At 34.5% G+C, this 57,671-nt stretch carries 53 protein-coding genes and 1 pseudogene (1 of these 54 running past the window's edge); 28 read left to right on the forward strand and 26 right to left on the reverse strand.

Translation table 11 applies throughout. The annotated features are described in order from the left end of the window. The 11 genes from DFQ05_RS10860 to DFQ05_RS10910 form a co-directional block, all read left to right on the forward strand. The coding region (locus tag DFQ05_RS10860) for an RHS repeat domain-containing protein (protein ID WP_277871521.1) at window positions 1-883 on the forward strand (883 nt) is incomplete at its 5' end. A 3-nt stretch (window positions 884-886) separates the two neighbouring features. After that, a complete protein-coding gene (locus tag DFQ05_RS10865) occupies window positions 887-1,288 on the forward strand; it encodes a hypothetical protein (protein ID WP_132705436.1) in 402 nt (133 codons plus the stop codon). Window positions 1,289-1,368: 80 nt separating this feature from the next. After that, window positions 1,369-2,013, forward strand: coding sequence for a hypothetical protein (locus DFQ05_RS10870; protein WP_132705437.1), 645 nt, complete (start codon window positions 1,369-1,371; stop codon window positions 2,011-2,013). A 53-nt stretch (window positions 2,014-2,066) separates the two neighbouring features. Further along, the gene (locus DFQ05_RS10875) at window positions 2,067-2,678 is read left to right on the forward strand and encodes a porin family protein (RefSeq protein WP_132705438.1); all 612 of its coding nucleotides are present in this window, start codon (window positions 2,067-2,069) and stop codon (window positions 2,676-2,678) included. Between the two features lie 91 nt (window positions 2,679-2,769). Next, window positions 2,770-3,432 carry a hypothetical protein gene (locus tag DFQ05_RS10880; RefSeq protein WP_132705439.1) on the forward strand — a complete coding sequence of 221 codons (663 nt, stop codon included), beginning with the start codon at window positions 2,770-2,772 and terminating at the stop codon, window positions 3,430-3,432. A gap of 3 nt (window positions 3,433-3,435) precedes the next feature. Further along, on the forward strand, window positions 3,436-3,789 hold the full coding sequence (locus DFQ05_RS10885) for a hypothetical protein (RefSeq protein ID WP_132705440.1): 354 nt from the start codon (window positions 3,436-3,438) through the stop codon (window positions 3,787-3,789). Further along, window positions 3,786-4,259 (forward strand): hypothetical protein, encoded by a 474-nt coding sequence (locus DFQ05_RS10890; protein ID WP_132705441.1) that lies wholly within the window; start codon window positions 3,786-3,788, stop codon window positions 4,257-4,259. The genes DFQ05_RS10885 and DFQ05_RS10890 overlap by 4 nt, the downstream gene beginning before the upstream one ends. A gap of 1 nt (window position 4,260) precedes the next feature. Beyond that, complete coding sequence (locus DFQ05_RS10895; protein ID WP_132705442.1) at window positions 4,261-5,553, forward strand: hypothetical protein; 1,293 nt, start codon at window positions 4,261-4,263, stop codon at window positions 5,551-5,553. 41 nt (window positions 5,554-5,594) lie between these two features. After that, window positions 5,595-5,897: a hypothetical protein gene (locus tag DFQ05_RS10900; protein ID WP_241974258.1), complete on the forward strand. Its 303-nt coding sequence runs from the start codon at window positions 5,595-5,597 to the stop codon at window positions 5,895-5,897. Further along, window positions 5,884-6,357 carry a hypothetical protein gene (locus tag DFQ05_RS10905; protein ID WP_241974259.1) on the forward strand — a complete coding sequence of 158 codons (474 nt, stop codon included), beginning with the start codon at window positions 5,884-5,886 and terminating at the stop codon, window positions 6,355-6,357. The genes DFQ05_RS10900 and DFQ05_RS10905 overlap by 14 nt, the downstream gene beginning before the upstream one ends. Before the next feature lie 2 nt (window positions 6,358-6,359). Further along, complete coding sequence (locus DFQ05_RS10910) at window positions 6,360-7,493, forward strand: type II secretion system F family protein (RefSeq protein WP_132705444.1); 1,134 nt, start codon at window positions 6,360-6,362, stop codon at window positions 7,491-7,493. On the opposite strand, the gene DFQ05_RS10915 is transcribed toward DFQ05_RS10910, so the two are convergent. The 6 genes and pseudogenes from DFQ05_RS10915 to DFQ05_RS10940 form a co-directional block, all read right to left on the reverse strand. After that, window positions 7,490-8,527, reverse strand: a complete 1,038-nt coding sequence (locus DFQ05_RS10915) for a tyrosine-type recombinase/integrase (RefSeq protein ID WP_158281912.1) — start codon at window positions 8,525-8,527, stop codon at window positions 7,490-7,492. The two genes, DFQ05_RS10910 and DFQ05_RS10915, sit on opposite strands and share 4 nt — an antisense overlap. A gap of 139 nt (window positions 8,528-8,666) precedes the next feature. Next, window positions 8,667-9,239 carry a hypothetical protein gene (locus tag DFQ05_RS10920; protein WP_132705446.1) on the reverse strand — a complete coding sequence of 191 codons (573 nt, stop codon included), beginning with the start codon at window positions 9,237-9,239 and terminating at the stop codon, window positions 8,667-8,669. An 8-nt stretch (window positions 9,240-9,247) separates the two neighbouring features. Next, a complete protein-coding gene (locus DFQ05_RS10925; RefSeq protein ID WP_132705447.1) occupies window positions 9,248-10,132 on the reverse strand; it encodes an RHS repeat-associated core domain-containing protein in 885 nt (294 codons plus the stop codon). Between the two features lie 18 nt (window positions 10,133-10,150). Next, a complete protein-coding gene (locus tag DFQ05_RS10930; RefSeq protein ID WP_132705448.1) occupies window positions 10,151-10,732 on the reverse strand; it encodes a hypothetical protein in 582 nt (193 codons plus the stop codon). 4 nt (window positions 10,733-10,736) lie between these two features. Then, window positions 10,737-11,627, reverse strand: coding sequence for an RHS repeat domain-containing protein (locus DFQ05_RS10935; RefSeq protein WP_132705449.1), 891 nt, complete (start codon window positions 11,625-11,627; stop codon window positions 10,737-10,739). 659 nt (window positions 11,628-12,286) lie between these two features. After that, window positions 12,287-13,138: pseudogene (locus tag DFQ05_RS10940) on the reverse strand (RHS repeat domain-containing protein); the annotation flags it as partial. A gap of 273 nt (window positions 13,139-13,411) precedes the next feature. Between DFQ05_RS10940 and DFQ05_RS10945 the strand changes: the two are divergent. From DFQ05_RS10945 to DFQ05_RS10960, 4 genes are all read left to right on the forward strand, one after another. Next, window positions 13,412-15,253: a T9SS type A sorting domain-containing protein gene (locus DFQ05_RS10945; RefSeq protein WP_132705451.1), complete on the forward strand. Its 1,842-nt coding sequence runs from the start codon at window positions 13,412-13,414 to the stop codon at window positions 15,251-15,253. Between the two features lie 27 nt (window positions 15,254-15,280). Next, window positions 15,281-15,865 (forward strand): HupE/UreJ family protein, encoded by a 585-nt coding sequence (locus tag DFQ05_RS10950; RefSeq protein WP_132705452.1) that lies wholly within the window; start codon window positions 15,281-15,283, stop codon window positions 15,863-15,865. Between the two features lie 94 nt (window positions 15,866-15,959). Further along, entirely contained in the window at window positions 15,960-16,400 is a 441-nt protein-coding gene (locus DFQ05_RS10955) for a deoxycytidylate deaminase (protein ID WP_132705453.1), read from the forward strand. Then, a complete protein-coding gene (locus DFQ05_RS10960) occupies window positions 16,393-18,000 on the forward strand; it encodes a S41 family peptidase (protein WP_132705454.1) in 1,608 nt (535 codons plus the stop codon). Before DFQ05_RS10955 ends, DFQ05_RS10960 begins: the two co-directional genes overlap by 8 nt. On the opposite strand, the gene DFQ05_RS10965 is transcribed toward DFQ05_RS10960, so the two are convergent. The 3 genes from DFQ05_RS10965 to DFQ05_RS10975 form a co-directional block, all read right to left on the reverse strand. Beyond that, entirely contained in the window at window positions 17,997-18,605 is a 609-nt protein-coding gene (locus tag DFQ05_RS10965) for an FAD-dependent oxidoreductase (protein ID WP_199221998.1), read from the reverse strand. The genes DFQ05_RS10960 and DFQ05_RS10965 overlap by 4 nt on opposite strands. Further along, on the reverse strand, window positions 18,605-18,808 hold the full coding sequence (locus DFQ05_RS10970) for a hypothetical protein (RefSeq protein WP_132705456.1): 204 nt from the start codon (window positions 18,806-18,808) through the stop codon (window positions 18,605-18,607). Before DFQ05_RS10970 ends, DFQ05_RS10965 begins: the two co-directional genes overlap by 1 nt. 89 nt (window positions 18,809-18,897) lie before the next feature. Then, the gene (locus tag DFQ05_RS10975; RefSeq protein WP_132705457.1) at window positions 18,898-19,479 is read right to left on the reverse strand and encodes a MarC family protein; all 582 of its coding nucleotides are present in this window, start codon (window positions 19,477-19,479) and stop codon (window positions 18,898-18,900) included. 157 nt (window positions 19,480-19,636) lie between these two features. On the opposite strand from DFQ05_RS10975, the gene DFQ05_RS10980 reads away from it, so the two are divergent. The 3 genes from DFQ05_RS10980 (at window position 19,637) to DFQ05_RS10990 (ending at window position 24,259) form a co-directional block, all read left to right on the forward strand. Further along, entirely contained in the window at window positions 19,637-20,209 is a 573-nt protein-coding gene (locus DFQ05_RS10980; protein ID WP_132705458.1) for a DUF3109 family protein, read from the forward strand. Window positions 20,210-20,589: 380 nt separating this feature from the next. Next, complete coding sequence (locus DFQ05_RS10985; RefSeq protein WP_073084331.1) at window positions 20,590-21,570, forward strand: ribonucleotide-diphosphate reductase subunit beta; 981 nt, start codon at window positions 20,590-20,592, stop codon at window positions 21,568-21,570. Between the two features lie 196 nt (window positions 21,571-21,766). Further along, a complete protein-coding gene (locus tag DFQ05_RS10990) occupies window positions 21,767-24,259 on the forward strand; it encodes a ribonucleoside-diphosphate reductase subunit alpha (RefSeq protein WP_132705459.1) in 2,493 nt (830 codons plus the stop codon). A 140-nt stretch (window positions 24,260-24,399) separates the two neighbouring features. Here the strand turns inward: DFQ05_RS10990 and DFQ05_RS10995 are convergent, their stop codons facing one another. Then, complete coding sequence (locus DFQ05_RS10995) at window positions 24,400-25,119, reverse strand: DUF6503 family protein (RefSeq protein WP_132705460.1); 720 nt, start codon at window positions 25,117-25,119, stop codon at window positions 24,400-24,402. A 118-nt stretch (window positions 25,120-25,237) separates the two neighbouring features. On the opposite strand from DFQ05_RS10995, the gene DFQ05_RS11000 reads away from it, so the two are divergent. Further along, a complete protein-coding gene (locus tag DFQ05_RS11000; RefSeq protein ID WP_132705461.1) occupies window positions 25,238-26,986 on the forward strand; it encodes a Na/Pi cotransporter family protein in 1,749 nt (582 codons plus the stop codon). A gap of 17 nt (window positions 26,987-27,003) precedes the next feature. Then, window positions 27,004-28,131: a chromate efflux transporter gene (gene chrA / locus DFQ05_RS11005; protein ID WP_132705462.1), complete on the forward strand. Its 1,128-nt coding sequence runs from the start codon at window positions 27,004-27,006 to the stop codon at window positions 28,129-28,131. Window positions 28,132-28,189: 58 nt separating this feature from the next. On the opposite strand, the gene DFQ05_RS11010 is transcribed toward chrA, so the two are convergent. Together DFQ05_RS11010 and DFQ05_RS11015 are read right to left on the reverse strand one after the other, a co-directional pair. Then, complete coding sequence (locus DFQ05_RS11010; protein ID WP_132705463.1) at window positions 28,190-30,490, reverse strand: inorganic phosphate transporter; 2,301 nt, start codon at window positions 30,488-30,490, stop codon at window positions 28,190-28,192. 79 nt (window positions 30,491-30,569) lie between these two features. Continuing rightward, entirely contained in the window at window positions 30,570-31,775 is a 1,206-nt protein-coding gene (locus DFQ05_RS11015) for a porin (RefSeq protein ID WP_132705464.1), read from the reverse strand. Window positions 31,776-32,147: 372 nt separating this feature from the next. Here DFQ05_RS11015 and DFQ05_RS11020 point away from each other — a divergent pair, with 372 nt between their 5' ends. Next, on the forward strand, window positions 32,148-32,507 hold the full coding sequence (locus DFQ05_RS11020; RefSeq protein WP_132705465.1) for a toxin-antitoxin system YwqK family antitoxin: 360 nt from the start codon (window positions 32,148-32,150) through the stop codon (window positions 32,505-32,507). 72 nt (window positions 32,508-32,579) lie between these two features. Here the strand turns inward: DFQ05_RS11020 and DFQ05_RS11025 are convergent, their stop codons facing one another. Together DFQ05_RS11025 and DFQ05_RS11030 are read right to left on the reverse strand one after the other, a co-directional pair. Then, entirely contained in the window at window positions 32,580-33,890 is a 1,311-nt protein-coding gene (locus tag DFQ05_RS11025) for a hypothetical protein (protein WP_132705466.1), read from the reverse strand. 28 nt (window positions 33,891-33,918) lie between these two features. After that, on the reverse strand, window positions 33,919-36,705 hold the full coding sequence (locus DFQ05_RS11030) for a TonB-dependent receptor (protein WP_132705467.1): 2,787 nt from the start codon (window positions 36,703-36,705) through the stop codon (window positions 33,919-33,921). A 229-nt stretch (window positions 36,706-36,934) separates the two neighbouring features. Here DFQ05_RS11030 and DFQ05_RS11035 point away from each other — a divergent pair, with 229 nt between their 5' ends. Together DFQ05_RS11035 and DFQ05_RS11040 are read left to right on the forward strand one after the other, a co-directional pair. Next, on the forward strand, window positions 36,935-38,275 hold the full coding sequence (locus tag DFQ05_RS11035) for a deoxyguanosinetriphosphate triphosphohydrolase (protein ID WP_132705468.1): 1,341 nt from the start codon (window positions 36,935-36,937) through the stop codon (window positions 38,273-38,275). A 117-nt stretch (window positions 38,276-38,392) separates the two neighbouring features. Continuing rightward, entirely contained in the window at window positions 38,393-38,575 is a 183-nt protein-coding gene (locus DFQ05_RS11040; protein ID WP_132705469.1) for a hypothetical protein, read from the forward strand. Here DFQ05_RS11040 and DFQ05_RS11045 read toward each other — a convergent pair. After that, window positions 38,558-40,336, reverse strand: a complete 1,779-nt coding sequence (locus tag DFQ05_RS11045; protein WP_132705470.1) for a 1-deoxy-D-xylulose-5-phosphate synthase — start codon at window positions 40,334-40,336, stop codon at window positions 38,558-38,560. The two genes, DFQ05_RS11040 and DFQ05_RS11045, sit on opposite strands and share 18 nt — an antisense overlap. A 21-nt stretch (window positions 40,337-40,357) precedes the next feature. After that, window positions 40,358-40,882, reverse strand: coding sequence for an energy transducer TonB (locus tag DFQ05_RS11050; RefSeq protein WP_132705471.1), 525 nt, complete (start codon window positions 40,880-40,882; stop codon window positions 40,358-40,360). A gap of 77 nt (window positions 40,883-40,959) precedes the next feature. On the opposite strand from DFQ05_RS11050, the gene DFQ05_RS11055 reads away from it, so the two are divergent. Continuing rightward, window positions 40,960-41,409 carry a nucleoside deaminase gene (locus tag DFQ05_RS11055; protein WP_132705472.1) on the forward strand — a complete coding sequence of 150 codons (450 nt, stop codon included), beginning with the start codon at window positions 40,960-40,962 and terminating at the stop codon, window positions 41,407-41,409. 132 nt (window positions 41,410-41,541) lie between these two features. On the opposite strand, the gene DFQ05_RS11060 is transcribed toward DFQ05_RS11055, so the two are convergent. The 8 genes from DFQ05_RS11060 to DFQ05_RS11095 all read right to left on the reverse strand — a co-directional run bounded on the left by DFQ05_RS11060 (window position 41,542) and on the right by DFQ05_RS11095 (window position 52,560). Further along, window positions 41,542-41,733, reverse strand: a complete 192-nt coding sequence (locus DFQ05_RS11060) for a cold-shock protein (RefSeq protein WP_073085124.1) — start codon at window positions 41,731-41,733, stop codon at window positions 41,542-41,544. A gap of 92 nt (window positions 41,734-41,825) precedes the next feature. Next, window positions 41,826-42,071 (reverse strand): hypothetical protein, encoded by a 246-nt coding sequence (locus DFQ05_RS11065; RefSeq protein WP_132705473.1) that lies wholly within the window; start codon window positions 42,069-42,071, stop codon window positions 41,826-41,828. Window position 42,072: 1 nt separating this feature from the next. Continuing rightward, window positions 42,073-43,854 (reverse strand): chloride channel protein, encoded by a 1,782-nt coding sequence (locus DFQ05_RS11070; RefSeq protein ID WP_132705474.1) that lies wholly within the window; start codon window positions 43,852-43,854, stop codon window positions 42,073-42,075. 107 nt (window positions 43,855-43,961) lie between these two features. After that, window positions 43,962-45,716, reverse strand: a complete 1,755-nt coding sequence (gene aspS / locus DFQ05_RS11075) for an aspartate--tRNA ligase (protein WP_132705475.1) — start codon at window positions 45,714-45,716, stop codon at window positions 43,962-43,964. Between the two features lie 129 nt (window positions 45,717-45,845). Further along, window positions 45,846-49,385, reverse strand: coding sequence for an efflux RND transporter permease subunit (locus tag DFQ05_RS11080; RefSeq protein ID WP_132705476.1), 3,540 nt, complete (start codon window positions 49,383-49,385; stop codon window positions 45,846-45,848). A 39-nt stretch (window positions 49,386-49,424) separates the two neighbouring features. Next, complete coding sequence (locus tag DFQ05_RS11085) at window positions 49,425-50,594, reverse strand: efflux RND transporter periplasmic adaptor subunit (RefSeq protein WP_132705477.1); 1,170 nt, start codon at window positions 50,592-50,594, stop codon at window positions 49,425-49,427. Between the two features lie 11 nt (window positions 50,595-50,605). Continuing rightward, entirely contained in the window at window positions 50,606-51,949 is a 1,344-nt protein-coding gene (locus DFQ05_RS11090) for a TolC family protein (RefSeq protein ID WP_132705478.1), read from the reverse strand. Further along, the gene (locus tag DFQ05_RS11095; RefSeq protein ID WP_132705479.1) at window positions 51,949-52,560 is read right to left on the reverse strand and encodes a TetR/AcrR family transcriptional regulator; all 612 of its coding nucleotides are present in this window, start codon (window positions 52,558-52,560) and stop codon (window positions 51,949-51,951) included. Before DFQ05_RS11095 ends, DFQ05_RS11090 begins: the two co-directional genes overlap by 1 nt. A 120-nt stretch (window positions 52,561-52,680) precedes the next feature. On the opposite strand from DFQ05_RS11095, the gene DFQ05_RS11100 reads away from it, so the two are divergent. Then, window positions 52,681-53,655: a polyprenyl synthetase family protein gene (locus DFQ05_RS11100; RefSeq protein WP_132705480.1), complete on the forward strand. Its 975-nt coding sequence runs from the start codon at window positions 52,681-52,683 to the stop codon at window positions 53,653-53,655. Then, on the forward strand, window positions 53,655-54,005 hold the full coding sequence (locus tag DFQ05_RS11105) for a hypothetical protein (protein WP_132705481.1): 351 nt from the start codon (window positions 53,655-53,657) through the stop codon (window positions 54,003-54,005). Before DFQ05_RS11100 ends, DFQ05_RS11105 begins: the two co-directional genes overlap by 1 nt. Here DFQ05_RS11105 and DFQ05_RS11110 read toward each other — a convergent pair. Further along, on the reverse strand, window positions 53,998-54,441 hold the full coding sequence (locus DFQ05_RS11110; RefSeq protein WP_132705482.1) for a hypothetical protein: 444 nt from the start codon (window positions 54,439-54,441) through the stop codon (window positions 53,998-54,000). The two genes, DFQ05_RS11105 and DFQ05_RS11110, sit on opposite strands and share 8 nt — an antisense overlap. A 161-nt stretch (window positions 54,442-54,602) precedes the next feature. On the opposite strand from DFQ05_RS11110, the gene DFQ05_RS11115 reads away from it, so the two are divergent. Beyond that, a complete protein-coding gene (locus DFQ05_RS11115; protein ID WP_132705483.1) occupies window positions 54,603-55,022 on the forward strand; it encodes a CBS domain-containing protein in 420 nt (139 codons plus the stop codon). A gap of 9 nt (window positions 55,023-55,031) precedes the next feature. On the opposite strand, the gene DFQ05_RS11120 is transcribed toward DFQ05_RS11115, so the two are convergent. Next, window positions 55,032-55,544, reverse strand: a complete 513-nt coding sequence (locus tag DFQ05_RS11120; RefSeq protein ID WP_132705484.1) for an alpha-ketoglutarate decarboxylase — start codon at window positions 55,542-55,544, stop codon at window positions 55,032-55,034. Window positions 55,545-55,655: 111 nt separating this feature from the next. Between DFQ05_RS11120 and DFQ05_RS11125 the strand changes: the two genes are divergently transcribed. Next, on the forward strand, window positions 55,656-57,671 hold the 5' portion of the coding sequence (locus tag DFQ05_RS11125; protein ID WP_132705485.1) for a 2-oxoglutarate dehydrogenase E1 component. The gene runs 744 nt beyond the window's last position; the window shows 2,016 of its 2,760 coding nt (coding positions 1-2,016); its start codon is at window positions 55,656-55,658; its stop codon lies beyond the right edge, outside the window.

A 57,671-nucleotide genomic window follows, 5' to 3' on the forward strand; every position in this document is an offset into this window, starting at 1 on the left:
AGATTACTATCCATTTGGAATGCCAATGCCTAACCGTAATATAGAAGGCAACTACCGCTACGGCTATCAAGGCGAATACGCCGAAAAAGAAGAAGTTGGGAGTACCAACTCGTTTGAACTAAGACTGTGGGATAGTAGAATTGGGAGGTGGATGACTATTGACCCTGCAGGGCAATATGCAAGTCCCTACCTTGGTATGGGTAATAACCCAATAAGTAGAGTTGATCCAGACGGTGGTCAAGATTGTGGGTGTAAAGGAGGTGATGGTACTGATCCACCGTGGTGGGATTACGTTTCAGCATTTAAGAACTTTTTCACTATAAATCCTTCAAACAAATCCGCTTCTCAAATAAGAACGCTTGAGAGAGATAATAGAACGGTAAAAACGTTAGTTAGTGAAACGGAAAGAATCACCAGAACGGTTGCTGAGAATATTGACCCAAGTGGTATATCAAGTACTTTTGTAGGCTTGTCTGATGGAAGATTAGATATTGGAGATGGAGTAAATATACTCACAACATTTCCCCTTCTTAGACCTTTAAGATATGGTTCTAAAGTATTTAGAACACTGAAAATTTCAAAAGTTGCACCTGACTGGGCAGTAAAAGGAGCACATGTTCATATTGGAAATATTGAATTAGCATTAAAGCCAGGAAATAATGGAACAATTGTAATTAAAAGTGTTTTTAATAATATAAAGGAAAAACATTTACAAGCTCCTATTAAAGCCGTAGAAGAGGCTTTAAAGAACCCTGCTTTTAGAAAAAAACTTATAGATTATACCGAAAAGGCTCGTGATCTTTTGAAACAAGGTAATGAAATTGAAAGAGCAGCATCAGGAGAATTAAATTTTTTGATTAAAGCTTTAAAAAAATTAGATTAACATATGAACGAAAAAGAATTCATTGAGTTTACAAATCATCCTAATAAAATTTTTGGAAGAAAAATAGAAAAGTCCTTCTCTGTGTTTGTGGATAATTTTAGGGATTTAATTACTTCGACAAGTAGTCATTCAAGGAAATTCAAAATCATAAGAATCAATCATACTTTCGATTTTATTTTTTATAAAGATTCTTTATATGATATTTATTTTTTCTTTTCTGAAAAGACCAAAATAAAATATGATGATTTTATTTATAAACATGAACACTTAATAATAAATAATGAAACTTTTTTAGACCAGAAGAAAATTAAATTATCAAATCATACAGAACTGATTTTTGATATTTCGACCAATAAATTAGAAAAAGCCATTTTAAATTTAAATAAAAGATTTATTCCTAATTAATCCTCGGTATAAAGTTGCAATTTATATCAGTAGTTATATCAGATTTTATTATTTTGTAATCTCGTTTAAAAGATTACATTATGAGGTTTTTTAAAATCATTTCCGCGATTCTATTTTTACTATTTGTCAATTTAGCAGTTGCGCAGTATAGCTACACACCTGCTAAAGTATTTCTTAAGGATGGTAGCACATTATCTGGAGAGGTAGATTTAATAGCGTTTCCACTACGCCAGTGGTCTCCAAGCGAAGAGTTTTTTTCTTTTAAAGCCAATAAATCTAAAAAAGAGATAAGCGTAAAATCAATTGATAGTGTTGTTTTCAGCATTAAAGTAAAAACAAAAAAAAACAGAAAGATAGTTACATACAAAGAGTCTCAAAAGTTTATTCCAATTTATATTAAAGAGAACAAAGAGCATCTAAGAATGGTAAGACTAATCATTAACGACAAGTTAATTTTATACTCTCGTGCAGTTAATACAGGCACAGGAGTTAATGGAAACGGAGGTTTTACAGGATTTGGTGCTAACAATCAATATTTTGTAGCTAAGAATCCTAACCAAGTCCCTGTTGTATTATTACCTAATGGACCTAAACGTTTTAGAAAAGAGGCAATGAATTATTTTAGTGATTGTACGGACTTAGTTGAAAAAATTGAATCTAAAGAACTTAAACGTGAAGATATTATAGAAATCGTTCAATTTTATAATACAAAATGTACCAATTAGATTTAACTACTCTTCAGCAAAACCTTCTTTTAAACTATTAAAACTAACATATTATGATTAAAAAAGTATTACTTTTTCTTACTGTTTTCTCATCCTTATCAGCATTGTCACAAATAAATTATGGCGTTACAACAGGGTTAAATATATCAAGACTTAATGAAGAATTTAAAGCCGTGAATGGTAGCTTTTTTAACACAAGTTCTATGGGTCTAAAACTTGGGATGTTTTCAGAAATCCCGATAAATGACAAGATTCTACTAAGTCCTAAACTTATATATTCTCAAATGGGAGATAGAGACAAAAATTATGATTCTTCAAGAAGCCTAGACGCTAGTAACATTGACTATAAGTTAGATTACCTTACTATCCCTCTAAATGTTAGATTTTTTGATAAGCTATATGTTGAGGTTGGCCCTCAAATTGGTATTCTAATAAACGATTCCAGAGAGAGTCTTGACTTAGGAGATTTAGACAGTTCAATTGATATTGGTGCTAACTTAGAGTTTGGATACAAAATTAACGACTTTAGAGTAGGTCTAAATGTTTATCATGGATTTACTAATGTATTTGAAATAGAACAAACACCTCCATTGTCATTTAGAGATTTAAACATTAGAAATTTTGCTCTTAGTTTTAATCTAAACTATATTGTTTTTTCAAACTAGATTTTATTCGATATTCATGAATTTTTTTTTTAGACTTTACTTTATATTGTTTCTAGCTATTTCTCTTAATAGTTGCTCAAATAAAATCCTGATGCCATCGGCGTACAATACTACTGAACGTTTGCAGCTTGGTGAAGTTGGCGAAGACAAAAACTTTTTATTAGAAAAAGATTATAGTCATACGGCTATTCCAATCTATGAAGAACACATTAAAGTGAATGTCCAATCTCAGGAATTTAGTAGAGCGAGTTATAACCTCTTTCTGAAATCAAAAGAAAAACAGCATCATTCAGTAAAGGTAGACTATACAGATTCGTTAAAAGTGAAACCTAGATATTTAGAGTTGAGTATCGCTGATAGAGTTTCTGTTATTAATAGTATAATGAGTAATGAAAACACTGGTGTAGATAACTATTTACTTAATAAACCAGACGCTCATTTAATTAGCAGTATTAGTATCGTATTTACTAACGAACAGCAGAATAGAATTCAGGAGGCAGATGAAGTATTCGTAAAATCCTTTGGTGTAAAATCATATGCTTTGTATTTGTACAGAAAAGGAGTTTTAATAGATACAATACCATTTTCTAACGGTGTAGTATTTAAATATTCAACTTCAAATTTTTGCTGGAAACAGGAAGGATATTCGGCATGGTCAATTGTCGATATTGTCGAAAATGATGAGTCCTGTCCAAAAGGCACTTATAGGTCTCCTAAAAAAGAAAAGTCTCTAAACCAATATTTAAGATTTTAAAATATGAAGAAGCTATCAATCTTAATTTTGCTTTTTTTGTCGGTATCTTGTGATGATATTATAGAAGTTCCAGATATTTCCAATGAGATTGTAACTATTTTAGCTCCGACAGATGGTGTAACGATATCTGCAACATCGATAACGTTCAATTGGAACGCTGTTGCGGATGCTGAAAACTATAGATTACAGATTGCGACACCTACTTTTGCTGAAGCTCAACAAATCATAACAGATTCGTTAACAACTCAATTAAATCTTAATATCGATTTAGAAGCAGGAGCATATCAGTGGCGCATTAGAGCAGAAAATTCAGAGTATCAAACCGCATTTTCCACCCAAAGTTTCACTGTACAATGAGAGAGCTTTTCAGGAAAGTGCCAATTTGGATTTCACTTCCTCTCATGCTAATTACTTGGGGTTATTTGGGGTATGAAGTATCTAAGGGTATAAATCCTGATTTACCAGAAATACCAAGCGCAACCAATATTGCAGATTTTAATCCCAAACCAATTGCTAAAACGGAAACATTTACTATTTCAGATATAGAGCGTGACCCATTTCTGGGAACTCTGGAAAAGAAAGTAGAACACAATTCAGCTCCTAAAAAAAAGGCAATCACTCCTACAAAGCCAATTAATACACCCAAGGTTAACTTTTCTGGAATTGTTAAAAATGGAAAAGATCAGGTCTTTATTTTAACCATTAACGGAAAACAATATTTGATACGGAAAGGTGAAACCGTCAATGATGTAAAACTCGTTTCTGGCAGTTCCAAACAAGTGGTTATTCGATTCAATAATACCAATACCACCATTTTAGTTGATTGATATGTCATGGCTCAGAAAAAATCTTGGTGGTTTCAATTCGCGAGTTAAAGCAGGGGCATTACAGTTAACTCTGCATATCGTCATCGTTATTGGTTTATTACTAACCGCCTTTATTCTATTGGTATATCTCCACAAACGTTTTAGATTACAAACCACATTCGTTAAAGAAACAGTTGAAAACTGCGATAGGGGTATTAATTATTCACTTAAAAACAGATTGGTTTCCAATACTTCTACACCAATCCCTCTAAATGATGAAGATTATAAATCCCTTTCCGTAGAAAAGACCTTTTGGGGTGCTTTTGAAAAAATTACTGTAGAATCAAAAGTCAAAACCAATCAGTTTAAAAAAGTAGCTTTAATTGGTGCTAGTCAATTAGATATTAACAGGCCGTCGTTATATCTGGAAGAAACCAAAACGCCTTTGGTTTTGGTTGGGCAAACAAGATTAGAAGGTCTAAATTATTTACCTGCGCAAGGTGTAAAACCAGGTTATATCTCAGGAGAATCTTACAGCGGGAGTCAGCTAATTTATGGGGCATCTAAAAAGATACAATCATTCCCTAAACCTTCATCTGAATGGTTGAACTATATTACAACGGTTTCCTCTTATAAAGACACTGGCAATTTTATTGAAATAGAAGCTGGACAGTCCTATACCAACTCTTTTAAAGAACCAATGCAGGTTATTTATCGAAGCGGAAAACTGAACTTAAATTTTGTTGAGCTGACTGGAAATATTGTGGTGCAATCAGAAACTGAAATTGTAGTAAGCGCTTCTACAAGGTTGAAAGATGTATTGTTGATTGCTCCCAAAATTACAATTGTAGATAATGTCAAAGGGGCATTTCAAGCCATAGCCAACAAATCAATTGCGGTAGGAAAAAATGTGAATCTCTCTTATCCTTCAAGCTTGATAGTTGAAGAAACGAGAATATCTCATATAGAGAATTCCGTTCAGAAAAAAAATATACCTATTGAGATTGGAAATAATACCACTATTTCTGGACAGATGATTTTCTTTGGTCAAACCAAGGCTAATAATTACGATAGTCAAATCTATATTTCAGAAGATGTCACCATTAATGGCGAAGTCTATTGCAACCAGAATATAGAACTATTGGGAACTGTAAGAGGTACTGTCTTTGCTCATAATTTTATTGTCCATAAAGGTGGTTCTATTTATCAGAATCATTTATATGGTGCTAAAATTTCAGTTGATGCATTACCACAAAAGTATGTTGGTATGCTAATTAATGACTCAGAAAAAGCAGTAGCGAAATGGTTATATTAAAACATTTAAAATTACATCGCAAAGTTAAAGGCTCCACGCTAATGGAAACTTTAGTGGCTACCGTTTTGATTGTAGTTATATTTATGCTTGCCAGTATGATTTTGAATAATTTATTTTCTAATATCATTAAAAGTAACACAAGGGCTATAGACACATATATTTCAGAATTAAAATATCTATACATCAACGATAAAATAAGTCTGCCGTATCAAACCGATTTTAACCCTTGGTCTATTGAAATTTTTGATGATAATGATGATGAAGCCATAACTCAACCGATGATTGAGGCTTTTAATACAGAAACCAAACAAACCCTTACCCAACCTATATTTGAAACTAAGTAAAAGAATACAGGCCTTTACCCTAAGTGAAATACTTGTGGTATTAATACTCACAGTTATTGTGGTTGGTTTAGCGTTTTCTGTATTGAGTTTAATTCAAAAACAGATGTATAGCATCCAATCTAACTTTGAGCAATCTTCAGAAATTAATCGTTTAGAAATGGCTTTACAAATAGATTTTCACAGCTATTCTGAAATACGATTAGACTCACAATTGGATGAACTAAAATTTAAAACTGAAACCGACTCCATATATTATAAATTTAGTACTGATAATATTATCAGAGAAAAGGACACGTTTAATATTAGTATTTTTCAGAAATCGTTGTTTTTCAACGGTGAAACTATTAATGACAGTGGTTTAGTTGATGCTATAAAATTACAGACATCGAAAGACACTCAAGTGCAACCCATTTTTGTGTTTAAGCAGAATGATGCCTCTCAATTTATGAACGATTTTTAATAATGGGATTTAAGCTAGAAAATACTAAAACAGCAACTCTAAAGAAAACTAAAATTTCTAATAAAGAGTCCTTTCTAAAAAAGGAGATAACGTTTCTTGGTTCTTCGTTTTCTAACAAAACCAAGGAAGACTTTTATACAGAGTTAGGTTTATTACTTAAAGCTGGGATTACACTTAAAGATGCTTTGGAACTCATCGAGAATGCTCAAAAAAAGCGTCAACAAAAAGTAATTCTTAAAGCTATTTCTAACGATATAGTCACTGGCGCAAGTTTATCAGACAGTTTACAATCAAAAAAAGAGTTTACCGAATACGAATACTACTCTATAAAAATTGGTGAAGAAACGGGTACTCTACAACAAGTTACTGAACAGTTAGGAGCATTTTACAGTCGTAAGAATGAGCAACGTCGCAACATCATAAGCGCGCTAACGTATCCAATTATTATACTTTCAACTGCTATATTAGTGGTTGCATTTATGCTGAGTTATGTCGTACCGATGTTTCAAGATATTTTTAAACAGCAAGGTGTAGATTTGCCAAAGATTACAGAATTTATTATTGCGGCATCCGAGTTCTTTAAAACTTACGGTTGGCTATTTTTAGTCATTATCATCATTTTTATAGCCTCTAAGAGCGTTTTAAAGAAAAAACTATGGTATCGACGTCTTACAGATAAATTGACTTTAAAACTGCCTTATATTGGTAGTTTTCTTAAAACTATTTATTTATCCCAATTTACGCAAGCAGTATCTCTATTAACAGCTTCAAAGGTGCCTTTGGTAAATAGCATTCAATTGGTAAAAAAGATGATTGGCTTTATGCCTTTACAAGATGCACTCGAAGTTGTAGAAGCTGACATCCTAAAAGGGAAATCACTGAGTCAAAGTTTAGATAAACACAAGTTATTTGATGCAAAAATGGTCGCTTTAGTCAAAGTCGCAGAAGAGACTAACCAAAACGAGTTTATCTTTCAGCGTCTTAATGCACGATACACTACGCAAGTACAACAGAAATCTAAACTACTTTCTACGGCTTTAGAACCATTTATTATTATGATTGTCGGCGTTTTAGTCGGCGTTATTCTTATTGCTATGTATCTACCTATGTTTAGGTTGAGTAGTGTTTTAGGTTAGTAGTTTTCTAATTTACTATGCACCTTATCAATCTCCCTATCCATATAAGCTTGGGCATAATGTACATAGCGGTTAAAGGAATTACTAGATTGACTATGCCCACTTATTTTACGAACTAAATGCTCTGGCATGCCTAAAATAAGTAAGGTCGTAATAGCGGTACGTCGCATCATATGCGAACTCATTTTTTGATAAAATAAAGTCTGCTTATTCTTGTGCTTTTTTAAGGTCTTTCCTCTTATTTCTCTAGTGAATTCTATTGGAGTATCGAATCCTGCTTTCTCACCAATCTTTTTAATGTGTTTATTAAAATTGAATAACGATATCGGTTGAAATAAGGGTTGCTTGTTACTTCTAGATTTGTGTTTTAAAAAAATAACAACAGCATAACTCGGTAGTTTAATAAAACTAAATGTCTTAGTTTTTTGAGATTTAATTTTAAGATACCACTCATTGTTCTGTTGCTCAAAATTTTTGTTGGTTAATAAAAAGATATCTGAGAATCGTAAACCCGTTGTACAACCAAAAACAAAAATATCTTTTATACGCTTTAAGCCTTTACTTAAACTTTCTTCAAATTCTGTGTCGTGGATTAAAAATTTGAGTTGCTCAGGAGAGAGTACTAATACTTCTATATCCTCTGTGCGCACATAAAATAGGCGTTGAAAATCTCCTGTGAAAAAATCTCTATCGTTTTTTAAATAGTTAAAAAAGGTACGTATAACTTTAATGTTGGTGCCTACATAATTATCGTGGCAACCATTATTGTACAAGTATTCTGTAAATTTTTTATAAAACTTTTTCCAGTAATTCTTTTCACTAGTATACTCACGTTTAGTGAGTTTTGAAGCATCACAAATACGTAACTCAAAACCAGACTCAATACTAAAATTGTGCAGATTGTTTAATACATACTTGTAGTTTTGTATGCTTTGTGGTTTTATCTTTTCTCCATTCTTTTTAAGACGTTTGCCAGTCTCTGTATCTCTTATAAAGCGTTGAAATAAAGGAAGTAGTTGTGTAGGTTTTTTCACATTTAAGGTTTGCTTAAATGTAAAAAAAAGTAATTTATTGAAAAAATCATATTGTTCGATGGATAGGAATATTACCAAGTTTTACAAAGTAATATTTTTAATATCTATTACCTACCAATTAATTTTGAATTAGCTAAGATTAATCATCTTCCAAGACCCCAAACTCTTGAAATAATAATATTTTATTTATATCGATTTTTTTATCTTTATCTATACTGAATTTTATTACATAAACATCTCCCGGATGACTTAATTGCCGATTATCATCTTTATGCAAATTAATTAACTCTTTGTAAGCACCATTTTCAATCTTTCTAAAAATTAAATTATAATAATTTTTAATTAGATTGTCATCAAGATTAGTTACTTCTATCACATTGGAAAGTAAATTTTCGTTTAATGTAAAGTCAGATTCAATAGTTTTAAAATAATTTATTTGATTTTCAACTATATTCTTAATAGCAATGAACGAACCAATACTGCCTGATATTTCAGGTAAAATTACATCTTGAATTAATATATACTGTCCATCAGAATAGTTATAATTAAAGTACTTTTCAATCACTTTATTTCTCACTTTTGATGAATAAGAATTTTTATTAATTGAATATTTTTTAGAAAAAGACATATCAATTTCCTTTTGCAATTTCTTTGCTGGTACACATTTCAAAAATGAGATACTTATTATCAAAATGAATACTATCTTTTTCATAATTCTTTTTAGTTACCACATTTACATTTGTCTTTTACACCTCCCTTGAGTGTAAAAATAGTATTAAGCGTTTTATCCAGCAATAGGGATTGATTTAAAGGACTTCCTGAGGTGTCAACAGAGTAGTATTTTCTCAATGGTAATTGGTGCTCACCTCTAAACATATTCTCAATTGCGGATGCAAATTGTTCACTCTTCTTAACACTTCTGTTTTTAACACCATCTCCATTAGTATCGACTTTGTACCAAACACTTTTATCAGAAATACCTTTTGCATTATCCCAAGCATGGGCTAACTCATGACCCAAAGTAATAAAGAAGGGAGAAAGCTTCAGACCTTTTCGTGTATAAGTCTTTACTTTTGTTTTTGGGTCGACTAGTACTTCTAATCCATTTGTCGAATTCCCTTGCTTAGGGTGCAATCTTATTCTATAAATATCTTTGGCAGTTACTAAAGAATTAATAAAACTATTAGTTCCAATATTTCCTCCTGAATCAATTACTAAGTTTTTAAATTTATATCCATAATCTAATTTTCGCAAAGCAGTTTTCACTTCTGTTAAAAAGGAATCTGTGCCTTTGTACTCTTTTCCACTTTGAGCGTAGTATAAGGTTCCATTTTTATATTCAAAAGTTGTTGATTTCCCCGAAATAGTTGCATAAATATATATTTTCCCACCGTCAATGTCGATAAATTTTAAGGGGTTATTTCCCATCCCAAGATATGGTGAAGAGAACTCATTATACGGATCAGGACTCATCCACCTACCAATTCTACTATCCCATAGTCTTAGCTCAAAAGAATTTGTACTTCCAATCTCTTCTTTTTCTGCATATTCACCTTGGTAACCGTAGCGGTAGTTGCCTTCTATATTACGATTAGGCATTGGCATTCCAAATGGATATCTGATTTAGTTCTGAATGTCTTTTAATTTGGCCTTATAACTATAATTCATTAATTCATTCAATTCTCTGGCTATTTTTCTCTGCCATGCTAGCTGTCTTAAGCCAATTTGTCCATGCCTAGTCTCAGAGTCGTACAACTTTTGATATTCAGTACACTGAAAATCTAATTCATTGGCAATTTTTATGTAGGTATAAATATTGTTCTCTCCACCTTTTTTCAATTCTTCAAAACATTTTCGAATTTTTCTAGCATACAGTTCCGCAATATCAAAATGCAATTGCTCATGTAATAATAAACCTACTGACTCGTCAACAGACCAAGATGTATTTTTATACATTAGTGGAATTACATTTATTTTTTCATAATCTTTTGGGTAAATTTTCTTAGGAAACAAATAGAGAGAATAATTAGTGACAGCACCATGCCTACTGTAGTTGGTTGTGTCTTTTACTCCTTTGAAATCAACCCATTTAAGCTTACGAGTCATGTCCCAAGATAGAACTGTGTCATTGTCTATGTAATTAGTCTCTTGCGAAAGAGAACTAATTGAAACTACTAAAAACAACAATAAGATGATTTTATTCATTTGTTTAGATTATTGTAATTCTAAATCCCTGACATTTAGTGGAACGTAAAATACGTTTATTGGGATTATTCACGCCATTGTTTTTTAAAATAGTTGTAATAATGTCAAACGACCTTTCAAACAACATGTCTAATTCCTTTTTTAATAGAGGATTTGTTCTACTAGTGTCAGGATAGCAGAAGTTAACCCTTCTATTAGGATTAACAATCAAAAAATTTGCCAAATTGGTTAATTCCCGTAATTGAGATGATGTAAGAGGGTTTAATTTTGAAGTTAGTTCTGGTCGTCTACGACCATCTGTAGTAACTGCACTTGCGCCACCATTAAAATAATTAGCTCCAGAGAAAGTCGCAGGCATACCAGGTGTAATCGGTTTAGTAATCCCTCCAAGTGTAATAGGTGTTGGAGTGTCTTCATTACCTGATATCTCAAAACTTCTTTTTATCGAAGCCTGAATTTCAACTTCATTAAACATCGAAATTGCTCTAGTCATTACAGGAGTAATACCTTCAACGGGCTCTCTTTTTGCCAATCTCTTTTTACCCGATCCTCTTGTAGGCGATTTAATTCGAGGACTTCTCTTAGGCCTATATCTTCCAAAATTATTCTTAAAGAACCTTCCTATACCTTTAAAAAGCCTTTTAAAAAACCCACCTTTACAATTACAATTGGTTTGACCCCCATCAGGGTCGGTCAAACTTATCGGATTGTTTCCCATCCCTAAGTAGGGACTAAAAAACTCACCATAAGGATCAGGGCTCATCCACCTTCCAATCCTACTATCCCAGAGTCTCAGTTCAAAAGAGTTGGTACTACCTACCTCTTCTTTTTCTGCATATTCACCTTGGTAGCCATAGCGGTAGTTGCCTTCTATATTACGGTTAGGCATTGGCATTCCAAATGGATAGCTAATAAATTATGTTAAAGAACGTATCTACAATAATAAAGATATAACTTTTATTGTGTCCAGAAAGGCATTTCTGAGTTTAACGAGGAAGATAAAAAGCATATTCTCTATACCCTTGATACCCTTATCAAAAACGTTAAACTTAAATCTAATGCATAAAAAGCTACTTTTCACAGTAGCTTTTTATCATTTATTTTCATTTCTACAGCAAAGTTAAATTTCAAAAAACACCTGATGTTAAAAACTCTTTTTTTATAAAGACTAAAATTACACAGCATAATAATATAATCAAGTGCAATTTTCTATTCATTGGAAAAAATATGTATGATATAATAACACCTCTCAATAAGATATTAACTGTATCAAAAATTATAGCTGATTTATCATAGTTATGAAACTGAACTAATAAATCTGTATTAAAGTCAATATACTTTCTTAATAAAAAAAAGCTAATTAACCACATCATAGTTTCTAATGGAAAAAGAAATCTATAGTATTTTAAGTTAAAAAATAATGCCAGTAAAAGGGCAATATTAAATGCATATACTAATAAATGGATTTGATTTAATTCTATGTCAAAACCAAAAAATATTTCTAACAAATAGAAAATTATTAGGGTTATTATAAATAACCGTTTTATTGAATTATTATTTTTTACACCCACAGTTATCATTGCCATATGTTTTCTTTTCAAAGACTCTTTGTATTTGAAAAAATGTTCTACTTGGAAAATTATCTAAACCTGATTTAATAGTATGTTTGATACCTTCATATTTAAGTCTTATTTTTTCTAATTTTGGGTTAAAATCTTTATCTGATGGAAAAAATGAAAATTGCCAAGGGCCATATCCTTTTCTAAAATCACCGTCATCATTAAATACTGAATACAAATAGTTTTGGAATTTTACAGCAGATTTTTCTTGATTTCTTCTTGTCATGGATAAAAACTTATTCCCAAGTTTATAATGATCCCATGCGTGCTTTAATTCGTGTCCAGCTAAAATCCAATTTGGGTGGTTCCAGCTACCAACTTCTTTATTTTTATTTTCCACTTGATTAGCTGTCAAACCATCACTAATGTAAATAGTTTTACTATTTTCATCATACGCCCAACTATCATCATTATTTGCTAATTCTGAAATGTAAACAACCTTTACTTCATATGATTTGTCATTTTGTATTGCGTCGTAGATAGCTTTACCTTTATCGGTTTTGATAATCATTGATTTATATTCGCTCCATAGTTTCTTTGCTTTTGAACCGATAGGTCTAAAGATAGCACCATCAGGGTCAACACCATTTATTGGATTATTTCCCATTCCTAAATATGAGCTATAAAATTGCCCAGCCGGATCCGTCGACATCCACCTACCAATCCTACTATCCCAGAGTCTTAGTTCAAAAGAATTTGTACTTCCAACCTCTTCTTTTTCGGCGTATTCCCCTTGATAGCCGTAGCGGTAGTTGCCTTCGATATTTCTATTGGGCATCGCCATCCCAAATGGATAGTAATCTAATCCTCTCTAAAATCTTGCTATTACAAAGAACTTTTAACATCAATAAAGACAAAAATTTGCCTCTAATTGTAAAATTTAGCTTAAAAATAACTAATTATTCTTTAATTAGTAAAACTTAGAATTCATTTTACTTATAAGAATGAGTTACTTAGAATTTCTAGAAATTTATAACATTGGTTCGAGAATAAGTCCATGTTCTGTACAAAAAAGCCTGTTTAGTATTACTAAAACAGGCTTTTTTGATTTATATTAGCCATGATGATTAGATTATTTTTAATATTAATTTTTGTTGTTTTTACTAATATATGTGTAAATGCTCAACAATTCTCCGATGTAACTTCAACCTCGGGATTGCAATTTGTGGCCGTTATGCCAGATTTGTTTGGAAGCGGAGCTTCTATTGCAGATTATGATAATGATGGAGACCTAGATTTTTTTGCAGGAACAGAATTTGGATTAACGAACTTACTTTACAATAACAACGGGAATGGAGTGTTTCAAGAAGTGGCAGTTGCTTCTGGAATTACATCTACCTTTAGGTGTAGGTCCTCATTATGGGTCGATTATAACGGCGACGAACTATTAGATTTAATTCTATTGGGCGATTGCTTAGGTATAGACAGCTCTTGTACAGATAGACTACAGTTATTTTTATATCAGCAAACGAGTTCTGGAAACTTTGTAGAAATTACAAATTCTGGATTAGATTTTGGAGACCGCTACAACATCGTAAATATAGATGACCCAGTAGTTGGTGGTATTGCTGCTGGGGATGTAAACAACGATGGTTGGCTAGATATTATTATTACTTCTTGGGGACGAATGTTTGAGGGCGCTAAGATGTCAATGTTTTTAAACAATACCGATGGTACATTTACCGATATTACAGATGTTAGTTTTCCTTTACAACCAGAAAAATCAAGATATCAGCCTTTGTTTCACGATTTTAACCATGACGGTTTTTTAGATATTTACATAAATGTAGATTTTACAGAGAACGAGTTTTGGTTAAATAATGGTAATAATACGTTTCAAGATATAAGTGCCACCATAAATGCAAATAGTGCCTTTAACGAAATGGGTATGGCCGTTGGCGATTATGATAACGATGGTGATTTCGATTTGTATTCTACCAATATATCAAGAGAAGAAAATGGAGTTCTTAGACACAACATTTTTTTAAAAAATAATTGGGTAGAAAATGGCTCGCTAGGTTTCGATGAGGTTTCAAACAGTCCAAACTTAAATGTAGGGAGTAGCGGATGGGACTGGGGGACTACATTTTTCGATGCAAATAATGATGGGTATGTTGATTTGGCTGCCACAAACGGTTGGGGTCAAGGATGGAGCGCTGATCAATCAAAATTGTGGTTAAATGTCGATGGATTGGCGTTTAGTGATATCTCCTCATCGTCAGGTTTTAATGATACTTGGGACGCAACATCACTGATGGCTTTTGATATGGACCGAGATGGAGATTTAGATTTATTACAATCAATGAAGCAAAATGGAAATAACAACAACTTAATTCGCATTTATGAGAATAACTATTCCTCTACAACTAATGCCAATAATTATTTGGTTGTAAAGCCACGGATGAATGGCTCGAATCATTTTGCAATCGGAACAGTGGTAAAAATTAGTTATGATAATGGGAAAACAGGAATGCGATTAATTACCGCCGGAACGAGTTTTTATGGTCAAGAACCTGCTGAAGCATTTTTTGGGGTTGTTGATAATACAATTATAGACGAAATTCGAATCGAATGGCCAGATAATACGGTGACTGTAGTAGAAGATGTGGCATCGAACCAAGTAATAACAATAACAAACGATAATGTTTTAGATGTAGCTACAAAGACAGCGTCCCAAGTTAAAGCCCATCCTAATCCTGTAAAAGATATTTTAAACTTAGAGAGCCTTTCTTTCATCGAGTCTATCGAAATATACAATTTACTCGGGCAATCTGTTTTTCAAAAAACAATATCATCTACAAATATGAATTTAGACATGTCATCTTTTGAGTCTGGTAGTTATTTTGTTAAGATTATTGATGCCAATTCTAAGGTTAGGACAATTAGAGTTATAAAACAATAATTAAAGTTAAAAATATATTCTTCCCCCATGAGCGATTTTTTTTTCAATGTTAAATATGGTCTCAATCATGTCTTAGATATTAATGGTTACGACCACGTCTTGTTTTTAATTGTACTTTCTGTACCGTATGTATTTAAAGATTGGAAACGGGTGTTAGTGCTAGTATCTCTTTTTACTCTGGGTCACACACTTTCTCTGGTCCTAGCAGCATATAATATCGTTTCTGTGAGTGGTAAGTTGGTAGAGTTTCTGATACCAATAACAATTATAATTGGAGCAATCTATAATGTATACACAGGTGGCGAAAATGAAAAGCGCAAAAGTCTAAGTGTTTTATTTTTTACAGCCTTGTTCTTTGGGATAATTCATGGATTGGGATTTGCAAGAGAGTTTACGATGGTGTTCGGCGATGCAGAAAATAAGCCTTTAGCGCTTTTAGAATTTGCACTTGGGATTGAGCTTGCGCAAGTAATTATCGTTTTTGTGGTAATGTTCCTAGGGTTTCTTCTTCAAACATTGTTTAGGTTTTCTAAACGGGATTGGGTTATGGTACTTTCATCCATAGTCATAGGTTTAGTGATACCTATCCTCATAGAAAACAGCATCTTCTAATTAAGAATTAAAGTTTGGTAAAACTTTAACGACACCACATTGTTTATAAAATACGAAGCAATTATATTCGTTATTTACAAAGAATTCAGCATTGATGGCACAAAAAAGCAAACAACTTAGATACGATAAAGCCTATTTACGTATGGCTAAAGAATGGGGAAAACTGTCTCATTGTAAGCGCAAACAAGTTGGTGCCATAATTGTAAAAGACCGAATGATAATATCAGACGGCTATAACGGAACACCCACAGGATTTGAAAATTATTGTGAGGATGACGAAGGCTATACAAAATGGTATGTCTTACATGCTGAAGCTAACGCTATTTTAAAAGTCGCCTCTTCTACACAATCCTGTAACGGAGCGACGTTATACATTACGTTGTCGCCTTGTAAAGAATGCAGTAAGCTTATTCATCAGGCAGGATTTGTAAGGGTTGTTTATTCCCAAGCTTATAAAGATAATTCTGGGTTAGAATTTCTCGAAAAAGCAGGTGTACAAGTCGATTTAATAAAAGATGTAGAAGTAGATGTCTAATGCAAAAAAGTACATACCGTTAATTACAGGAATTGCAATTGCAGTGGGCGTTCTTATTGGTGGAAAGCTAAATTTTACAGATACATCAGACCGCCTGTTTACAACAAATAGCAAAAAGGATAAGCTCAATAGGCTTATCGATTATATCGATTATGAATATGTCGAAGATGTGAATACAGATAGTATTGTAGATGTTACAGTAAACGGTATTTTAGATAATCTAGATCCACATTCGACTTATATTCCAAAAGAAGATTTAGAACGAGTTACGGAGAATATGAGAGGTGACTTTGTAGGCATAGGAATTAATTATTATCCTTATAAAGACACTCTCGCAGTTATAAGACCTACGGAAGGTGGACCTAGTAAGCGCGCTGGAATTAAAGGAGGCGACAGGATACTTATGGCAGACGGTGATTCGATTTTCGGAGAGAATTTTAATACCGAAATCATTGGAGAAAAGTTAAAAGGAAAAAAAGGCACCAAGGTTAAGCTTAAAGTGTATCGCCCACAGACTAAAGCGTATTTAGATATCGAGGTAAAACGAAATAGCATTCCAATAAAAAGTGTGGAGGCATACTACATGCTTACCGATAATCTGGGTTACATAAAAATGAATCGATTTGCCGAGTCTAGCTACAAAGAGTTTAAGGCAGCATTAGATAAACTTCAAGATCAAGGCGCAACTAAATTAGCATTAGATTTAAGAGATAATCCAGGCGGTTTTCTGGGTATTGCAGAACAAATTGCCGATGAATTTTTAGAAGACGATAAGCTTATCTTTTTTACAAAGAATAAAAAAGGACGTCGAGAGAATGCTTATGCTACAAGTAGAGGCGATTTTGAAGAAGGTGAAGTTTATATCTTAGTCAATGAGAGTTCAGCTTCGGCAAGCGAGGTTATCGCAGGCGCACTTCAGGATAACGATAAAGGTGTAATTGTAGGTAGACGTTCTTACGGAAAAGGATTAGTTCAACGAGAAATGGCACTTGGAGATGGAAGTGCAGTTAGACTAACAGTATCGAGATACTACACGCCAACAGGACGCTCTATACAAAAGCCATACAATAATGGTAAAAACAGAGCTTACTTTAACGATTATTTTAAAAGACTTCGTAATGGTGAATTAATGGATTCCGATAATATCGAAATTGCTGATTCTTTAAAATTCATCACACCTAAAGGTAAAGTTGTTTATGGAGGCGGTGGAATTATTCCAGATGTTTTTGTGCCAATCGACCGCTCTTTTGAAAACGAAACGATTAATTACTTACGTCGTTCTGGACATTTTGGGTATTTTGTTTTTGAAGAGTTAGACAAAAATCGTGCGATTTACGATGGTGTGTCTAAGCGCGATTTTATAGATAATTTTGTGGTTAGTGACGATATTGTAGTACGATTTCAAGATTATGTAAACCGACTAGAACGCACCAATATTAGCTTTGTAGCATTTAACGATGTTATTAAACGATTAATTAAAGCCACCTTGGCAAGACAGCTTTATGATGATAATGCTTTTGAAGAAATCATTAATGAAATAGACATTATGATAGAAGAAGTTATCCTTCTAAGTCAGGAATCTTCAGAAGGAACTAATTAATTAGAAATTTTATCATGTACTTTGGTGTGCGTGCCGTTATTCCAAAGGGTTAAAATGTCTGTAGCAACAGCAGCACCACTTCCAGAGGCAATGGCAAATTGGCTCCTTCCGCCAGCTAAAGTTCCAGCAACAAATAAGCCGTCCTCTATAAGATGGTCTGTGTTTTTTAACCAAATACGTTCCTTTTCTATATTCGCTTTAGGATGCGGTTCAATATAGTTTTCCAAGCCTTTTATAGTTAATAGATTGGTATAACCAACCGCTATAACTGCAATTCTTGTTGTATAGGTATTTTTATTTGTTTCTATAACATAGCCTTCAGAAGATTTTGCTATCGACTTTACTTTTTCTTTTTCAATCTGTACAACGTGAGGATATAAATCTTTAAGCTGTTGTTTTCCACTTTCAAGGATATCTTTACCTAGTGTTCCTGGAATGAGACCTAAGACGTTGTTAAAAAGTGCTGTTTGTAAATGTGAGGTTTTTTGATGTGTAATAATCCCTACGCGCTTATCGGCAGCAAATGGTTTTGGTTTTGCAGAGCCTAAAACTAGGGCACAAGACAATCCTGCGGCGCCACCGCCTATAATTAAAGCGTCATAAATCATGATTTGCCATTATCAAGTTTTTCTATTTTTTTAGAGACTCTAAAAATTTGAAGTAAGAGAATAGCACAAAGCGCAGCGACAATTGTCATGACGGCTGTTGCACTTTCGCCTTTTAAAAGCGCATCGAAATTTAGTTTAGTTGCATTAAAAATAATTAATGCAATAGCAATTATTGTAGCAATGATGGTAAATACTTTCATCTGGTTAAATTTTTTAATAACCTATTTTTTTCTATTGACCTTTAACTTTTCTTGTCAATCGCTTATTACGGCCTTCGTTAGAAAATAGGTTATATAAATAAGACTTTAATGTTTGCTGCAAATAACTTTACAGATATGGCTAACAAAATTACACCAAAAACTTTTCTTATAATGTTAATGCCGTTTTTTCCGATGGCGCGTTCAATCTTTGCTGAGGTTTTTAAAACGATATAGATAAATATAACGTTAATAATAACCGCTACAATAATATTTTCTGTCCTAAATTCTGCCCTTAGAGATAGTAAAGTGGTTAAGCTTCCTGGGCCAGCAATTAAAGGAAATGCCAACGGAAACACTGACGCAGTAATAGCATCGTCTCCATTGTCTTTATAAAGTGTAATACCAAGAATCATCTCTAAAGCAATAAAGAATAACACGAAAGAACCTGCAACTGCAAAGGAGTTAACATCAATACCTATTAAGGACAGCATGCTTTTTCCTAAAAACAAAAAAGCAATCATAATTACTCCGGCAATTATCGAAGCCTTTTCACTCTGTATGTGACCAACTTTTTTTCTTAAATCAATAATTATAGGAATATTTCCAATAATATCAATTACGGCAAATAATACCATAAAAGCTGTGAAAATCTGCTTAAAATTAAGTTCCATTTCTAGTCTTTTTTAAAATCGCCGCAAAGGTGCGATTAATATGAGGAATTGCAATATTAAATTAGTGTAAATTTTATCTTTACAAAGTATTGCCGCATTAATACGTTATATTGACTTTAGTCGCTGTTTTAGGTTAAAGTTTATTTATTTTTGCCAAATGTTTCAGCTAGGAAAAACCATAGTTTCAGAAGATATTATCGAAAAAGATTTTGTCTGCAATCTTTCGGCATGCAAAGGCGCCTGCTGTATCGATGGTGATGCGGGAGCACCTTTGGATAAAGAAGAAGTTAAGATTCTTAATACCATCTACCCTAAAGTAAAACCATTTTTACGCAAAGAAGGCATCGAGGCAATCGAAGCACAAGGCACATCTATAACCACTGCTTTCGGAGATTTTGAAACACCACTAATTAACGGCGCTGACTGCGCCTATGTTATTTTCGATGAAAAGAAAACTGCACTCTGCGGCATAGAAGAAGCATATAATCAAGGTGAGATTGATTGGAAAAAACCTGTGTCTTGTCATTTATACCCTATTAGAGTAAAGGACTATTCCGAATTTTCTGCGGTAAATTACGACAAATGGGAAATTTGTGATGATGCATGCACGTTTGGTAAAGAACTACAAGTACCGATTTACAAATTTGTAAAAGAAGCCCTTATTAGAAAATTTGGTGAAGATTGGTATGCTGAGTTAGAAAAAGTTGCTGCCGAAAAATTTGGAAAATAAGCACATATCTAAAAATCACTTACAACAAATATTTTCAAAAACTAAAGAATTCTAAGACGATTTTTAAACAAAAATTTTGTTTATGTCAACATCGTGTTTTCAATCTCCCGAAAGGCTTATTTTTACACTTGCTACCAAATTTTTAATATTCTTTTTCTTACAAAAACAACATAAACACTTTAAATTTAAATAATTGATAATCAACTGTTTGAGTGTTATTTTTTTAATCGTGTTTAATTTTGAAAGAATTTTCTCGTTGTTAAAAACTTGTTGAAAAGGTTTCAGGTTTTTTTCAAAAATAAGTAAATGATTTTATCATATTTGTTAGTCCCAAGTCACTCGAAAAATTAATTCAACACAATCCAAAAAATTAAAGAACCATGTCGCAAGCAGTAGAGCCAATTTTACAAGAGAATAAGGATAGATTTGTAATATTTCCAATTCAACACCATGATTTATGGGAATGGTATAAAAAATCCGAAGCAAGTATTTGGACAGCAGAAGAAATTGATTTACACCAAGATATCACAGATTGGTCAGATAAATTAAACGACGATGAGCGTTACTTTATAAAGCACATTCTAGCATTTTTTGCTGCTAGTGACGGTATTGTGAATGAAAATTTAGCAGAGAATTTTGTAAACGAGGTACAATATACAGAAGCAAAATTCTTCTATGGTTTCCAAATTATGATGGAAAATATCCATAGCGAAACTTACTCGTTATTAATCGATACTTACGTTAAAGACGAAACTGAAAAGGACAAACTTTTTAAGGCTATCGAGAATTTCCCTGCCATTAAGAAAAAAGCAGAGTGGGCATTAAAATGGATTGAGTCGCCGAGCTTTGCAGAGCGTTTAATCGCTTTTGCAGCGGTAGAAGGTATCTTCTTTTCTGGGTCGTTCTGTTCTATTTTCTGGTTAAAAAAGCGTGGATTAATGCCTGGATTAACATTCTCTAACGAGCTAATTTCAAGAGACGAAGGTATGCACTGTGATTTTGCGGTTCACTTACACGAGCACCACTTGGTTAATAAAGTGCCAAAAGAACGTATTAAAGAAATCCTAGTTGATGCCCTTGATATCGAAAGAGAGTTTATTACAGAGTCGCTTCCTGTGAGTTTAATAGGTATGAATGCTAATCTAATGTCGCAGTACTTAGAGTTTGTAACAGACGGTCTTCTTGCAGATTTAGGCTGCGAAAAAGTATATAATACACCAAATCCATTCGACTTTATGGACATGATATCGCTTCAAGGGAAAACTAACTTTTTCGAAAAACGCGTTGGAGATTACCAAAAAGCAGGAGTACTTAATAAAGAAGTCGAAGAGGATAAGTACAATATGGATTTCGATTTTTAGTATCGAGTCTTTCAATAAGAAACAACCTTTTTTAGATAATTCGTAATCCCTCACAGGATTTGTATTACCTAATTTTAAATTAAATATTAAACTATCATAATTAAATGACTGTTAATCATTTAATTATGAAAATAGAATAACCAACTAACCCCTTTTCTGAACGGGCGATTTCAGAAAAATTAAAAACGTGTAACGTATGTATGTAATCAAAAGAGACGGAAGAAAAGAACAAATCATGTTCGACAAAATTACGGCGAGAGTTCGTAAATTATGCTATGGACTAAACGAGCTTGTGGATCCATTAAAGGTAGCGATGCGTGTTATCGAAGGACTTTACGATGGTGTAACTACAAGTGAGCTAGATAATTTGGCGGCTGAGATTGCAGCAACCATGACCACAGCTCATCCAGATTACGCACGTTTAGCAGCGCGAATTTCTGTTTCTAACCTTCACAAAAACACCAAGAAAACGTTTAGTGAGGTTATGCACGATTTGTATACATACGTAAATCCACGCACAGGTAAAGACGCACCTTTATTATCGGATGAAGTGTATAACGTTATCATGGAAAATAAAGACCGTTTAGATTCTACCATTATCTATAACCGCGATTTTGGTTACGATTATTTTGGTTTCAAAACATTAGAGCGTTCTTACTTATTAAAATTAAACGGAAAAATTGCTGAACGCCCTCAGCATATGCTTATGCGTGTTTCAATTGGGATTCATCTAAACGACTTAGATGCCGCAATTGAGACGTACGAGTTAATGTCTAAAAAATATTTTACACACGCTACACCAACATTATTTAATTCAGGTACACCAAAACCACAGATGTCTTCTTGTTTCTTATTAACAATGAAGGATGACAGTATTGATGGTATTTACGATACTTTAAAGCAAACCGCTAAGATTTCTCAATCTGCTGGTGGAATAGGACTATCTATCCATAACATTAGAGCTACAGGAAGTTACATTGCTGGAACAAACGGTACATCTAACGGCATTGTACCAATGCTAAAAGTATTTAACGATACAGCACGTTACGTAGACCAAGGCGGTGGAAAGCGTAAAGGAAGTTTTGCCATGTACATAGAACCGTGGCATGCAGATATCATGAGCTTCTTAGATTTAAAGAAAAATCATGGTGCTGAAGAATTACGTGCTCGTGATTTATTCTACGCTATGTGGATGCCAGACCTATTTATGAAGCGTGTACAAGAAAATGCAGAGTGGACCTTAATGTGTCCTAACGAGTGCCCAGGTTTATCCGATGTACATTCTGAAGAATTTGAAGCGCTTTACACGAAATACGAAGCAGAAGGTAGAGGTCGCAAAGCGATTAAAGCGCGTGAACTTTGGGAGAAAATCCTAGAATCACAGATTGAAACTGGTACACCCTATATGTTATACAAAGATGCCGCTAACCGTAAATCTAACCAGAAAAATTTAGGGACAATTAAGTCGTCTAACTTGTGTACGGAGATTATGGAATACACGTCTCCAGATGAGGTTGCGGTGTGTAACCTAGCATCTATTGCCTTACCAATGTTTGTTAAGAATGGTGAGTTTGACCATAAAGAACTTTTCCGTATTACAAAACGTGTCACAAAAAACTTAAACCGTGTTATCGATAGAAATTACTATCCGGTTAAGGAAGCTGAGAATTCTAACTTCCGCCACAGACCAGTAGGTTTAGGCGTACAAGGCTTAGCAGATGCATTTATTAAATTGCGTATGCCTTTTACGAGTGACGAAGCAAAAGCCTTAAACCAAGATATTTTTGAAACCTTATACTACGCTGCTGTTACAGCATCTATGGAAGAGGCAAAAGCAGATGGTCCATACGAGACTTACGAAGGTTCACCAATTAGCCAAGGACTTTTTCAGCATAACTTATGGAATATTAAAGATGAAGAATTAAGCGGTCGTTGGGATTGGGAAAAACTACGTAAGCAAGTAAAAAAGCACGGTGTACGTAACTCTTTGTTAGTAGCACCAATGCCAACAGCGTCTACATCTCAAATCTTAGGAAATAACGAGTGTTTTGAGCCATACACCTCTAACATTTATACACGTCGTGTATTATCTGGTGAGTTTATCGTAGTAAACAAACACCTGTTAGAAGACCTTGTAGAATTAGGTCTTTGGAATGATGGCTTAAAGAACGAAATCATGAGAGCTAATGGTTCTATCCAAAATATAGATGGTATACCAGAAGACATTAAGGAATTGTACAAGACGGTTTACGAAATGAGTATGAAAGACATTATAGATATGTCTCGTCAGCGTGGTTACTTCATTGACCAATCGCAATCTTTAAACTTATTTATGGAAGGAGCGACCATGGCAAAGCTGACATCTATGCACTTCTACGCATGGAAAAGCGGCCTAAAAACAGGAATGTACTACCTGCGTACAAAGGCTGCTGTAGATGCTAAGAAATTTACAGTGACAAGAGAAGTGAAGAAAGAGCCTGTTGCACAAAATGTAGCATCAGAATCTATAAAAGTTGCTGACGCTGCAGTTATAGAACAACAAAAGCAAAAAGCCGCAAAAACTGCGGCAAAATTTGCTGGAAAAACCGAGACTCCAGAAGCAGAACCAATGACGGCAGAGGAGATGAAAGCATTAATTGCTCAAGCTAAAGAAGCAGAAGGTGATGATTGCTTAATGTGTGGGTCTTAATATTTTAAGTGTTTATAAGCTGTCAAAATAATGGTGGCTGAGGCTCTCGAAGCCAAGTGTTATAAAAACCAACGTGAAAGCGTTGGTTTTTTTGGTTTATATTGATTTTAAATCAAGTTCAGAATGACAAATATGAAGAATTAATTCCCCAAAGTATCGGTTCCTAAATACTTATCATCTTTATTGTAATACCAAGCGCGTACTTTAGGCATTTTAATGCCATTTACGGTTTCTTCTTCGGTAAGTAATATGTATTCTCCAGAGTCAGGTTTTACTTTGCCATTGTCGTCCGTTTTATAGAACTGGTAGACTTCCATAGCATAAGTTTTTGGATTAAAATAGAAGTACCAAATATCAGAACCTACTTCGTCATCATAAGTGGCTTTTAAAACTAAGTAGTCTTTACCTTTAAAGGTTTGGCGCTTAACTTTTTGGTCAATGTTTGTACCGTTATCTTTTAACTTCATTGGTAAACCATACAAATAGGTATAATAGTTTTTGTACATATTGGCTCGCTCACACGTCATGTTTCTTTCTTTAGCTTGCTCTTTGCTTAGTTGTTTTTCATTATAAAACAAAAAGCAGTCGTCTTTGCCAACAGAATAGGTTTGTACAATAGTATCTCTAGTAGCAGTAACACTAAAGAATTCAGCAGGCAGGTTTATTGTAATATCGCTTACACGAGGACTTTGATTTGGCGTTGTCATGGTCACTTTAAAATTGCCAGAAAATGTCTCCCAATTGCTGTTTGGGTCGTGATAAGAAATGGCTTTGTCAAGAAGTTGTTGTCCCGTTAAGTTTTGGCAAATCAGTTTAGTTGTAGTCGTGGCAATTATTAAAAATAGTATAAGTATTCTCATGATTAGAATTTTTTATTGACTCTAAAGTTACATATTTGATTCTATCTCTAGGATGCGCATGAAATAGTAATTACATTTAAAAAAAATATAGTAACTTCAAGTGTATTACCATTAAGATATGCAATACGGATTTACCGATATACTACAGTTAATAGGAGCACTAGGTGTGTTTCTTTTTGGTATGAAGGTAATGAGTGATGCATTACTACTATTAGCTGGTAGTAAAATGAGGTCTATACTGGCACGAATGACTTCAAATCGTGTCTTAGGAATTGGTACTGGGTTTTTAATTACATCGGTTATACAATCATCTTCAGCAACGACATTAATGGTTGTGAGTTTTGCAAACGCAGGACTATTAACTCTGGTAGAATCTATTGGTGTTATTATGGGAGCGAATATAGGCACCACTATAACGGCATGGCTAATTACAATTTTAGGATTTAAGGTAAGTATGAGCACCATTGCACTGCCGCTTGTGGGTTTTGGTTTTGCTTTTACATTTTTAAAAAAGGAAAAGCTTAAGAATATTGGGAGTTTTGTTATTGGTTTTGCGCTATTATTTATTGGCCTGCAATTCTTAAAAGAGGCCATGCCAGATATAAAAAATAACCCTGAACTTCTGGCGTTTTTATCAAGCTACACAGACTTAGGCTATTTGTCTATTGTCCTCTTTTTACTTATAGGAACAATTTTAACGGTTGTAATACAATCGTCTAGTGCCACTATGGCTTTAACTTTAATAATGACTGCGCAAGGATGGATACCTTTTGAGTTAGCGGCGGCAATGGTTTTGGGAGAAAATATTGGGACTACGATTACTGCAAATCTAGCCGCGATAATTGGAAATTACAAAGCCAAACAAACCGCAAGAGCACATTTAATATTTAATCTAATTGGCGTCCTTTGGATGCTAATCTTGTTCTATCCATTTTTAAGAATTGTAGCCGATGTAGCTATGTCTTTAGGGTCAGAATCACCATACTTAAGCGCTGCAGCGATACCAGTTGCTATTTCTCTTTTTCATACCATTTTTAACGTAGCAAATACCTTTTTATTGGTGTGGTTTGTAAAGCCTATTGCCAAAATAGTAGAGCGCTTTGTACCAGAGAAAATAGAACCAGAACAGCAGGTGGACGCGCCAAAATATTTAAAGCATGAAGTCTTAAAATATCCTGAAACAGCGATTTTGGCATTGTCAAGAGAGTCGCAACGTCTTTTTAAGAATTCCGTTTTCGAAATAGTATCTCATGCGCTTCACATTCACCGAACAGATATAAAATCTGAAGAAAAGTTGAAGACCGTCATTAAAAAATCGAATATATTATTTGATGCAAACGTAAGAGATTTATACACCAGACGCGTTAAAACTATTTATGGTGAAATAATTAGATATGCATCGCTTACCCAAAATAAGTTTACACTCACAGAAGCTCAGAATAGAGAGATTACCGAGCTTAAAGCTGCCAATAGAAAAATGGTCGAAATTCTTAAGGCCGTTTTAGAATTAAGTAAAAATGTGTCTATGTATCTAAATTCTGAAAATAAATACATTAAAAAGGAGTACGATAAGTTAAGAAAACGCACTGCAAAAGTTCTCAGAGTTATCCATTTGTTTAGAACAGAAACGGACAACTTAGCCTATCACAGAAAATTAATGGCAATGAAAGCGGCGTTGAAAACTAATAAGCAATCCAATGATATAGCAATCGATAATTTAATAAGAAAGGACAGGATAACCACCGATATGGCATCCTCACTTTTTAATGATTACGATAACGTAAATGACATTGTCTATAAACTTATTGATGTCGCAGATTTACTTTATAGTAAAAAGGATACCCTGTTAAACAATGAGAATTTTTAATCAGAAATTTTTGATTTATGAATGCTAAATTACTTGAAGTTGCACGAGTGTTTTTTAAACTGGGTTGTTTTGCCTTCGGAGGTCCTGCAGCTCATATTGCAATGATGGAAGACGAAATCATCGAAAAGCGTAAATGGATGACTCGTGATTACTTCTTAGATTTGATTGGTGCCACAAATTTAATACCAGGCCCCAATTCTACCGAAATGACCATGCACTGCGGTTATGAACGAGCAGGTAAAGCAGGTCTTTTTGTAGCTGGCATAGCATTTATATTTCCTGCTACTGTTATCACTGCTTTTTTAGCTTATCTCTACGTTAAGTATGGTCAATTACCAGAAGTAGAACCTTTTATTTATGGAATTAAACCTGCAGTCTTAGCTATTATTGCCTCTGCAATTCTCAAATTAGGTAAAAAAGCGATAAAGAGTGCAGAGCTAATTATTTTGGGATTGTTGGTTTTAATAGCAAGTTTACTTGGGGTAAACGAAGTTGTAGGGTTGTTAACAGCTGGAGTTTTGGGGATGTTATATTTTTATATAAAAAGTAAATCAATAAGCGATTTTAAAAGTGTAACTCCTTTCATTTTTTTATTCGGAATTCAAGCAACAGCAACAAAAGTATCTGCTATAAAACTTTTCTTTATTTTTCTTAAAGTTGGAGCTATACTCTACGGCAGTGGCTATGTGCTCTTTGCTTACTTAGATGCAGAATTAGTCACTAGAGGTTTATTAACCAGGTCCGAACTTATAGATGCTATAGCAATTGGACAATTTACACCTGGGCCAGTATTATCTACATCTACGTTTATTGGATATCAACTATCTGGTTTTAGTGGAGCTTTGCTGGCAACGACAGGTATCTTTTTACCATCTTTCTTATTTGTGTTAATATTAAATCCATTTATTCCAAAAATGAGAAACTCTAAAATTCTTAGAGGTTTTTTGGACTCAGTTAATGTTGCAGCAGTGGCTGTGATGTTAGCCGTATTAATCGTCATGGGTAAAGAAACGTTGATAGAATGGCAAAGTATAGTTATTGCCTTAATCGCTGTCCTTTTAACGTTTAAAACAAAAGTTAGCACGATTTGGACAATCCTTATTGGAGCTATTTTAGGGTTTTTCTTATTGACTTTTACAAAGTAAAAAAGCCACCGATTAGGGTGGCTTTTAACAATAATTAAGGTTATTTATACTTTGCGTTTTATAACTTTTTGTCCGTATCAACATTTGTTCCGTCTACAATCTCTATGGTAGCAGGCTCTACAGAAGCGTCATGGGCACTGTGGTATTCCTCTAGAAGATTCATAGTCGCATTAATTAAATCTTTTGTCTCAAGTAAAACACTGAAGTATAAGGTGGTATTTTTAGGACTAGACTCTTCAGTACGTGTACGCTTGACTTGTTGCTTTATCTTATCCTTAACAAGGTCATAAACTTCTTTTTTCTCGTTTATGATAGCTCCAATGTCCTCAAAAGATTCAGATTTAAATGCCTTTTCTGTGTCGGCAAATAAAACCTCAAGCTTATCATCTATTTCCTTTAACTCTTTAATTTGGCTAAACTTAAGTTTTTTGTGGTTGTTATTAATATGCTTATGACTCACTTTAGAAATATACTCTAGTGATTGTGCCATATCTTGAAGGTGCCCTAGAATGTTAATATAAAAGTTGCTGGCTTCGACACTAGATTCATCTAGATTTTTGATGAAATAGAATATATTATCACGTAATGTATCAATTTCATTAGATAATTTAACCACTTGTCCTTTACTCTTCTTTAGTAGTGGTAATTCTTGTTTCGCTAAACCAACAATAGAATTAGAGTATATTCTGTTGGTGCGTTTCACAACCTTAGCAATATTTCTGGCACTCTCGTGAATAACACCCTGTACAGAACTAATTTCTGCCGTTGTTAAACTGTCTTCATCAATTTTGCTAGTAGATTTATCTTTATGTGATTTATAGTTTCTATATAATAAGATAGCGGTTAGTAATAGAAGAATTGGTATCATGACACTTGGATTCCAATTAATTAAGAATACCACAAAACCAGCAGCAATAAATGCACCTATAGCGGTTCCAAACCATCCTCCAATGACGTTTAATACACCAGCTACACGATATACTGCACTTTCTCTTCCCCAAGCTCTGTCGGCTAAAGACGTACCCATAGCCACCATAAACGTTACGTAGGTTGTTGATAGCGGTAACTTCATGGAAGTAGCTATAGCAATTAATATACCTGCAACCATTAAATTAACTGAGGCACGAATCATATCGAATGCAGGAGCATCGATACTTTGGTCTTTCGTCAAAACGAAATTTGGTTTTTCAAAGCTTTTACCAATCTTTTCTCGAACTGACTGAGGTACTATGGCTCCGAAATATGTTGACAATTGAGTAGTTCCTTTTACTACTGCTCTAGAAAGTCTATTTGGTTCAAATTTCTCGTGCGTTTCACCTTGTCTAGATAAACTTATTTCTGTTTCAGCAACCGTTTTAGCCTTTTTAGAAAGCCACAAGGTTAATACCATAATTGCTCCAGCAATAAATAACAAATAAGGTTCTGCAGGCACTTTTTTCTCTAACACGGCCATTGACATAGCTACATCCATACCTCCAGCTGCCCAAGCTTCGTAAGAGTGGTAAGCTGCCATTGGTACACCAATAAAGTTTACTAAATCATTACCAGAAAAGGCTAAAGCTAATCCAAAGGTTCCCACCGCTATTACAACTAGTAAAACCGTTTTTTTGGCTAGCATTTCAAAAACATACGAGAATATGGTCCAAAAGACAAAACTTCCTAATATAATAAAGATTTCATTACCTTCAAGTAAGCCTTTTAAATCTGAATAATAAGGTGTCCCTTTTAAACCTTTTAAGAAAATGAAGTAGGTAATAGATGCCAATGCAATACCACCAAAAATAGCTCCAAAATTCTTTACCTTTTTTTCATGATTGAAGGTAAAAATAAGCCTGGATACCCATTGAACAAATGCTCCGACGGAAAATGCTATAACCACAGACAGTAAGATTCCACCAATAATTTCAGTGGCTTTTTTAGTATTTATATAACTTCCTAAATCTGCGAGAGATTGAGTGTCTGAATGGCTAATTTTAATCAATGACATAACTACCGCTGCGCCTAAAAGGTTAAATACGATAGAAACTGTAGTAGAAGTTGGTAAGCCCAACGTATTGAAAAAATCTAATAACAAGATGTCCGTAATCATTACGGCCATGAAGATGAGCATGATTTCACCAAACTCAAACTGCGCGGGCACAAAGATTCCTTTTCTAGCTACCTCCATCATACCACTTGAGAAAACAGCTCCGATAAAAATTCCTAAACTCGCAACAATCATTATTGTTCTTAAAGAAATAGCTTTAGAACCAATTGCTGAATTTAGAAAGTTGATAGCATCGTTACTAACACCAACGATAATATCGAACACAGCTAATACTGTGATTGCAATCAACATAAATAAATAAATATTATCCATAATTTTTTGTTTAAAAAAGCATGCAAATATCGTTAGATTTTGCAGCCGGTAGGTTACCTAAATGTTATATTTTAAGATTTTAAAAATGAATATCAAAACCTAGTCTAAAGGTAATATTATCTTCATTACCATCGACAGTAGTATAACTGATATCAGATTGTACTTTTAATTTATGGCCAACAACAAATTTGTTAACACCCAAGGTATATTGCCTTTCAGGAGCACGATTAGTAATGGATTCGAAATTTGTTTGCGTATAACGCCCAGCAATTTCATAATTACTTTTAAACAAATAACCAGCTTGTAAGTTTAATGCATTACCTGTTAACACAACATCTCCTGTCGGAGTAACACCATCTGCTTCAGTAGCTATTTCATCATCGGCAGTTCGTTTAGCGTATTCACCCATGAATGAGAATCCGTTGTACTTAAACATTGCATCAGCAAAAACAGTGGTTTGGTCAGTTTCGTATAGTGTACCATCTGTACGTAGCATATAATCACCTGCAAACCCTCTTTCTCTTACTGCATTTTGATTATAGTTGTATGTAAGGCCAACCATTAGTTTAGGCTTTTCTTCTCGTTTCAAGTCTGATTGAGAATAATCGCCTTTTGATTTAAAAGTACCAAACGGTAAAAACTCTACACGAGCAGTATATTGCAAACCACCTTCGTTTCCTTCAGTCACGTTCCGGCCTTCACCTTGAGAAAGGGAAAGTTTTTCACGCATTAAAAAATCTTTACCGAGTTTAGTTTTATGACGTAATTGAATACCTAGGTCACGGTCAATATTGAAGCGACTATTTAATAAAGACCGATCTACAAGTTGCATATTTGCCGAGGATACAACACGCTCCACATTTCCAGGCAATTTAGTTTGACCTGCCCAAAGTTCCCAATTTCCAGCAAAATTCCACATAATTACCGCATCTAAGATGTAACGAGGTGTATTTCTGTTGAATTGATTTGCTCCGGAAATATCTCTATTAGACAAACCCAGCTCTATCTTATATTTTAATTTTGAACTGTAGGCAAAGCCATCGAACTTTAATCGTGCTCGTCGAACGATAAAGTTGTGCTCAGGGCTAACATATTGATTACCATCGTGGTCCCAAGAGGATATAGAACGTACTTGGAAGCGAGGGGCGAATTTTACACTAAAAGAACTGTCCTTTGCGGTGAAGTTAATTAATCCTTTTCCGAACTTTGTATCGCTAATTTCTTGAGCGTCAACAAAGGTCAATGTAAAAATAGCAATAGCTATTAGGCTAAATTTCAGTTTCATTTTGAAAGTATTAGTTTTTGTCGCTGCAAAGAACTTATATATTCAATAAACCAATGTTTCTTAAAAGTTAAGTTTAAGTAAAAAAAAACTGCCTTTTATAAGGCAGTTTGGTAGGAAATCATATAATGAAGTCGACAAAAACTAATACATATATGAAAACCTAAATGTGTATTGTATATGACAAAGAACTTAGTTATTGTTAAACTAAACGTCATGCTAATATTAATTTATTATTAAAAAAATAAGGGTTTGGAAATAGTTTAAAGTTTTGAAAAACAGTATACTACAATTGCAATGTTAACTTAATGTTACTCAAAAGTTGCTTTATTGTTAATTGTTGTATATATTTGATACAAGTACAAATTATATTTCATGAAAAAGATAGTATTGCTCCTTATTGCTTTCACAATGACAACGGCCTTTTACGCTCAACAAAAGCGCGATTTAAAACTAAATAAAGACTCTGAATTAATAGAGGTGGTTTATTATCATGATAATGGAGAAATAAGCCAAACAGGATTTTATACTCTTGAGGGTAAATTACAAGGTGATTGGTTTAGTTATAATTCGGAAGGACAAAAGTTAACCTCTGCAAAATATGATAACGGTCAGAAAGTTGGAAAGTGGTTTTTTTGGAGTGGAGACAAATTAAAAGAGGTAGATTATTCGAAAAATAGAATTGCTAAAGTGAGTGAATGGACCAATAAAACCACCATAGCATCTAACAAATAATAATTAACTAACTATAAAACGAAAAAGGCATCCAATTTGGATGCCTTCTTCGTTTTTATGAAATAAAGAGGATTAAAATCTAACCCAACCTAACGTCCAATCGTTTGCTGCATCAACTGCACCTACGTAGTTAACAGAAGTAAACCATGAGTTAATAGTAGATGGGTCTATAGCATTAGCTTCGTACGTTCCTCTAATACCATCCAATTCAAAATCAGAAGGAATTGCTGTACCAGCATTATTAAATGGAGCGCCTGACCCGTCTAAAGTATAGTTTGAATACAGAGAAAAATCAGCAAAATCTACAGTAGCATTTCCGCCGTGATCTAAATCAAAAGAATTGACATTATCTATAATAGAATTTCTAACTTCAACTTCGCCATTGTTTAAATTAATTAGAGTTTGATCATCGTCAACCTCAATCCCTTTTCCTGGAAATCCTTTAATAATCATGTTGTAAGCTGCCACTTTTGTACCTGCTCTAAACTCTATTCCTTTATTCTCGCCATCGCCATCTTCTGCTCCTAATAAAGTAATATTAGAAATTGTAGGGTAAGAAAACGGAACGGCATCTGGTGTCGAAGATAAATTATCGGCTTCGATACCTTTGTCTCCTTCTAAAGATGTTTGTTGCACAACCCAGAATTGACCTCTACCAACCCAGCCGTCAGTCCAATCAAAACTATCGTCTTGTGCACCTGTAGAAACAGCATATTTTAAATCTACTGTGCCACCATAAAATTCAATACCATCATCGTTTCCTAAATACGTTTGGATGTACTCTAAAGTTGTACCGCTACCAACGCCGTATAACGACAAACCATTATATTCCGAGTCTGCATTAATACGGCCACCGCTATATTCTAAACGGACATAGCGTAATATACCTGAGTTGTCGGTTGCATCTGTTCCGCCATAAGAGATGTTTGCTACTTCTGCAGTCGCTGTTGTGCCTCTGTTTATTGGAGCTTTACCAGCTATAATTAGTCCGCCCCAGTCACCTGGATTAGGAGTGTTTTGGTTAGATGTAAAAACAATAGGCTCAGAAGCAGTACCTTCTGCCATTATTTTAGCACCTTGATTAATCAATAAGTAAGAAAAAATACCATCAGTAGACTGTCCAGCAACAATTCTTGTTCCTGCTTCAATTGTAATGGTAACACCGTCTACTACAGATACACCACCTACCAACTGATAGCAATTATTAGATGTTAACGTAATATCTGATGTAATTTCTCCGGATAATTCAATGCAATCAGAGCCGTTTGAGCCTCCGCCTGGATTAATAGTGACATCTCCAATAGTTTCTTCGTTAATTGTACATGCTTGAAACACTATAACAAAAGCTATAAATACACTTTTAATTAAATTCTTTGTTTTCATTGTTTTTAATTTTTGATTGTGTTGTTCTTTAAAATTTGTAAGTAAAACCTAAACTAAAGTTTGCACCTATTTGGTAAGAACTTACAGTGAGTTCTTGATTAATATCTTCTTGATCTTGGTATCTGTCTATGGTTGGATTTAGGATGTTCTTTGCAGAAAAACCAATCTCCCAATGCTTATTTATAACATCTTTAAAGTTGAAGTTTAATGTAGCAAAACCTTTTTCGAAAATGTCACCCACACCATTTCCGCCAGCTGAATATATTCTATCACCGAAGTAATTAAAATCAAAAGTGGCCGATACATCATGGTTACCAAATTCTTTAGAAAAATTGATATCAGTATTAAAAATGTATGGTGACGCACCTTGTAATTTACGTTCTAAATTAGTTGGAGCGATTGATGCATTTAATACGGTTACGGTAGGATCTATAACAACTTTAGTATACATTACTGTTGCATTAAGACCAAAAGAGAAGTTGCTTAATAAGCTTTCGTCATCTTCGTTGGTAAAAATATTGTTTAGTTGTTGTCTATACTCAACCTCACCACCAAAAATTTTGGCATTATCAGAGTTTACAAACGAGTTATTGTTATTAGCGGATGCTATTCTAATTTTCTCGATAGGTTGATCTAGGTATTTACCAAAAGCACCTACAGAGAATACTTCGCCATTTCTAGGAAAGTACTCGTACTTAATATCTACGTTATAGTTGTCCGAGTTTGTTAGGTTAGGATTACCAATGGTAAACTCGTTAACATCTTCATCTAAGAAAGGCGCAGTTTCGGTAAAAAGCGGAAGTGTAACCGATTTACTCGCTGCAAAACGTAGGTTGGTTTTTTCATTTAAAACATACTTTACGTCCAAGCTCGGCAAGATAAAAGTTTCGTCGATTGTACCAACAGAGTCTTCGATTGTAACGGGGTCTTTAAAGAATACATTCTGTTCGAAATCTTCAACTCTTAAACCTGCATTTATGACTGTTTTTTCTGAAGCTTGCCATTTCAGCAAAGCGAAACTTGCAAAATTGCTAAAGTCTGCTGTGTATGAGTTTTGTGGACGTGTTACCTCTAAAACACTATAGACATCGTTTAGCAGATTTGTTTCATTTAAAAATGCATCTGGATTGTTAAATTCTACAACGCTGTTGTTTGCATCAAATATGTAATTGATTTGCTGTGCTTCAAAATCACGGTCCTTGGTTCTTGTATTGATACCAAAGGTTAACTTGTTCTTGTAAACGTCGTCTTCGTCTTTTGAGAAGTTAATATCAAAAGCCACGTTTGTCGAAAAATCGTCTTCGTTTAATTCTTGATAAAAACGCTGGTTGTCACTATCGTTTGTGTTTCTAAAGTTACCAAGAACTACAGAGCCATCTTGTCTTTCCGAAAAGAATAGTTGTCTTCTGTCTGGAATATACCCCAATGCTTTATTATAAGCAGCACCATAGTTAAGTTGGTATTTGCCTTCATTAAATTTATGTTCACCAGTAATCTGCTGAGTAAATAAATTGTTCTGCTGAAATGTACCACGTCTTACAAATGTATTTAGCTCTGTATTTTCACCAGATACACCCGTAAATTCTCTTAGTTCGTCTTCGGTGTCGTTAACAAAAAGCGTAGTAGATGTAATGGTATTATTAGAATTCCACTTAAATGAAGCACTACCTAAAACAGTAGAATTAGTAGTGTATTTATAACGGTTATAGTCAAACAAGAAGGAGCCTAAGTCTAATTCGCCTTGAGAGTTGTAAACAGTCTCAAAACCATCAATCGTAGCTTCATGTCCGTTGCTAAATGACCCTAAAACTAAAATATCTAATTTGCTTGATTCTCCTGTTTCAAAACTGTGACCTGCCAATATATTTGCGTTTACATTTGGACCATCTAAGCGTTGTTCTGGGTTAAAGCCTGTTTTAAATGGATACAGCTCTATATCGTTACTGTTGTATGTGTAACCAGGGATATTTAATAGAGGCGTTGGGCTTCTTGAGCCATCGTCTAACCCGAAGAAATCGTATTTTCCACCGCCTAAAAGAAAGAAATCATTAGATATTGCTGTAGTGTTTACGCCAGAACCAAACCCTATCTCTAATAGCTCTTTTCCCGGTCTATCTTTGGTGTTTATATCTACACTAGCGCCAGCAAAATCTCCATACAAGCTAGAAGAATACGCTTTGTAAATTCCTAGATTTTCAACAATCTTAGTAGGGAAAATGCCTAGGTCCAACAACTTAAGTTTTGGGTTTAAGGAAGGAATAGGTAAACCATTTAGGTAAGCAGTATTGTAACGGTCACCTAAACCTCTAACATAAAGCTTATCACTTTCTTTAGAAATACCTGCGGCTTTAGTTAATCCTGTTGCTACATCGCCTACACCTTTTTTAGACAATTCGGTAGCACCAATTTTGGTTTGTATTGTTGTTGCCTTTTTTTGCTCTAAAAGGATGGCGCTCTCTGTTTCTCTTTTAGCTGTAGTTTTAATAACAACTTGATCAAGAGTGGCAGCACTAGCACCCATAATTACATCAACTGTTTTTGTTTGTCCTGCGATAACCTCAACTTGTCTTTCGATAGTTTCGTATCCAACAAAACTAAAAATTACTGTGTATGTGCCAGGACTTAAATTTTCAATAATATACTTACCATCAATATCCGAAGTTGTACCGGTTGTAGTGCCTTTAATAAGAATATTTGCAAAAGGTAACGGTTCGTTATTAAAATCTTTGTCAGTTAATTTACCTGCTATAGCACCTGTTTGTGCAATGGTAATTACCGAAAAAAATAATGTAAAAATGACTAAAATATGTTTCATCAGTTTTTTTGTAATTTGATGCTGCAAAGAAAGGACAGCTTTTGTAGTTTCAGGTTAATCAAAAATTATCCCTTGGTAATTAAAAGGTTATACAAAAGTTACCCAATCATTAACAGAAAGCGCAATTACGAAACGATTTGTTAACATAAAAAGGTTGCTTTATTTTCAAGCAAAAGCCTATACTGTCTTTCTCAATTTATTTATCTTGCTTTCCTAATTTAATCCAACCATGAACTGGGAACAACTACTTTCTTTAAAACGATTTGGAGATACTAATAAACGCTTACGAAAAGAACAAGACGAGACACGCCTAGGCTTTGAGGTAGATTATGATCGCGTTATTTTTTCATCAGAATTTAGAAGTCTTCAAGACAAAACGCAAGTTGTTCCTTTGTCTAAGACCGATTTTGTGCATACACGCTTAACACATAGTTTAGAGGTTAGTGTTGTTGGGCGTTCACTAGGCAGACAAGTAGGTAGGCTTATTCTAGAAAAGCATCCGCATTTGCAAAATATTCATGGATATCAAATTAATGATTTCGGTGCTATTGTCGCCGCAGCAGCACTGGCACACGATATCGGGAATCCACCTTTTGGACACTCAGGAGAAAAGGCCATAGGCGCCTATTTTTCTGAAGGTAAGGGTGTTAAGTTTAAAAGCGAATTAACACCGAAACAATATCAAGATTTATGTGATTTTGAAGGCAATGCCAATGGGTTTAAAATCTTAACCGAAAGCCGAGAAGGTCGTAAAGGAGGATTACGTCTTAGTTATGCAACATTGGGTGCTTTTATGAAATATCCTAAAGCTTCACTGCCAAAGAAGCCAACGTCGCACATAGCAGATAAAAAATATGGTTTTTTTCAAAGTGAAGAAGAGACGTTTATAGAAGTAGCAGAAGAGTTGGGTTTAAAAATACGAGATGCAAAGAATAAAGCGTTTGCTAGACATCCATTAGCGTATTTAGTTGAAGCTGCTGATGATATTTGTTATACTATTATAGATTTTGAAGATGGTATAAATCTTGGTCTTATAGAAGAAGATTATGCATTAGAATATCTTATTAAACTTGTAAAAGACACAATTAATACGGACAAGTACGCGGCTCTAAAAACAACCGAAGACCGTGTGAGTTATTTAAGAGCTTTGGCTATTGGCACTTTAATTAACGAAGCCGTTTCAATATTTATGAATAATGAAGACAAAATACTTTCAGGTGATTTTGATACCGGACTTTTAGATGTAAGTCGTTATAAAGCCCAGATAAAGGACATCATAGATATTAGTATAAAAAACGTATATCAATCTACAGAGGTCGTTGATAAAGAAATTGCTGGTTATAAAGTGTTAGAAGGTCTATTATCTGTATTTGTAAATACCGCTAGTAATGTTTTTAATAATACTTTATCTAGCTACGACTCATTAGTTTTAAAGATGCTTCCAGAAACCGTTAAACTCTCAAACACATCATTATACGATAATTTAATGGCAATCTGCTTGTACATATCCAAGCTCTCGGACTCCAACGCAATGCTTTTATATCATAAAATTAGAGGAAACACTATTTAATTTAGTACTGTAAATCAATTAGTTATAAAATATTTGTGCATTTCGTCGATTAAATTTGTTTTTTAACGAGATAAAATGTTCTTTTGAAGTGTTAGAATCCCAAATCTACCATGACTTATGAAAAATAATGTTCTTAGTGCTTTTGTAGTGTTTTTTGCAGTAGTAGCCTGTCTATTAATTATAGACGACATTTCGCATGGTGTAACTAAAAATGACTCTGATTCGGCAGATGTAAAGGCTGAAATACCTCAGAAAAAGTCTGAAAATCTAGCAACACTAGATTTAACTGCGGACAATTAATTTTTGAAGTTTTTTTCTAAGACTAGCCTCGTCAATACCGTTTACAGATTTTAGTTGATTAATAGTGCCGTGTTCTGTAAACGTATCTCTCACACCCATTATTTCAATCTTAGATTTGTAGTCATTGGCATTAGCAAATTCTAGAATTGCAGTTCCAAATCCACCAACAATAGTTCCATCTTCTATGCTAATTATCACCTTATATCTTTTAAATAAAGTATGGAGTAAATCTTCATCTAAGGGTTTTACAAAACGCATATCGTAATGGCCCACACCTTCAAAATCTATATTGTTTTCTAAAACACTAGTTACCGTATTTGACGTTGTTCCAACTGATAGAATCGCAATATCTTTTCCTTCTTTTAAACATTCGCCTTTCCCAATTTCAATTGTTTCAAAAGGCTTTTTCCAATCTAATAGTGTACATCTACCACGAGGATAACGAATGGCGATTGGAAAATTAATGCCTTGTTGTACGGTGTACATTATGTTTCGAAGTTCAATAGCATGTCTGGGTGCAAAAATCACTAAGTTTGGAATACACCTTAAATACGCCAAATCAAAAACCCCATGATGTGTAGCGCCATCTTCGCCAACTAAACCAGCGCGATCTAAACAAAAAATAACAGGTAGTTTTTGTAAGGCAACATCCTGAATGACCTGATCGTATGCGCGTTGTAAAAATGTAGAATAAATGTTGCAAAACGGAATTAGTCCTTGTGTGGCCATTCCGGCAGCAAGCGTTACAGCATGTTGCTCCGCAATTCCAACATCAAAAGCACGGTCTGGAATTGCTTCCATCATGTATTTTAAAGAACTTCCTGTCGGCATAGCAGGTGTAATTCCAACGATTTTTTCATTCTCTTTTGCTAATTCTACTATAGTTTCACCAAAAACGTCCTGAAATTTTGGAGGTTGGCTTAAGCCAGATGTAGCAATCAATTCCCCAGTTTTTGCATTAAACTTTCCTGGAGCGTGGTATTTAACCTGGTTTTCCTCAGCTTGTTTTAAGCCTTTTCCTTTTGTGGTAATCACATGCAGAAATTTTGGACCAGACATCGATTTTAAACGCTCTAATTCTGCGATTAGTTTTGGTAAATCATGGCCATCAATAGGTCCGGAGTAATCAAAATTTAAGGCTTCAAAAATATTGTCTTGCTTTTCGGTTCCCTTTTTAACATTGGTAAGATACTGTTTTAAAGCACCAACACTTGGGTCAATTCCAATAGCATTATCATTAAGTATAACAAGTAAATTGGCGTCCGTTACTCCAGCGTGGTTTAAGCCTTCAAAGGCCATACCGCTAGCTATTGAAGCGTCACCAATGACGGCGATATGTTGTTTTTGCAAGTTGCCCGTTACTTTAGAAGCAATGGCCATACCTAGCGCTGCAGATATTGATGTGGAAGAGTGACCAACACCAAAGGTATCGTATTCACTCTCGTCACGTTTTGGAAAACCACTAATACCACCGAATTGTCTATTTGTATCGAAAATTTCTTTCCGCCCCGTCAAGATTTTATGTCCGTAGGCTTGGTGACCAACGTCCCAAATGAGTAAATCTTCAGGTGTGTTAAACACATAATGCAGTGCAATAGTTAACTCCACAACACCTAAACTAGCGCCCAAGTGACCTTCTTTAGTCGCAACAATATCAATAATAAATTCACGTAACTCTTGGGCAAGTGCAGATAAATTATCTTGAGATAATTGTCTTAAATCTTCTGGGAAGTTGATATGGTCTAAGAGTTGTTTTTGCACAAAGCAAAAATACTCATTTTATCAGTCTTCTACTTTGAAAGTTATAGGTAAGTTGTATAATGTAGAAACTGTTTTTCCATTGTGTTTTGCGGGAATAAACTTTGGCAATAATTCTATGACTCTTTTAGTTTCTTTTTCAAAAGCTGTATGAGGTGCTCGTATTTGTATATTGACTATATTTCCTAAACTGTCAATTTCAAATTGAGTAAGGATTTTTTGAATTCCTGATAAGCCTAGATGTCCTTGACTAGTTACAAAATTATCAAGTATTATGTTTCTAATTTTTTCTTGAAAGAATTTCCGCTCTTCGGAAATTGAAATATTCTTAGGAGTACTTTTGAACTTTGGTGGCGAATCAACTTCCATAAAATAATATGGGTCATTAGGCTTTCTTTCAGGTCCTAGGCAATGAATGACATCAACAATACTGTCTTTTATTACTACTATTGTATCAATTGTTGTTTTGTTTATCGAATCTTCTTTGATTTTTTTTTCATTACAATTAAAGAAGATAAAAGAAATCAACAAAAAGCTAAAATATTTCATATCCAAAGAATTTCTTATTGAGCATCAATTTTCTTGCCGTATTTGTTTTACTAATTTGAAACTGTATTTTTATAACCATGATAAACCCTTTCGACGATACATACTTTATGAAAAAAGCACTTCAGGAAGCTGAAGCGGCTTTTGGAAAAGGTGAAATTCCTGTTGGTGCCGTTGTTGTTATTAATGACAAAATTATTGCCCGTTCTCATAATCTCACAGAGTTACTTAATGATGTGACAGCACATGCCGAAATGCAAGCTATTACGGCTGCTGCCAATTTTTTAGGTGGTAAATATCTTAATAATTGTACGTTATACGTCACGCTAGAGCCTTGCCAGATGTGTGCTGGCGCTTTGTATTGGAGCCAGATTTCTAAGATTGTTTATGGAGCGTCTGATGAGCAACGTGGTTTTAAAACTATGGGAACACAATTGCACCCAAAGACAAAAGTAATAGGTGGTATTCTAGAGCAAGAAGCATCAGAACTCATGAAACGCTTCTTTATTGAGAAACGTAATCTAAATTGACAAAACATCATCATTTGTCATGCTGTCCCGAAGCTTTGGGAGTTTCAGCATCTCATCAAACTCCTAAATTATAACCAAAAAAAACGCCCAACCATCGGTTGAGCGTTGAAACTAATAAAGTATATCTTATTCTTAAAGAATGCTTACGTTTGCAGCAACCATTCCTTTGCGTCCTTCTTCTTCTGTGTACTCTACGTTATCGCCTTCGCGAAGTTCTAATCCATTAAGGTTTGATACGTGTACGAAGATGTCTTTTCCTGTTTCTTCGTTGGTAATGAATCCAAATCCTTTTGAATCATTAAAAAATTTAACTGTTCCAGTCATTATAAATAAAAATAAAAATTAAAGTGCAAAGGTACAGTTTAAAACATTACATAGACGAAATAACGCGTTTTATTTCAAAAAGTTACAATTTCTTAATATTTACCTTGTTTTTGATTTTCTCTCATTTTCTTAATACTATCTTTTGTAATCATGTAATCTTTAGGGTCTTTGTCTTTCCAGCGATAGTAAGAGAATAGTGGAAAAACTATAAAGAAAATACCCATTACACCAAAGCCTATAAGTTTTTGGGAATACGTCACATCCATTGTAAAGCCACACACTAAACTAGTCATTGAGGCTATAAATGCGATAAAGGTTATTATTTTAATGAATTTCATATTAGGATGTAAAATTAATTAATTCCTTTCGGTATGCCGTTAGTAATTTAGATTTTGAAACAAAGCCAAAATACTTTTCGTCCTTAATTACAGGAAGATTCCACGCACCGGATTCCTGAAATTTTTTCATTACATCTTGCATCGAATCTTTTTCATAGATAATAAATTCAGGCGGGCGATGCATAAAAGTTTCCACAGTTGTAGAGTCGTAAAGCGATTGGTCAAACATGACTGTTCTAATATCGTCTAGTAGAATTATACCCATAAAATTATTCTCATTATCCGTTACTGGAAATAAATTGCGACTAGATTTAGCCACACCATTTTTAAGCATATCGCCAAGCGTCATTTCAGGATTTAGAACTATAAAGTTCTTTTCTATAACAGCATCTAAGTTCATTAACGTCAATACACTTTTGTCCTTGTCTTGGGTCAATAACGCGCCTTTCTCTAATAATTCTTTTGTGTAGATGGTATGGTCTAAAGCATTTTTGTTAATAATAAAAGACATAGAAGCCGTAATCATCAAAGGCACAAAGAGCTGATAACCACCAGTAATTTCAGCAATTAAAAAGATTGCTGTCAACGGCGCATGTAATACACCAGCTATCAGTCCTGCCATACCAATAAGAGTAAAGTTTGCTTCGGAAACCGAAAAGCCTAAGCCGCAATTATTAATTATTTTGGCGACTAAGTTTCCTAAAGAGCTTCCCATGACTAAGGTTGGGATAATAATTCCGCCAGTTCCGCCAGCGGCAAAAGTTGTGGTCATGGCAATAGCTTTAAAAACGGTAATGCCAAAAAGCAGTCCAATCACAACCCATATATTGTCTAAATAATTGTCAAAAAGAGAAGCGCCAATCGCTTGCTTATCGTTACCTAACATTAAATCGTTTATAAAACCAAAACCTTCACCGTAAAGCGGTGGAATAAAATAAAGCATCACACCAATAGCTAAACCACCAACAATAAGTTTTTGTCTGGCAGACTTAAAACGATTAAAGATGGAAGTCACTCCAAAATAAATTTTTGTAAAATAAATAGAGGCAATGCCTGTTCCTATTCCTAAAAGGATATAAAAAAGGGTGTCTTTAATTTGAAATTTTTCTGAAACTGTAAAGTCAAAAAGTACACTATCGCCCAAGAAAAAGTAGGAGGTAATTACTGATGATACTGAAGCAATTAAAAGCGGTAAAAGTGATGCGAATGTTAGGTCTAGACTAAAGACTTCTATAGCAAAAATTATGGCGGCAATAGGAGATTTAAAGATGGAGGCTATTGCACCAGCCGAAGCACAGCCAATTAGTAAACTTCTTGTTTTCCTGTCTATATGGAGCAACTGACCTAAACTAGAACTAATTGCCGATGCTGAAGCTATTGCAGGACCAAGTAACCCAACCGAACCTCCAAAACCTACCGTTAAAGGTGCTGTAATTAGTGGTAAATAAATTTTACGCCTACTAATTAATCCGTTTCGTTTAGACAACGAAAAAAGTATGGATGGTATGGCATGTTCACTTGGTTTTTTGGACACATATTTTACAAACAAATAGACTAAAAACAATCCAATTACGGGCAGTATAAAATAGATACTATTTTCTGATAGGATTATGCCTTTTTCAAAAACCGCCTCGATAGCAAAGGTGATGTTTTTTATAGTCACCGCGACTAAACCAGAAAGTAATCCAATGACTAAGGCTAGTAAAAACACGAAGTTTTTTTCGGAGATGTGTTTGTACCTCCAAATAAGTAGGCGTCTAAAAAAAGTGGACTTCGTTGGCATAGTTTAAATCTAACAAAAAATCCTGCAATGAACAGGATTTTAAATATTCTATTTTATGAGATTCTGAAACTCCCGAAGCTTCGGAACAGCATGACAAAAGAGTAAATTTATGATTTCAGGTTAAGTTTTAAACTTAATTCTGTGAGTTGCTCATCGTCAATCGGCGCAGGTGCATCAATCATAACGTCTCGCCCTGAATTATTTTTTGGGAACGCAATAAAATCTCTAATGGTTTCCTGTCCGCCCAAAATGGCAACCAATCTATCTAGTCCAAAAGCAATACCACCATGCGGTGGCGCACCATATTCAAAAGCATCCATTAAAAAGCCAAATTGCGCTCGCGCTTCTTCTTCGGAGAATCCGAGGTGCTTGAGCATAATAGCTTGTGTGGCTTTATCATGAATTCTGATAGAACCACCACCGATTTCGTTTCCGTTTAAAACCAAATCATAAGCATTGGCTTTTACTTCGCCTGGCTTTGCGTCTAATAATTCAAGTTGACCTGGCTTTGGTGAAGTAAATGGATGGTGCATGGCATGGTAACGCTCTGTATCTTCGTCCCATTCTAAAAGTGGGAAATCCATAACCCAAAGTGGTGCAAATTCGTCTGGTTTACGTAAGCCTAAACGCTCAGCTAATTCCATTCGTAATGCGCTTAATTGTGCACGGACTTTATTGGTTTCTCCAGAAAGCACACATATTAAATCACCAGCTTTTGCGCCAGTCACTTCTGCCCATTTTGCTAAGTCGTCTTGGTTGTAAAATTTATCCACTGAAGATTTGTAAGTACCATCGTCATTGCAACGGCAATATACCATACCGAGTGCGCCAACTTGTGGACGTTTTACCCAATCAATCAGTTTATCTATTTCCTTTCTTGTGTATGTATTTCCACCAGGAACAGCAATACCAACTACTAATTCTGCTGAATTAAATACGTTAAAATCTTTATGTTGGGCTACAGCGTTTAACTCACCAAACTCCATCCCAAAACGAATGTCTGGTTTGTCATTTCCGTATAAACGCATCGCATCATCATAAAGCATTCTTGGAAATTTATCGACTTCGACTCCGTTAATTTCTTTCAGCAGGTGACGTGTTAAACCTTCAAACGTATTTAAAATATCTTCTTGCTCAACAAATGCCATTTCACAATCTATCTGTGTAAATTCTGGCTGTCTGTCTGCACGTAAATCTTCGTCTCTAAAACATTTTACAATCTGAAAATATTTATCCATGCCACCAACCATCAACAATTGTTTGAAGGTTTGAGGCGATTGTGGAAGTGCATAAAACTGACCTTCATTCATACGAGAAGGCACTACGAAATCTCTTGCTCCTTCTGGTGTCGATTTTATGAGGTATGGCGTTTCTACTTCAATAAAACCTTCATTAGATAAATAGTTCCGTACAGCTTGCGCTACTTTGTGTCTAAAGATTAAACTCTCTTTTACTGGATTACGACGAATATCGAGGTAACGGTATTTCATACGTAAATCGTCACCACCATCGGTTTTATCCTCAATTGTAAAAGGAGGTGTTTTAGAGCCATTCAGAATCACTAATTCAGAAACTAAAACCTCGATTTCACCTGTTGGAATATTCGGATTTTTAGACGCACGTTCTTGTACTTTTCCTTTAACTTGAATAACAAACTCACGACCTAATTTTTGAGACTTTTCTAAAATGTCTTTCGCTGTTTGCTCTTCGTCAAAGTACAACTGCGTAATGCCATAACGGTCACGCAAATCCACGTAAACCATAAATCCTTTATCTCTAACACCTTGAACCCAACCGCTGAGGGTGACTTCTGTATTTGTATGCGTGGCTCTTAACTCGCCACAAGTATGACTTCTGTACATATTTTAAATATTTTCATCTTCGCCAAAGCTATGATGAATGAAGGTGCAAATTTAAGCCATTTCTAAGATTATCAAATAAAAAAGCCTCAACATTATTGAGGCTTTTGAAAGACTATTTAAATCTGTAATCTACGCAGCTACCGTTTCACCTTCGCGCTCTAAAACATCTTGAGTTGTGCTCGGTTTAGTATTTAATCGCATTTTCAGTCGTGTTGCTAAATAAAATAATACCGGTACAACAATCAACGTTAAAAATGTAGCTATAAATAACCCATAAATAACTGTCCAAGCTAATGGACCCCAGAAAATTACGTTATCTCCACCAAAATATATATTTGGGTCAAAATCGCTAAATAAGCTAAAGAAGTTAATATTTAGACCTATTGCTAGTGGGATTAATCCCAAAATCGTAGTAATAGCGGTTAATAATACAGGTCTTAAACGTGCTTTACCAGCTTTAATGATTTGTTTCAATAGTTCTTCTTTTGGCAAATATTCAGTAATATCTAAATCGAGTTCGTTCTTTTTTCTATCAATAAGTAATTGTGCGTAGTCAAGCAGAACAACACCGTTATTTACCACAATTCCCGCTAAGGATATAATACCCATCATGGTCATTAGGATTACGAAAGATGCGCCTGTAATCACAATACCGCCAAATACGCCAATTAGACTCAAGAAAATAGCAATCATGATAATCGCTGGTTTTGAAACTGAATTAAATTGGAATATGAGAATAAGGAAAATTAAAAATAAACCTGAGAAAAAAGCACCCATTAAAAAGGCCTGTTCTTTGTTTTGTTCTTCAATTTGCCCTGTGTAATCAATTTTTATATTATCTGGTAAATCATCGAAACTTTTCATTTCATCTTGAATACGTGTCACCACAGCTTGTGCATCTACATAGCCAGGCGCTAAGGCCGAATATACCGTAACCACACGTTTGGTATCTCTGTGTTTTATGGCGCTAAATCCTGAATTGTTCTTTTGATTTGCAACTGCAGAAACCGGTATTTCACGAACTTGACCAGAAGCCATGTCTCTAAATATAATTTTCTGATTAAATAGTGCACTTGTATTGTATCTTAAATCTTCATTGAAGCGTACGTAAATGTCATAATCGTCACCATCTTCTTTGTAAATACCTGCTTTTGCTCCAAATAAAGAGTTTCGTAATTGTTGCCCAACTTGTCCTGTGCTAACGCCTAATTCACCTGCCTTTTCACGGTCAACAAGTACTTGCATTGCAGGCTTATCTTTGTTAACGTCTATTTTAAGCTCGTCGATTGCCGCAATATTTTTTGAATTTATAAAACGACGCATGCGTTCTGCAATAGAAATTAATTCGTCGTAATCATCGCCTTCGATTTCGATGTTTATCGGTGGTCCTACTGGTGGTCCATTTGCATCTTTTTCTACAGAGATTAAAACGCCTGGGTACACATCGGTTAATGCTTCTTGTACTTTTTGACGAAGCACTTCACTATCCTTGCCATTACGGTATTTGTACTCGCGCATGGATGCCGTGATTTTTCCTTTGTGCGGCATTTCTGCGGCAGAACCACCATCGGTTTGCGGATTTCCTGCACCTTCACCTACTTGTGCTACCGAGCTTTCTACCAAGAAATTTTCACCATCTTTTATATATTCATCGGCATATAAAATGCTATAAACTTTGGCTTCAACTTCTTTAGTGATTTTATTGGTTTTTTCGATATCTGTACCTTCAGGGTATTCGATATAAACTATAATTTGGTTTGGCTTGTTATCTGGAAAAAATTCAATTTTTGTACGTTGAGTAGCTACTGAAGCACCAAATCCTCCGAAAGCTATGAATAGCAAGATTAGACTTCCAAAAGCGATGAGTTGAGGTTTCCATCCTTTTAACGAAGTAGAAAGGGTTTTTTCGTAGAAATTCTCTAATCGTACTAATGCCTTAGTCTGAAACCAATTGGCTGCATCGCGTAATACTAAACGATAAAACCAGAGTAATATGGCTGTGAAAATCATTACTGAACCTAAACCTCTGTATGCGCCTCCAAAAATAAGTATAAGCGCACCAAAACCTACTAGAATTCCAGAGATACGAATAATTTGCTTCAAGGGCATCTCTTTGTCTTCCGTAGTCATAAACTGAGATACGAGCACTGAGTTGAAGAAAATTGCTACGACTAAAGACGACCCTAGAACAACGGATAAGGTTATAGGAAAATAAATCATAAACTGTCCCATTAGTCCTGGCCATAAACCCAGAGGAATAAAGGCGGCGATTGTTGTCGCAGTAGAAATAATGATTGGGAATGCAATTTCGCTAATCCCTTTTTTTGCGGCTTCAACACGTGTTAAGCCTTCTTCATCCATTAAGCGATAGACATTTTCTACAACCACAATACCATTATCTACAAGCATCCCGAGACCCATGATTAATCCAAATAAAATCATGGTATTCATCGTGTAGCCCAATGCACTTAAAATCATAAGAGACATAAACATAGACATTGGGATGGCGAAGCCTACAAACAAGGCATTTTTAAATCCTAAAAAGAACATTAATACGGTAACTACGAGAAAAATACCAAAGATGATATTATTTACTAAATCATCTACTTGTCCTATAGTTTTAGAAGATTGGTCATTGGTTGTTGTAACCCTTAAATCTGGAGGAAAAACATCTGATTTTGCTTTTTTAACTATTTCTGAAATTTTCTCTGCGGCTGCGACCATGTTTTTTCCAGAACGTTTTTTAACGTCTAACATTACCACTTCTTCGCCTTTACCAGTTTCAGGATTATACTCACGAGCGTAAGTCGTTTTATCCTTTGGTTTAAAACTTATCGTTGCAATATCTTTTAAGTAAATAGGATTATTATTTTCGGACTTTACAACAAAGTTTTTTAAGTCTGATGGCTCATCGATTTCGCCTATTATACGAATTGTTCTTCGCTGTCCGCTTGTGATAAAATTACCTGCTGACATCGTCATATTGCCATTGGCAATGGCGCCTGTAACATCGTTGAAGTTTACTTTAGAAGCCATCATTTTGTAAATGTCTACAGCAACTTCAACCTCTTTGGTTTGCGCGCCTCGGATGTCTACTTTTTTTATTTCTGCTAAATCTTCAATTTCATCTTCAAGGTATTCCCCAAATTCTTTAAGCCGTTCTACAGGATAATTCCCTGAAATATTAATATTTAGAATTGGGATTTCCTCAGACATACTTAATTCAAAAACATTAGGCTCTACTTTGGCGCCATTAAAGGTAGGCCAGTCTTCACTAGAAGTTTCTGTATCTATTTCGTCTTTTACTTTTTGTTTGGCGGATTCTACATCGACATCATCATCAAACTCAACAACAATCATAGAGTAATCTTCTTGTGATGTCGATGTTATTTCAACGACATTACTTACGTTTTTTAGTTTGTCTTCTAGTGGGTCTGTAATGAGTTTCTCGATATCCTCGGCAGTATTTCCAGGGAAAAGCGAGCTCACATAAATTTTAGTTTCTTGAATTTCTGGGAAATTCTCTCGCGGCATATCAAAATAAGCTTTTCCACCTAAGAAGAGAATAAGAATAATAGCCACATACATGGTGGTTTTATTGTTAATAGCCCAAGTAGACAATCCAAATTCTTTATCTACTATTTTTTTTATTTTCTTTTTGTTGGTCATGAGACTGTTTTTTTAGTATTAAGGACGAGATACGCTTTATTATACTTTAGGTTCTACCTCTCTTACTGCTTGTCCATTTTTTACACTACGAGCACCTTCATCAATAATTTTATCTCCAGCACTTAAACCATTTAAAACTTCAATAACGTCACCCTGCGTTTTTCCTGTTTCGATAATTACCTGTTTAGCGGAAGATATATCATCCCTTTTTTCTAAAACATAGATGTATTGCTCACCATTTGCATTCTCTGAAATAATTCCTTGTGGAATTAAAATGGCGTCTTCACTTGTGTAATCATTTATTTTTAGACGTGCAGTAAGATTCGGTTTGATGTTTTTGTCTTTGTTTGGTACAGCAATTTCTACCTTAAACGTTCTGTTTGCAGGGTTAATAAAGTTACCTGTTTGTCTCACTTCTGTATCTAGGGTTTTCCCTAAAATTGGAAACGTAACTTCGACCTTTTTTCCTTCTGTAATTGTCGTGATGTAAGATTCGGGTATGTCTGTAGTAATATACATATCAGAAAGATTTACAAGTCGCATTAAAGGCGTTTGTCCAGGAGCAACAACACTACCTTGTTCTGTGATTACATCATCGATAACGCCAGAAAACGGTGCTCTTACAGCAGTTTTTGCTAATTGTTGATTAATCTGGTTTACAGATTCTTCTAAGGCTTCATAACTCGACTTAGCACTTAGATATTGAATTTCACTACCAATTTTTTGTTCCCAAAGACGTTTTTGTCTTTCGAAAGTTGTTTTAGCTAAATCTGACTGAATTTGTAATTGTGCTTTTTGCTGTGCTAAACCACCATCATCAATTCTGGCAAGAATCTGACCTTTAGAAACATTGTCACCTTCTTTTACAAAAACTTGTTTAAGAATGCCACCCATTTCTGGAGTCAACACCAAATTTTGTTTAGTCTCTACACTTCCTTGTAATTCGAGATAGTGATTAAATTTTTCAGTTTTAGCAGTAATTGTTGTAACTAACGGTACGTTGCGTTCTGGATTAAGTACTTTTAAACTGTCATCCAGTTGTTTTATTTTTTTTGCTAATTCCTGTTGTTGTGCAATTAAATTGTCTTTTCTGGTTTGTATAGTTTTAACGTCTCCTGTTGCTAAAATATCTTCTATGCTTTGTTTTTTATCACCACCACAAGATGCAAATAACAGTGACAAAATGATTAGTTTAATTATGTTTTTCATTTTAAAGGAATTTAAAATTTAGAGGTTTGATTAGTAATAGTTTCTAGCTCTGCTTTAGAATTAATAACGTCCAGCATAGTTTGTAAAAACTCTTGTTGCGCTGAGTATAATTGTGTTTGTGCTTGTCTTAGCTCAAAACTAGAGCCAACACCTTCAAAGAATTTGGTCTGATTTTTTTGTTCTATCCGTTCTGCTAAAGCCAGATTTTGTTTTTTGTTAGCATAATCTTCTACGGCAAACCTATAATTACTTTTGGCTGTTTCTATCTGAAGATTTAATCGCTGTTCCGTTTCTGTAAGTAAATCTGTAGATTTTTCTAGATTAATTTTTGCGCGCTGAGTTGCTGCACTACGTTTACCAGAACTAAAGATGGGAAGATTAAGATTAACACCAACAGCAGAGAATCCAAACCAACGGTTATTGCTGTCTAGGAAAACAAAATCGTCTGAAAAGCTATTGTATCCTCCATTTAAAAATGCGCTAAGTGTTGGTAATGCTTTGCTTTTTTCTAGCTTAAGAAGTAATTCTTTAGAGCGCTTATCGTTAGCTGCAATTTTATAGTCAATAGTAGCTTCAACATTACTATCGTTTTCTAATGCTTCTAAAGAGATGTTTTGCACAGTGAGCGTTTCAAGAGTATCGGTTAGTTGAATTGTTGAATTAAACTCAATACCCAGAGTAATGTTTAGCATTTGGTATGCTATATCTTTTAATCGTTCAGTATTTTTTAAATTACTCTCTACGTTAGAAAGTGTAATTTGTAGTTGCTCTACACTTTCTTCTTCACCGAGACCGTTTTCGTAAATTTTAGTGGTTTCGTATAAATTCTTTTTAAGTACTTCGATATTTCGTTTTAATATAGCAATACTTTCTTCTGCCAGTAACACATTACCATAAGCGTTAATTACAGCTTTTCGGACTTCTAAATCTGTTTTTACTTTGGCGTTTTCAGAAATTTCTAAGAATACTTTGGCAGATTGTAAGCCTACCAAGTAAGAGCCATCAAATAACAACTGATTTAAAGTTGCGGTAGCCACGGCATTTTGTTTAGTTCCAAAAATAACCTCAGCAAATTCTCCAGGATTCCCACCAAAAAATTCTGCTGGCACCACCGAAACCTGTTGTTTTAAGAAGTTTTGGTAGTTTATAGAAGCGTCTAATTGCGGGAGCCCAGTTGCTGTAGTTTCCCATTTTTGTTTCTTCGCCGCAGTAATATCACGCTCTGCATTTTTTGCAGTTCTATTATTTTCTAAGGCATAATCAATGGCTTCTTGTAAGCTAAAACTACTAGGAATATCCTGAGAAAAGCCAAGAAAACTTGATAAGATTAGAAAACAGATAATTATATGTTTCATTAGTGTTTTGATTGTGTTTTGTTGATAAATTGATTTAAAATTTCGAACCCTTTTTCGGTTACAATAGCTCTGAGATGGTATTCTAGAAAGTTTTCCATAAGATATTCCATATTAAATTTACTCTTTGGGAAAATCGATTCGTCTTTTATTCCTGTCATTCCGTTAAAATAAAGTCGTGAGATAAACTCTACATCTATATTTGGTCTAAACATGCCAGAGTCAATGCCTTTTTGCAAACTTTCTGAGACGGAGTCGTGCATTTTATCGAATTGTTTGCCTTTTAGATTCTCGTAAATTTGAGGGTAATATTTTTTGAGTTGAAATTGAGGTGATGCTTGTTCGTTTTTTAAGTGCTGCATAACAAACATTTTAATATCGTACAACTCATTAATAGGATTGGATGACGCATCACAAATACAATCGATACCATCGCAGATATTTTCAAACAACGTAAAAGTTACAGCCTCAACAAGTTTGGTTTTATTATTAAAATGAACGTATATGGTCTTTTTAGAAATGCCCATTTCATTGGCAATATCGTCCATGGTAACACTTTTAAAACCAAGAGTTAAGAAGAGTTCTGATGCTTTATGTATAATTTTTTCTCTCATAATTAGACGGCAAAAATAAGCCAGGAAACTTTAAGAACAAAAAAAGTTTCCAAAGTTTTAATGATTTTTTAACATTCGTGATGTTGAGTTTAAATATGCCGAAAGCTGTATTTTTGTATTATGAATAACATTAAGACTTACCAATCTGCCTTTGTAGACTATTTAGAAACATACATAGTCGACCGAGAGCCTAAAAACCTTTACGACCCCGTTAATTACATACTTAATCTTGGCGGAAAGCGATTACGTCCTGTCTTAACTTTAATGGCGTGTGATTGTTTTGGTGAAGATTACCACAAGGCTTTGGATGCCGCACTAAGTGTCGAGGTTTTTCATAACTTTTCTCTCGTCCATGACGATATTATGGATGATGCGCCAATTCGAAGAGGGCAACAAACCGTTCACGAAAAGTGGGATGTTAATACAGGAATTCTCTCTGGTGATGTTATGTTAATAATGGCGTATCAGTTATTTGAAAACTATAAGCCAGAAACCTTCCAAGCACTAGCAAAGTTATTTAGCAAAACGGCCACTGAGGTTTGTGAAGGGCAGCAATACGATGTCGATTTTGAAACTAGAAATGATGTTACCATTGACGAGTATTTAAAAATGATAGAGTATAAAACGGCCGTTTTAGTAGGTGGCGCTATGAAAATGGGAGCTATTGTTGCAGAAACCTCCGAAGAAAATCAAAATGCGATTTACGACTTTGGGCGATATTTAGGGATTGCTTTTCAATTACAAGACGATTATTTAGATGCCTTTGGAAATCCAGAAACTTTTGGTAAACAAGTTGGCGGCGATATTATAGAAAATAAAAAAACCTTCTTATACCTAAAAGCTTTGGAGTTTGCCTCGGAAGAACAGAAAGTAAAACTTTTAGAATGGTTTTCTAAGCAGCCTGACGATTCTTCTGAAAAAGTAGAACAAGTCAAACAAATTTTTATAAGCACAGGAGCAAAAGCAGCCACTAAAGAGGCTGTAGAGCAGTATACTGAAAAAGCGTTTTCTCTATTGAAGATGATGAACGTAGACGAAGAGAAAAAGCAAATCCTTAAGCAGTTTGGTCTAGGTTTAATGACACGCAACGTTTAATGCAACTACCAACGACTTTCGAAGCTTTAGTTGAAGAAGCAAATGGACTAAAACTCTATAAAAAACTAATAACTCAGTTAAATAAAGATTTGCATTATGCCAATGTGGACTTGCAGTTTAGTGATGAGGTTTTACCAACAAGCTTAAAATTTCTGTTGCAAGACACCGTATTTTATTTGCTTCAAAACAAATTTACAGAGTATCTTAATCTACTTTATATTGTTGATGTGTCCGAAGTAAAGGTTAGAGCATTAGATAATGAAGATATTACAACACTTTCTGAACAAATTACGTTTCTTATTCTACAACGCGAATGGCAGAAAGTCTGGTACAAAGCTAAGTTTAGTTAAGTGTAGATAATTTACTATCAAGTAGGTACTCTAATTTCTCGTGCTTTTTTGCCTTCTTTATAATTTCAAAAAGTTGCTTTTTTAAGCGCTTAAAGGTTGCTATATATTTATTAACCTTATCCTGTAAAAGAAGATGCTTAGCCGTAAATTCATTTTTGGTTTGTGCTGTGCTATCTAAAATGCAATTATCTAGGGCTTCCAAATGGTTTTCCACAGTATTAATTAGCATACAATTACGTTTTTCGGACCTATTTATAGCATCGATAATTTCTTCTCGTTCTATTTGCGTATCATCGTTAGTAATCTCTAATGTGGTTTCGTTAGTAGCATCTAACAAAAATTTGTGTTCGTCTTTAATAAACAACAAATCACTTAGCCAAGATTTAGTCTTTTCGTTTAGTAGAGTTGCATTAAATGATATTACTGTCGTTTCCATAATCTTTCCTTTAATTGCGTATCAAGTTACTTTAATACTTAGAAAGAAAACATGATATCTATCAGCTCAGTACCACCTTTTAATTCTGTATACTGACGTTTGTCATAATTTATCATTAGAGATTAGTCTAACTTTAGTAAACTATTTAAAAACCAAAAGTCATGGAAAGAGGTGTACCTATATTTACGATAATGACAAGAGATGTTATTACTTTAAATCATAACGATGATTTAGAGACTGCCGAATTTTTATTTAAAAAACATAAAATCAGACATATTCCTGTTGTAAAAGGGAAAAAGATTATTGGTATGCTAAGTTATACTGACCTATTACGAATTAGCTTTGCTGATGCTGTTGATGAATATGAGGATGAGGTAGATACAGTAGTGTATAACATGTTTACAATAGAGCAAGTTATGGCCAAAAATGTGGTGATTATATCACCGTTCGAAACGATTAAGGAAGCCGCTAGAGTTCTTGGCAAACATGAATTTCATGCATTGCCCGTTGTTAATAGTGGAGAGCTTGTTGGCATTTTAACTACAACAGATTTAATTAAATACTTAGTAAAAAAACTTTAGGTTATTTTTTTAAAAAAAGAACCTGACAAAAGGCAGCCATGGGTCTGCATAGATACTCTCGTCTTCGTCATAGAGCACGTCATATCTTACGCCGAAAACAACATTCCCGGCACGATAACCAACGCCAAGAAATAAGGCATTGGCCCAAAAATTATCTCTATTTTGTCCTGAGAATTGAGAGTCAAAATCGGTATTAACATTAACCTGCTCAAATTCTGCAGAAATCTGTACCTCTGGGTATGGATTTGTCAAAGCAATAATGCTTCCGCCTAAAATAGTAGAACTAAAAACATCTTTTTGGCTACTATAACTACCAGTTAGGCCTAGGCCTGCAGAAAAATAGGGGTTAAAATCGTAGATGGCACTAGGCGCTAATGTGCCACTAAAAAACCCGTTACCAAAATTTAAACCTACACCACCACCAAATCTAACATTTTGCCAAAAATTAGAAGTATCTTCTACTTGACCAAAACACATTAGACAAGAAAAAACCAAGACTATTGATAGAAAAAATGATTTCATACTAACATTTTTTAAACTAATGGTTATAAATATACTAAATGTGTGACTGAAAACGGTAAAAGTTGTACTTTTGCTTAAATTTTATTGAAACGAAAACGTCTCAAAAAAACAATGGATAAATATTCCTTTCTTAACGCAGCTCATACAGCTTATTTCGCTGACTTATACGACCAATATCTTAAAAATCCAGATTCTGTAGAACCAAGCTGGCGTGCCTTTTTTCAAGGTTACGATTTTGGCTCTGAAACCTATGGTTTAGAAGGTGAGATTGTAGAGGGTGTTTCAACGCAAATACCGGAGCATGTACAAAAAGAATTTCAGGTTGTAAAACTTATCGATGGCTACAGAAGTAGAGGTCATTTATTTACAAAGACAAACCCTGTAAGAGCTAGACGTAAATATGCCCCAACATTAGAAATAGAGAATTTTGGGCTATCGCAGGACGACTTACATACACAATTTTCTGCTGGAGAAATAATAGGATTAGGCTCGGCAACTTTGCAACATATTATAGACCATTTAGAACGTATTTATTGCGATTCAATTGGTATTGAATACATGTATATCCGTCAACCAGAAGAAATAGATTGGATACAAAAAAAGCTGAACATTAACGATAATCATCCTCAATTTTCAGCAGTCGAAAAGAAAAACATTCTCAGAAAATTAAATGAAGCTGTTTCTTTCGAAACATTCTTACATACCAAATATGTTGGGCAAAAACGTTTCTCTCTTGAAGGAAACGAATCTTTAATACCAGCATTAGATGCCATGATAGAAAAGGCAGCAAACTATGGTGTTAAAGAGTTTGTTATGGGTATGGCACACCGAGGTAGATTAAGCACACTTACCAATATTTTTGGTAAATCGGCTAAAGATATATTTAGTGAGTTTGACGGAAAAGATTACGAAGAAAAAATATTCGATGGCGATGTAAAATACCATCTGGGCTGGACAAGCGACCGGGAAACAGATACAGGTAAGAGAATTAATCTTAGTATAGCACCAAACCCATCGCATTTAGAGACTGTAGGTGCAGTAGTAGAAGGAATTTCTAGAGCAAAACAAGACAGAAAAGAGATAGAAGACCCATCTCAAGTACTACCAATTGTGGTTCATGGAGATGCTGCGATTGCAGGTCAAGGCTTGGTTTACGAGGTCGTACAGATGGCTCAGTTAGACGGCTACAAAACTAACGGCACCGTTCATATTGTAGTTAATAATCAAATTGGATTTACTACTAATTATTTAGATGGTCGTTCGAGTACGTATTGTACAGATGTCGGGAAGGTTACCTTGTCTCCTGTACTTCATATTAACGCAGACGATGCTGAAGCCGTTGTACACGCTACGCTATTCGCATTAGATTTCAGAATGCAATTTAAACGTGATGTCTTCATAGATTTATTAGGTTACAGAAAGTATGGGCATAACGAAGGAGACGAACCAAAGTTTACACAGCCATTGCTATACAAAGCAATTTCAAAACATAAGAATCCACGAGATATTTATGCCGCTAGGCTGATTGCCGAAGGCGTAATTGACGAAAATCACGTTAAGAAAATTGAAAAAGATTATAAAGACCAACTCGAAGAAAAACTAGTTGACTCTCGCAAAATCGAAAAGACAAAGATTTCCCCTTTTATGCAGGAACAATGGAAAGATTTTGTTCGTGTCGATGAAAAGGAGATGATGAAGTCTGTTGATACTACGGTTTCAAAAGATGTCTTGAAGGATATTACAGAAAAAATTTCAAATCTACCTGAAGACAAAAAATTTATAAGAAAAATCCAAAGATTAGTAGAGTCTCGTCAGACGATGTTCGACGAAGATAGATTAGATTGGGCAATGGCAGAACATCTAGCTTACGGTTCGTTATTATCAGAAGGCTATAATGTTCGTATCTCAGGACAAGACGTAGAGCGTGGTACATTTTCTCACAGACACGCTGTGGTTAAGGTAGAAGACAGTGAAGAAGAAATTATTTTATTAAAAAATATTTCTGAAGACCAAGGTCAGTTTAATATTTACAACTCTTTACTGTCCGAATATGGTGTCGTTGGTTTCGATTATGGGTATGCCATGGCGAGTCCTAATACCCTAACCATTTGGGAAGCGCAATTCGGG

Source organism: Winogradskyella wandonensis, assembly GCF_004346845.1.
In the GTDB taxonomy this organism is placed as follows: domain Bacteria; phylum Bacteroidota; class Bacteroidia; order Flavobacteriales; family Flavobacteriaceae; genus Winogradskyella; species Winogradskyella wandonensis.

Excerpts from the sequence above, each read along its gene's own strand:
- DFQ05_RS10865 (WP_132705436.1), top strand. The coding sequence starts at position 887 with ATGAACGAAAAAGAATTCATTGAGTTTACAAATCATCCTAATAAAATT.
- DFQ05_RS10870 (WP_132705437.1), top strand. The coding sequence starts at position 1,369 with ATGAGGTTTTTTAAAATCATTTCCGCGATTCTATTTTTACTATTTGTC.
- DFQ05_RS10875 (WP_132705438.1), top strand. The coding sequence starts at position 2,067 with ATGATTAAAAAAGTATTACTTTTTCTTACTGTTTTCTCATCCTTATCA.
- DFQ05_RS10880 (WP_132705439.1), top strand. The coding sequence starts at position 2,770 with ATGCCATCGGCGTACAATACTACTGAACGTTTGCAGCTTGGTGAAGTT.
- DFQ05_RS10885 (WP_132705440.1), top strand. The coding sequence starts at position 3,436 with ATGAAGAAGCTATCAATCTTAATTTTGCTTTTTTTGTCGGTATCTTGT.
- DFQ05_RS10890 (WP_132705441.1), top strand. The coding sequence starts at position 3,786 with ATGAGAGAGCTTTTCAGGAAAGTGCCAATTTGGATTTCACTTCCTCTC.
- DFQ05_RS10895 (WP_132705442.1), top strand. The coding sequence starts at position 4,261 with ATGTCATGGCTCAGAAAAAATCTTGGTGGTTTCAATTCGCGAGTTAAA.
- DFQ05_RS10900 (WP_241974258.1), top strand. The coding sequence starts at position 5,595 with ATGGAAACTTTAGTGGCTACCGTTTTGATTGTAGTTATATTTATGCTT.
- DFQ05_RS10910 (WP_132705444.1), top strand. The coding sequence starts at position 6,360 with ATGGGATTTAAGCTAGAAAATACTAAAACAGCAACTCTAAAGAAAACT.
- DFQ05_RS10920 (WP_132705446.1), bottom strand. The coding sequence starts at position 9,239 with ATGAAAAAGATAGTATTCATTTTGATAATAAGTATCTCATTTTTGAAA.
- DFQ05_RS10925 (WP_132705447.1), bottom strand. The coding sequence starts at position 10,132 with ATGCCAATGCCTAATCGTAATATAGAAGGCAACTACCGCTACGGTTAC.
- DFQ05_RS10930 (WP_132705448.1), bottom strand. The coding sequence starts at position 10,732 with ATGAATAAAATCATCTTATTGTTGTTTTTAGTAGTTTCAATTAGTTCT.
- DFQ05_RS10935 (WP_132705449.1), bottom strand. The coding sequence starts at position 11,627 with ATGCCAATGCCTAACCGTAATATAGAAGGCAACTACCGCTATGGCTAC.
- DFQ05_RS10945 (WP_132705451.1), top strand. The coding sequence starts at position 13,412 with ATGATGATTAGATTATTTTTAATATTAATTTTTGTTGTTTTTACTAAT.
- DFQ05_RS10950 (WP_132705452.1), top strand. The coding sequence starts at position 15,281 with ATGAGCGATTTTTTTTTCAATGTTAAATATGGTCTCAATCATGTCTTA.
- DFQ05_RS10955 (WP_132705453.1), top strand. The coding sequence starts at position 15,960 with ATGGCACAAAAAAGCAAACAACTTAGATACGATAAAGCCTATTTACGT.
- DFQ05_RS10960 (WP_132705454.1), top strand. The coding sequence starts at position 16,393 with ATGTCTAATGCAAAAAAGTACATACCGTTAATTACAGGAATTGCAATT.
- DFQ05_RS10970 (WP_132705456.1), bottom strand. The coding sequence starts at position 18,808 with ATGAAAGTATTTACCATCATTGCTACAATAATTGCTATTGCATTAATT.
- DFQ05_RS10975 (WP_132705457.1), bottom strand. The coding sequence starts at position 19,479 with ATGGAACTTAATTTTAAGCAGATTTTCACAGCTTTTATGGTATTATTT.
- DFQ05_RS10980 (WP_132705458.1), top strand. The coding sequence starts at position 19,637 with ATGTTTCAGCTAGGAAAAACCATAGTTTCAGAAGATATTATCGAAAAA.
- DFQ05_RS10985 (WP_073084331.1), top strand. The coding sequence starts at position 20,590 with ATGTCGCAAGCAGTAGAGCCAATTTTACAAGAGAATAAGGATAGATTT.
- DFQ05_RS10990 (WP_132705459.1), top strand. The coding sequence starts at position 21,767 with ATGTATGTAATCAAAAGAGACGGAAGAAAAGAACAAATCATGTTCGAC.
- DFQ05_RS10995 (WP_132705460.1), bottom strand. The coding sequence starts at position 25,119 with ATGAGAATACTTATACTATTTTTAATAATTGCCACGACTACAACTAAA.
- DFQ05_RS11000 (WP_132705461.1), top strand. The coding sequence starts at position 25,238 with ATGCAATACGGATTTACCGATATACTACAGTTAATAGGAGCACTAGGT.
- chrA (WP_132705462.1), top strand. The coding sequence starts at position 27,004 with ATGAATGCTAAATTACTTGAAGTTGCACGAGTGTTTTTTAAACTGGGT.
- DFQ05_RS11010 (WP_132705463.1), bottom strand. The coding sequence starts at position 30,490 with ATGGATAATATTTATTTATTTATGTTGATTGCAATCACAGTATTAGCT.
- DFQ05_RS11015 (WP_132705464.1), bottom strand. The coding sequence starts at position 31,775 with ATGAAACTGAAATTTAGCCTAATAGCTATTGCTATTTTTACATTGACC.
- DFQ05_RS11020 (WP_132705465.1), top strand. The coding sequence starts at position 32,148 with ATGAAAAAGATAGTATTGCTCCTTATTGCTTTCACAATGACAACGGCC.
- DFQ05_RS11025 (WP_132705466.1), bottom strand. The coding sequence starts at position 33,890 with ATGAAAACAAAGAATTTAATTAAAAGTGTATTTATAGCTTTTGTTATA.
- DFQ05_RS11030 (WP_132705467.1), bottom strand. The coding sequence starts at position 36,705 with ATGAAACATATTTTAGTCATTTTTACATTATTTTTTTCGGTAATTACC.
- DFQ05_RS11035 (WP_132705468.1), top strand. The coding sequence starts at position 36,935 with ATGAACTGGGAACAACTACTTTCTTTAAAACGATTTGGAGATACTAAT.
- DFQ05_RS11040 (WP_132705469.1), top strand. The coding sequence starts at position 38,393 with ATGAAAAATAATGTTCTTAGTGCTTTTGTAGTGTTTTTTGCAGTAGTA.
- DFQ05_RS11050 (WP_132705471.1), bottom strand. The coding sequence starts at position 40,882 with ATGAAATATTTTAGCTTTTTGTTGATTTCTTTTATCTTCTTTAATTGT.
- DFQ05_RS11055 (WP_132705472.1), top strand. The coding sequence starts at position 40,960 with ATGATAAACCCTTTCGACGATACATACTTTATGAAAAAAGCACTTCAG.
- DFQ05_RS11060 (WP_073085124.1), bottom strand. The coding sequence starts at position 41,733 with ATGACTGGAACAGTTAAATTTTTTAATGATTCAAAAGGATTTGGATTC.
- DFQ05_RS11065 (WP_132705473.1), bottom strand. The coding sequence starts at position 42,071 with ATGAAATTCATTAAAATAATAACCTTTATCGCATTTATAGCCTCAATG.
- DFQ05_RS11070 (WP_132705474.1), bottom strand. The coding sequence starts at position 43,854 with ATGCCAACGAAGTCCACTTTTTTTAGACGCCTACTTATTTGGAGGTAC.
- aspS (WP_132705475.1), bottom strand. The coding sequence starts at position 45,716 with ATGTACAGAAGTCATACTTGTGGCGAGTTAAGAGCCACGCATACAAAT.
- DFQ05_RS11080 (WP_132705476.1), bottom strand. The coding sequence starts at position 49,385 with ATGACCAACAAAAAGAAAATAAAAAAAATAGTAGATAAAGAATTTGGA.
- DFQ05_RS11085 (WP_132705477.1), bottom strand. The coding sequence starts at position 50,594 with ATGAAAAACATAATTAAACTAATCATTTTGTCACTGTTATTTGCATCT.
- DFQ05_RS11090 (WP_132705478.1), bottom strand. The coding sequence starts at position 51,949 with ATGAAACATATAATTATCTGTTTTCTAATCTTATCAAGTTTTCTTGGC.
- DFQ05_RS11095 (WP_132705479.1), bottom strand. The coding sequence starts at position 52,560 with ATGAGAGAAAAAATTATACATAAAGCATCAGAACTCTTCTTAACTCTT.
- DFQ05_RS11100 (WP_132705480.1), top strand. The coding sequence starts at position 52,681 with ATGAATAACATTAAGACTTACCAATCTGCCTTTGTAGACTATTTAGAA.
- DFQ05_RS11105 (WP_132705481.1), top strand. The coding sequence starts at position 53,655 with ATGCAACTACCAACGACTTTCGAAGCTTTAGTTGAAGAAGCAAATGGA.
- DFQ05_RS11110 (WP_132705482.1), bottom strand. The coding sequence starts at position 54,441 with ATGGAAACGACAGTAATATCATTTAATGCAACTCTACTAAACGAAAAG.
- DFQ05_RS11115 (WP_132705483.1), top strand. The coding sequence starts at position 54,603 with ATGGAAAGAGGTGTACCTATATTTACGATAATGACAAGAGATGTTATT.
- DFQ05_RS11120 (WP_132705484.1), bottom strand. The coding sequence starts at position 55,544 with ATGAAATCATTTTTTCTATCAATAGTCTTGGTTTTTTCTTGTCTAATG.